Genomic DNA, 54,942 nt, shown 5'->3' with positions numbered 1-54,942 from the left:
AGGCCGAAGGGGGTCTTGACGCCGTTCGCCTTCAGCTTCTTCGCGGCGTTCAGGATGTCGGACCAGCTCTGGGGGCCCTTCTCGGTCTCGAGGCCCGCCTCGCGGAACAGCTTCTTGTTGAAGAACAGCAGCCGGGAGCTGGAGACGAACGGCAGGCCGTACGGGATCCGGCTGACCTCTCCGGCCTCGGCGATCGAGGGGATGAAGTTGGCCTGGGTGGGGATGGAGAGGACGTCGTCCGCGCTGTAGAGCAGGCCCTGGGACGCGTAGTCGGCGTAGGCGCCGATCTGGGCGAGGTCGGGCGGGGTGCCCGCGTCGACGAGTTTCTTGACCTCGGCGTCGACGTACTTCCAGGCGATGACCTTGACGTCGACCCTGATGCCCGGGTGGTTGTTCTCGAACTCCTCGGACACGTCGTCCCAGTAGCGCTTGGAACTGGTCTTGGTTCCCGGCTTGCCGTAGTCGGCGGCTATGACCTTGAGGACCACGTCCTCGTCACCTTCGCCCGAGCCCAGACCGCAGCCGGAGAGCGACATGCCCATCGCGGATGCCGCGCCTGCCGCCGCCACACTCAAGAACCGACGCCGCTGCACTGTACTGCTCACCTCTACACGGGGGGATTTGCCGTTGCGCGCAGGAGTCTTCCCACTGCACCACGCTTAGGTCTACACCATCCCCGTATCGCTTCTGCAACGCCCTCCCCTAAGCTTCGGCGGATCGTTGCCCAGTGATCTACGGGGCGACGCTGCAGCGCCATGTCCGCGCCGCGGCGTCCGCCACCGGCAGGTACCAGCCGTATGCGAGGAGTCACCGGAGTCATGGGAGCCGCGGAGCAGTCACGGACCGAAGCGGAGATCGCCACACAGCCGGGCTGCTGGCGCCGGGCCGCCGAGGTGGCGCCGGGGCTGGTGGGGCTGCCGGCGCCCGGGGAGCGGGTGGCGGTGACGGGGTGCGGTACGTCGTGGTTCATGGCGCAGGCGTATGCGGCGCTGCGTGAAGCGGCTGGTCAGGGGGTTACGGACGCGTTCGCCGCGAGCGAGTTCCCCACGGGGCGGGAGTACGACCGGGTGGTGGCCCTCACGCGCTCGGGGACGACGACCGAGGTGCTGCGGCTGCTGGCGCGGCTGCGCGGCGGGCCCGCCACGGTGGCGCTGACGGGGGATCCCGCGGCGCCGGTGATGACGGCCGCGGACGATGTGATCGTGCTGGATTTCGCCGACGAGGAGTCGGTGGTGCAGACCCGGTTCGCGACGACGGCGCTGGCGCTGCTGCGCGCCGGGCTCGAGGCCCACGGGCCGCTGCCGGCGGATGTGAAATCCGTCACTCAGGCCGCCGTGGACGCGGAGTTGGCGCTGACGCAGCCCCTGCCGCAGCCGGTGCTGGCGTCGGTGCAGTGGACGTTCCTGGGCCGCGGCTGGACGGTGGGCCTGGCGGCGGAGGCGGCGCTGAAGATGCGCGAGGCGGCGGGCGCGTGGTCCGAGTCGTATCCGGCGATGGAGTACCGGCACGGGCCGATATCGGTGACCGGTCCGGGACGGTGTGCGTGGCTTCTGGGTGAGCTGCCGGCGGGGCTGGCGGCCGATGTGGCCCGTACGGGCGGGTATTTCCTCGCGGACTCCACGGCCGTGGGACTGGACCCGATGGCCGATCTGGTGCGGGCGCAGCGGCTCGCGGTGCTGGTCGCGGAGGCCAAGGGCTATGATCCCGACCGCCCGCGGAACCTGACGCGCAGCGTGATCCTCGACGGGTAGCGGGTCCGCACTTCGGAACGGACCTGCCCGGACTCCGGATCGGATAGGCCCCGAACTGGACTAGACCTCTCGCGGGCCGACACGCGACACTGTCCCCCGTGAAACACGTCATCGCCCTTGATGTGGGCGGCACCGGGATGAAAGCCGCCCTTGTGGGGGCGGACGGCACGCTGCTGTACGAGGCCCGCCGGGACACCGGCCGCGACCGGGGACCGGACGCGGTGGTGGCGGCGATCCTCGACTTCGCCGAGGAGCTGGCCGCGGAGGGCCGGCGCCGGTTCGGCGAGGCACCGGCCGCGGCGGGCGTGGCGGTGCCCGGCATCGTGGACGACGCGAAGGGCGTCGCCGTGTTCTCCGCCAACATCGGCTGGCGTGACGTGCCGTTCCGCGCCCTGCTCGGCGAGCGCCTCGGCGGCGTGCCGGTGGCGCTGGGCCACGATCTGCGTACGGGCGGGCTGGCGGAGGGCCGGATCGGCGCCGCGCGCGGCGTGGACCGGTATCTGTTCATAGCCCTGGGTACGGGCATCGCGGCCGGTATCGGCATCGAGGGCCGGATCGAGCCGGGGGCCGGCGGGGCCTCCGGGGAGATCGGCCACATCATCGTGCGGCCGGGCGGCATCCCGTGCGGCTGCGGGCAGAGCGGCTGTCTGGAGCGGTACGCCTCCGCCTCCGCGGTCGGCCTCGCCTGGGCCGAGGCCAGCGGGAACCCGGACGCCACGGCGGCCGACTGCGCGCGGGCCGTCGAGGCGGGCGACGACCGCGCCGTCGAGGTGTGGCAGACCGCGGTCGGCATCCTCGCCGACGGTCTCCTCACCGGCATCACCCTGCTCGACCCGGCGGCCATCGTGGTCGGCGGGGGCCTCGCGGAGGCGGGCGACACGCTCTTCGTACCGCTGCGGAAGGCGGTGGCGGACCGGATCGCCTTCCAGAATCGTCCCGAGATCATTCCGGCGGAGCTCGGCGACGCCGCCGGCTGCCTGGGCGCGGGCCTGCTCGCCTGGGATCTCCTCGCCGCGCCGTCCCTTGAAGAATCGCAGCACACGGAGGTAACCGCCTGATGCGGGAGCGCATGGAGCTGACCGGTGCCCGCGTGGTGCTGCCGTCGGGGATCGTGGAGGACGGGACCGTCGCGGTCGACGCGGGTCTGATCGCCGAGTCCGCCCCCGGCGGGGCGGTACTCGACCTCGGCGGGCACTGGATCGTGCCCGGCTTCGTCGACATCCACGTCCATGGCGGTGGTGGTGCCTCCTTCTCCTCCGGCAGGGCCGAGGAGTCGATGAAGGTGATCGCCACCCACCGCGCCCACGGCACCACCACGATGCTCGCCTCCACCGTCACCGGCGAGCTGGGCGACCTCGCCCGGCAGGCCGCCTCGCTGGCGGAGCTGGTGCAGCAGGGCGAGCTGGCCGGCATCCACTTCGAGGGTCCGTTCATCTCCCCGCACCGCTGCGGCGCGCACCAGCCCGAGCTGCTGCGCGACCCGGACCCGGCGGACGTGCGCAAGCTCATCGACGCGGCGGGCGGCACCGCCCGGATGATGACCCTCGCCCCCGAGCTGCCCGGCGGCCTGGAGTCCGTACGCCTGCTCGCGGACAACGGCCTGATCGCCGCCGTCGGCCACACCGACTCGACGTACGACGCCGCCCGTGAGGCCATCGACGCGGGCGCCACGGTCGCCACCCATCTGTTCAACGCGATGCCCACCCTCGGCCACCGCGCCCCGGGCCCGATCGTGGCGCTGCTGGAGGACGAGCGGGTCACCGTCGAGCTGATCAACGACGGTACGCATCTGCACCCGTCGGTGCTGGAGCTGGCCTTCCGCGGCGCCGGCGCGGACCGGGTCGCGTTCATCACCGACGCCATGGGCGCCGCCGGCATGGGCGACGGCATGTATCCGCTCGGCCCGATGGAGGTCGAGGTGAAGGACGGCGTGGCCCGCATCCACGGCGGCCCCACCTCCGGCTCCATCGCCGGCTCGACGCTCACCCTGGACACCGCGTTCCGCCGCGCGGTCACCGTCGACGGGATCGCGGTCGAGGACGCGGTGAAGGCGCTGTCGGTCAACCCGGCGAGGCTGCTGGGCGCGTACGACCGGATCGGCTCGCTCGAACCCGGCAAGGACGCGGACCTCGTGGTGCTGGACGCGGACTTCGCGCTGGCGGGTGTGATGCGCAAGGGTGAGTGGATCGTGAGGCCCGCGCGCAGCTGAGAGCACGCGCGCAAGGGCACGAAGGAGTAAAGAAAGCGGCGGCGACCGGTCCTGGCTCTGGGCCGATCGCCGCCGCTTTGGCATGATCGCTCGCGCTTATGTACCTCACTGTCACGCTCAACACGGCGCTCGATATCACCTACCAGGTGCCCCGGCTGCGCGCCCACGAGAGCCACCGCGTCACGGACGTCGCCGAACGCCCGGGCGGCAAGGGGCTGAACGTCGCGCGCGTGCTCGCCGCCCTCGGCCACGAGACGGTCGTCACGGGGCTGGCGGGCGGGCCCGCGGGCGCCGTGCTGCGCACCCTGCTGGGTGAAGCGGCCGGGGTGCGCGACGCATTGGTGCCCATAGCCGGCACCACCCGCCGTACCGTCGCCGTCGTCGACGACTCCACCGGCGACACCACCCAGCTCAACGAGCCCGGCCCCCTCGTCTCCGCGACCGAGTGGGACGCCTTCTGCGTCCGCTACGAGGAGCTGCTGGCGGACGCCGACGCCGTCGCCCTGTGCGGCAGCCTGCCGCCGGGCCTCCCCGTCGGCGCGTACGCCGACCTGATCCGCCGCGCCCGCTCCGCCCGCGTACCGGTGCTGCTGGACACCAGCGGCGAACCGCTGCGCCGCGGCATCGCCGCCCGGCCCGACGTGGTCAAGCCCAACGCCGCCGAACTCGCCCAGCTCACCGGCACCACCGAGCCCGCCCGCGCCGCGCGTGACGCCCGCCGGCGCGGCGCCGGCGCGGTCGTCGCGTCCCTCGGCGCCGAGGGCATGCTCGCCGTCACCGGCGAGGGCGCCTGGCAGGCCGTCCCGCCGGAGTACGTCGCTGGCAACCCCACCGGCGCCGGCGACTCCGCCGTCGCCGCGCTGCTCGCGGGGCTGGCCTCCGGCGAGCCGTGGCCCGAACGCCTCGCCCGCGCGGTCGCGCTGTCCGCCGCGACGGTGGCCGCGCCGGCGGCCGGGGAGTTCGACCGTACGACCTACGACTCCATGCTCGGCCGGGTCGCCGTGGCGCCCCGGCCGGCCGTCGCACTCACCTGAACCGGAGACACGTATGCCGCTGGTGCCCACCGCCGAACTCGTCGACCGTGCCCGCGCCGCGGGCGGCGGAGTGGCGGCGTTCAACGTCATCACCCTGGAGCACGCGGAGGCCATCGCGGCGGGGGCGGAGGCGGCGGGGGTGCCGGCGATCCTGCAGGTGTCGGAGAACGCGGTGAGGTTCCACGGGGGGCTGGTCGCGATCGCCGCCGCCGCCCGGTCCGTCGCCCAGGCGTCGTCGGCGGAGCTGTCCCTGCATCTGGACCACGTGGTCTCCGAGGGCCTGCTCAAGGCAGCCCAGCACACGGGGTTCTCCTCGGTGATGTTCGACGCCTCGAAGCTGCCTTACGGCGAGAACGTCAAAGCCACGGCGGCGGCGGTCCGTTGGGGGCACGCGCGCGGTATCTGGGTCGAGGCGGAGCTGGGCCGTGTCGGCGGCAAGGCCGGTGAGGCGCCGCTCGACGCGCACGCGCCGGGGGTGCGGACCGATCCGGTGGAGGCGTCGACGTACGTCGCGGAGACGGGCGTTGACGCCCTCGCGGTGGCCGTGGGCTCCACGCACGCGATGGTGGAGCGGACGGCGGCGCTGGACCACGGGCTGATAGCGCGGCTGCGCGACGCGGTGCCGGTGCCGCTGGTGCTGCACGGGTCGTCGGGCGTGCCCGACGAGGAGATCGCGCGGGCGGTCGCGGCCGGGATGGTCAAGATCAACGTCGGTACGGCGCTCAACACGGCGTTCACCGGGGCGGTCCGCGACTGGCTGGACGCCAACCCGGCGGGCGTGGACCCCCGGAAATACCTCGTCCCCGCCAGGGAGGGGATGGCGGGGACGGTGGAGAGGTTCCTGCGGGTGGTGGCGGGTTAGAAGGGGGCGACCTCTTCGGTCGTCAAGGCCACCTGGTCGATGGCGGTGTCGATGCCGCCCTTGTCGGAGTAGAACACGATCTCGTGCTCACCCTTGCTGAGGGTGGGCGTGATGAAGGTCGTGGACCACTTGCCCCACTCGCCCTTCTTGGCGCCGGACCAGTTCTCCATGTTTATGCCGTTGCTGTAGGGCTTGCCGTCGACCAGCACGGGGAGCCGGGTGTCCTTGCCTGGGACGCTGAAGCGGACGTAGACGTGATACTGCCCGTCCTCGGGGACCTTGATCTTCCAAACCGCCTGGGCGCCGGGCGCGTTGAAGCCGGTGACGTACGAACCGCTCTTCGCGTCCGGGTACTCCGTGCCGACCACCGCGCCGCCGCTCAGGGTCAGGTCGGCGGCGTCGGACTTGGGCAGTTCGCCCGTGTCCTCGTCCTTCGCCTCGTCCTTCTTCTTGTCGTCGCCGGACGTGGCCGTGGGGGCGGGGGAGTTGCTCGCCTGGCTGCCCTTGTCCTTGTCGTCGTCGCCGTTCGACATCATCGCGACGGCGATCGCTATGACGACGACCGCGACGAACGCGACCGCGCCCAGCACCAGCGGGTTGCGCTGCGGGCCGCGGCGGTCGTCGTAGTCGTCGTCCTGCGGCGGGTAGGGCCGGCCCGGGCCGCCGCCGTAGGTCTCGGGGGCGGCGTAGTGCGCGTTGGCCGGGGGCTGGCCCGCGTACGTCTGCTGGCCGCCGTAGGGCTGCTGGCCGTACTGGCGCTCGCCGACTGCGCGGACGTGGTTGTACGACGTGCGCGGGACGCCGGGGGCCTGGCCTATCGGGGCGGTGTCGCCGACCGGGGCGGCGCCGCCCTCCGTGCGGTACAGGTGGGCGAACGGGTCGTCGTCCGCGGGCGGCTGCCCGCCCGAACCGCCGCTGTAGCCGTCCGTCATTACCTGTCACTCCCTGTCGGCGCCTGGCTGTCGGCACACTGCCGACGAAGTGCGAGCCTACCTGTTCGCACCGAGGGCACGTCCAGTCACCGCCCCATCTCACTCCGCACAAGGGCCGTACCGCCCCTCGTGGATCCCCCGTCGGCCCCTGCCCCCGCGGCCGAGGGGCGGCATACGGTGCTGCACTCGTCACACGCGCACCATCCAGGGGGGATGTCCCACATGCGCAAGCTCTCTGCCGCCGTCGTCGCTCTCGCCGCCACCGGGGCGGCCGTGTTGTCCGCCACACCGGCCCACGCCACGGAGTACACCTCGGCCCTGAAGATCGCCGGCACCCAGTAGCGAACCGGTTCGCCTACCCGTCCCACCCATGACTTCAGCCCGGTGACCCCGTGCGGCCGCGTGGCGGCAAAGGGCGCGGCTGTGACCGGCATCCCGGCGGAAATACCCTTCGGCGCGCGGGCGCCGACGCGCACGCCTACACCGCGAGCGTCAACGACGCGGACCGGAACGGGTACATCACGTACCACGGGTGAGCCTGCGGGGACCGTCCGCGGGGGGTGAGGGGGGTCACCCCGCGCGGCGGTGGGACTTGCCGCGGCGCTTCTGGGCGTACATCAGCTGGTCGGCGGAGGAGAGGACCTCCTTGACCGACATGCCGCACGCCGCCCAGCCGACGCCGACGCTCACGCCGACGCGTACCGCGCGGCCGTCGTCGAGGCGGATGGGCGGGATGATCGCGTTGCGCAGGCGGACGGAGAGGTCCGCGGCCTCCAGGGAGCCCAGACCGTCGGCCAGGACCACGAACTCGTCGCCGCCGAGCCGCGCGACGGTGTCCCCGTCGCGGACCGCGGCCGTCAGCCGGTGCGCGACCTCCACCAGGACCGCGTCGCCGGAGTTGTGGCCGAAGCGGTCGTTGATGGCCTTGAAGCCGTCCAGATCGCAGAAGAGCACCGCCAGGCCCTTGGTGGCCGTGTCGTCCTCGGCCGGGGCGATCGCGTGCACGTGGTGCCCGAAGGAGGCGTGCTCGTACGACCGGGCGGCCGCGCCCCACTCGTCGGCGTCGTCCACGCGGAAGCCGTGGCCGTTCGTGTCGAGGTCCGCCAGCGGCGCCAGGTGCGGGCCCTCGGCGAGCACGTACGCGTCGGGCGCGCGCTCGCACAGCCGCGCCGTGAGGCGGGCGCGCAGCTCGGCGCTGTTGGGCAGCCCGGTGAGGGCGTCGTGGCTGGCGCGGTGCGCCAGGTGCAGCTCGCGGTGCTTGCGCTCCTCGATGTCCTCGACGTGCGCCAGCAGGTACTGCGGCCCGTCCCCCGCGTCGGGGACGACGGAGTTGCGCAGGGACGCCCAGACGTAGCTGCCGTCGCGCTTCGCCAGGCGCAGCTCCGCCCGCCCGCCCTCGGCGAACGTGCGCATCAGGGCGCCCATGTCGTCCGGGTGGACCAGATCGGAGAAGGACAGCCGGCGCAGCGCGGCCGGGGCGCGGCCCAGCAGCCGGCACAGGGCGTCGTTGGTACGGATCAGCCGGCCGTGCTGGTCGCCGCCCAGCTCCGCCACGGCCATCCCGCTGGGGGCGAACTCGAACGCCTGCCGGAAGCTCTCCTCGCTGGCCCGCAGCGCCTGCTGCTCGCGCTCCAGGCGGACCAGGGCGCGCTGCATGTTGGCGCGCAGCCGGGCGTTGCTGATGGCGATCGCGGCCTGGGAGGCGTACAGCTGCAGGGCCTCCCGGCCCCACGGGCCCGGTATCCGGCCGCTGAGGGGCTTGTCGACCGACAGCACGCCCAGCAGATCGCTGCCCGAGTCGTACATCGGGGCGAAGAGCCGGTCGCCGGTGCACCAGTCGCCGGGCGTCGCGGGCGGCGGGCAGGCGGGGTGGGTCTGCGGGACGTCGTCGGCGTCCAGCACCCAGCCCTCGGTGTGCGGGATGAACCGCAGCTCGCCCCAGCGCTCGCCCATGGCCAGCCGGCGCTCCCAGGAGGCCCGCGAGCCCACCCGGCCGGCGAGCAGCGCCTCCGTGGCGGGGCTGCCGGCGATCGCGGCGATGACGAGGTCGCCGTCCTGGCGGGCCAGGTTCACGGCGGACTGCTCGTAGCCGAGAGCGGTCACCAGACCGTCCGCCACGCTCTGCAGCGTGTCGGCCAGACTGCGCGCCGTGTTCAGCTCGGCAAGCACCTGGTGCAGCCGGCGCAGGCTCGCCAGACGTACATATGGCTCCGCCTCGGTATCCATCAACGCTCTCCCTGAGCCCACGCCCCCGTAGCAACTCTGGAATGTGTTCCGTCCGACTGCCCGAGCCCACTGAATCACAGTGAGCTGCCCCGCCGGTACACAGGGTCAGCATATAACCGCAGTCTGTGACTCAAGTCACAGCAGCCTCGCGGATGTTCGGTGAAGACCCGGTGAGGGGCCCGTGTGGCGAAGGCCACTGGTCCTAGGACCCCTCCTGGTCCCAATGCCCGATGTCACCGTCCCGGCCCGGGATTACCGTTCATGACGTGCTGCAGAAGACGCTTGACGTGACCCATCCTGTTGGGGTGAGCGAGGACGAGTTCCGAGCCGCCATGTCCCGGCTGGCCGGGGGCGTGGTGCTGGTCACGGCGCGCGAGGACGCCGGGGACGCCGAGGGCGTTGCCGACCTCACCGTCGGTGAGGACGTCGGCATGACGGCCACGGCCTTCGTGTCGGTGTCGCTGGAGCCGCCGCTGGTGATGGTGTCGCTGCGCAACGGCTCCCGGATGGACGATCTGCTGGCCGAGCAGCCCCTGTGGGGTGTCTCGGTGCTGGCGGAGAGCCAGCGGCACATCGCGGGCCGCTTCGCGATGAAGGGCCGGATCAGCGACCGGCTGCTCTTCGAGGACATCGCCTACGCGCGGGGCGAGCAGACCGGCGCCCCGCTGGTACGGGGGGCCCTGGCGGTGCTGGAGTGCCGTACCGAGCAGCGGGTCCCGGCGGGCGACCACACGCTGGTGATCGGCCGGGTGCTCACCGCCGCCGTGCCCAGCGCGGAGGGCGGACCGCTCATGTACTTCCGCGGGCGCTACCGGACGCTGGGCTGACCCCCGCCTCGGCGCCCGGATGATCCCGCAGGTCAGCCGGCCGTCACAGCGAGTCACCCGCTCTGGTCGCCGCCCGGGACGAGGGTGACAATGGCGCCATGTCCACCATCACGGAGCACCGGGCCGTACTGCCAGGAGGTCTGACCCTCCCCTACGCCGAGACCGGGCAGCCGGGTGGGACGCCCGTCGTCCTCGTCCACGGGTACGCGGACTCCTGGTGGACGTTCGAGCCGGTGCTGCGGCACCTGCCCGCCTCCGTGCACGCCTACGCGCCGACGCAGCGCGGCCACGGCGACGCGGACAAGCCGCAGGGCGGCTACCTTCCGGAGGACTTCGCCGACGACCTCGCGGCCTTCCTGGACGCCGCCGGTATCGAGCGGGCGGTGCTCGTCGGCGGCTCCAGCGGCGGCATAGCCGCCCGCATCCTCGCGGGCCGCGCCCCGCACCGAGTGGCGGGGCTGGTGCTGCTCGGCGTACCGGCGGCGCTCGCGGGCAAGCCGGGGGTGCTCGAGATCTGGGACCGGGTGAACAAGCTGGACGACCCGGTGGATCCCGCGTTCGCGGAGGAGTTCAACCGCGGCCTGACCGCCGAGCCCGTCCCGCCCGGCTTCCTGCGGACCGTCACCGAGGAGAGCCTGAAGGCGCCGGCCCGGGTGTGGCGCGAGACCATGCGCGGCCTGCTGGACACGGATCTGCGCGCGACGCTGTACGGCATCCTCGTGCCGACGCTGGTGATCTGGGGCGACCGGGACCGGATCGTGCCGCGCTCGGACCAGCAGACCATCGTGGACGCGATATTCGGCGCGGAGCTGCTCGTGTACGAGGGGGTGGGCCACGTTCCGTACTGGGAGCGGCCGGAGTGGGTGGCCCGGGACCTCACGGAGTTCGTGGGGCGGTTCGGGTAGGGCGGGTGGGATAGGGCCGGTGCCCGGCCCCCGCGCGGACCCGTCAGTCCCAGCCGCGTCCCGTGCGCCCGCGCTTGGTCTCCGAGCGCTGCTTCTTCGTCCGCAGCCGCCGCTCGTTGATCCCGCGGGGGATCTTCGTCTTGCGCCGCGCCTTGGGCGGCGGCGCGGTCGCCTCGGCGAGCAGCGCGGCCAGCTTGACGGCGGCGGCCTCCCGGTTGCGCCACTGCGAGCGGTGCTCGCTGGCCCGTACGGCGATCACGCCGCCGTCGACCAGGCGGCCGGCCAGCCGCTCCAGCGCCCGTTCCCGCCACACCTCGGGCAGCGCCCGCGTCGCGGCGAGGTCGAAGCGCAGCTCCACCTGGCTGTCGCTGGTGTTCACGTGCTGGCCGCCCGGTCCGGACGATCTGGAGAAACGCCAGACGAGCTCGGCCTCCGGCAGGGAGACCGAGCCTCTGATGACGTAGGGCCCGGACATACCCCCCATGATCCCGGTCTGACGTGCGATGTGTCACCCGGATTTGCCGAGGCCGGTGGAACCGCCGAAAGCGTCGCGGCGTTGCGATAGGTGACGGTAGCTTCGGGTTTACCGGCTGCCGGTATCGACTAGGAGGGGACTACCCATGGCTGTAAGCCTGTCCAAGGGCGGCAACGTCTCGCTGACCAAGGAGGCGCCCGGACTGACCGCTGTCACCGTGGGCCTCGGCTGGGACGTCCGCACGACCACGGGGACGGACTTCGACCTCGACGCGAGCGCCATCGCGGTGAACCCGAGCGGCAAGGTCTACTCCGACGGACACTTCGTGTTCTTCAACAACAAGCAGACGCCCGACCAGACCATCGTCCACACCGGCGACAACCTCACCGGCCAGGGCGAGGGCGACGACGAGCAGATCAACGTCAACCTGGCGGGCCTGCCCGCGGACATCGACAAGATCGTCTTCCCGGTGTCCATCTACGACGCCGAGAGCCGCGCCCAGAACTTCGGCCAGGTCCGCAACGCGTACATCCGCATCATCAACCAGGCCGGCGGCACCGAGATCGCCCGCTACGACCTCTCCGAGGACGCGGCGACCGAGACCGCGATGGTCTTCGGCGAGCTGTACCGCAACGGCGCGGAGTGGAAGTTCCGCGCGGTCGGCCAGGGTTACGCCTCGGGCCTCGCGGGCATCGCGCAGGACTTCGGCGTGAACATCTGACGCCTCCGTCATGGCAGTGGACGGCCTCCGGCAGCCGCCGGGGGCCGTCCCGTCGTTTCCGGGGCGGGGCGGGCCGCCGGCGTCGGGTGCGGGCGGCCCGGCGCGTAGCCTGTCCGCCATGCTGCTGGAACCGTTGGCCATCGAGGGCGGGGACCTCCCCGCACCGCTGCGTGCCGAGCTCGCCGGGCTCTACGCCTCGAACGTCGCGTTCTTCACGCTGAGCGGCGATTTCCCCGACCCGCTGCGGATCACCGCCGAGCAGGTGGCGGCGTCGGTGCGGGACGATCTGGCACACGACGGGGCGGAGTACCTTCTGGCCCGCGACGGGGACGGCGCGCTCGTCGGCATCGCGGCGACCGCCGCCGTACACCCGGATCCGGCCGATCCGTACCCGTGGATCGGGCTGCTGCTTGTGCACGGCGAGCGTCATCGCGAGGGGCTGGGCGGCCGGCTGGCGGGCCTGGTGGAGGACCGTTTCCGTGCGGCGGGGCGGCCGGGTGTGCGGCTCGCGGTGCTGGAGAACAACCCGAAGGGGCTCGCCTTCTGGACGGCGCGGGGGTACGAGGTGGTCGACCGCCGGCTGGACCGGGGTGCGGGGCGGCCGTGCGTGGTGATGGAGAAGCGCTTCTGAAGGTGTGTTCCGCCGGGCCGGTCAGACCTCGCTGAGGTCGACCTCGAAGCCGAAAGGCTCGGGCAGTGTGAAGGGCCCTGTCATTTTGGCCTTCACCGCGCTCGTGTACTCGCCGTCCTCCGGCGCACTGTGCACCCAGACCGCGCCTGCCTCCCGGTCCACGAGCACGTAGACGGGGATACCGGCTCGTGCGTAGCTGTACAGCTTCCGCTCCCGGTCGTTGCGGGCGGTCGACTTCGAGGTGACCTCGGCCACGAGGAGCACGGGCGCGGGGTCGTGCCATTCCTGGTCGTCGACGAAACTGCCGTTGGGCGCAATGACGAGATCGGGAATGACGCAGTCATGGGGTGCCGCGCCGGGCAGCCTCAGCCCGACCCCCTGGAGCCGGACGAGGTCCTTGTGGTGGTCGCGGATCTGGCCGTTCAGCTCGGACAGGAGCACTTCGTGCTCACCGTTCGCGGGAGGGACCACGTGGAGTTGTCCTTCGATCAGTTCCACGCGCCAGCCCCGGGGGACAGCGGCGCTTGCCGCGAAGAAGGCGTCCTCGACCGGGTCCGTTGCAGCCATGCGCACCTCGTGTTCCGGGATTGTCAGTGCCACGGGCCACCTCCTCGTGGGAGCGGCGGTTCCAGCGTAGGTGAGAGGGTGCGGACCGTTCGCCATGAACGTCACCCGAACGGGTGTCCAGTGACGTTTCTGCAGGCCATGGGGCAACCGTGCCACCATGGACCGTGCTCGACATCGGCTACAGCCTCTCCCCCCGCTTCCCCGACCCGCCGCAGACCGACTACCGCCGGGCGGACGTGAAGACCCTGCGCCACGACCTGTTCTGCGGGGACGTGTACCTCGCCGACACCGACACCGACCGGGAGCTGTCCACAGCCTGGGGATGGGTGCCGGTGCTCGACTTCGCGTGGGCGCTGTGCGACGTCGTGGAGCGGCTCGACCGCGATCCGCTCGGGAGCCGGGCGGCGAAGCCGCAGTGGGCGGAGCTGGACTTCACGGAGTCGACGGACTGCCTGACCTTCGAGCGGCGCTTCGGCTGGGTCGACGTACGGGCGGACTGGCAGCGGTCCGGTGAGCCGGCGCTGCAGTTCCGGCACGAGGAACTGCGCCGCGAGGCACGGGACTTCCTGCACGACGTGATCGCGGACCTCGTCGACATGCATGAGGGGCTCGCGGACAATCCGGTGGTCTGGGATCTGCAGGCGCGCTTCCGGAGGTTGTGAGCGGGGGCCTGCCTTCCGGCGGGCGTGAGCGCGGTCGGCTTTCGGCGGGGGTCTGGTCGGCTCTCGGCGGGGGCTGGTCGGCTTTCGGCGGGCGCCGGTCAGCGCGGCCTCACCTCCACGCCCAGCTGTGCCGCGAACGCGGGGGCGAGGTCGAAGAGCTGCTCCGGGCTGATCGTCGCGCCGCGGAGGGAGTCCAGGCCGCGGGTCACCGTCAGCTCGCGGGCCCCGCGCAGGTCGACGTCCGTCAGGGCCGCGCCCGTGAAGTCCGCGCCGCGCAGGGAGCAGCCCGCGAACGACACCCGCGTCAGACGGGCCTCCTGGAAGTCCGGCTCGACCAGCACGCAGTCCTCGAAGACCACGTCCGTGAGGCTCGCGCCCCGGAAGTTGAGGAAGTCGGACTTGCCGCCGCGGACCACCACCCGCTCGAACGCCGCCCCGTGCAGGGCGACTCCGCCGAACCGCGCGTCCGTCAGCTCCGCGTCCCGGAAGACCGCGTCCGCCAGGTCAGTGCCCGTGCCCCGTACGCCCTCCAGCGCCGAGTCGATGAAGCGGGCGGCCGTCAGCCGCGTCCTGTCCAGCGCGACGCCGCGCAGCGCGCAGTCCAGGAAGCGCGCCCCGCTGCCGTCCTCCCCGGACAGGTCCGTGCCGGGCAGCTCCAGGCCGTCGTAGTCCCCGTCGGGCTCCAGGCCCTCCCCGGGGAACGGCCGCAGCGGCGGCAGGCGCAGCTCGGGGCGGCGGGGAGGCTTCGGGCCCTGCTGGGTCTTCGTCGGCATGCGCCCATCCTTGCGCAGGGGTCTGACAGCGGCTTGACCTCAAGCAAGGTTCAGGTCGCAGGCTGGGTGCGAGTCCACGCCGAACGATGTCGGGGAGATCCTCATGTACGCCATCCGCCTGCACGCCTTCGGGCCCGCCGAGAACCTGCGCTACGAGGAGGTCGCCGACCCCTCGCCCGGGCCCGGCCAGGTCCGGGTCGCCGTCGCCGCGGCGGGCGTGCATCTGCTGGACACGTCGTTGCGGCAGGGTGCCGCGGGGCCGTATCCGGCGCCCGAGCTGCCGACCATCCCCGGGCGGGAGGTCGCGGGCACGGTCGACGCGGTCGGGCCGGGTGTGGACCCGGGCTGGCTGGGCAAGCGCGTCGTCGCGCACATCGGGCTGCGGCCCGGCGGGTACGCCTCGCTCGCCGTCACCGAGGTGGAGCGGCTGCACGAGCTGCCCTCCGGGCTGGGTGAGGCGGAGGCGGTCGCGATGATCGGCACGGGGCGTACGACGATGGCGTTCCTGCACTTCGCGGAGCTGACGGCGGACGACGTCATCGTCGTCACCGCCGCGGCGGGGGGCGTCGGGTCGCTGCTCGTGCAGTACGGGAAGAACCTCGGGGCCACGGTCGTGGGGCTGGCGGGCGGGGCCGAGAAGGTGCGCCGGGTGTCGGAGCTGGGCGCCGACATCGCCGCGGACTACACGGATCCCGAGTGGGCGAAGCGGGTCGCTGCGGCGCTCGGCGGGCGTACGGCGACGGTGCTGCTGGACACCGTCGGCGGGGACGCGGCGCGGGCCGCCCTCGATCTGCTCGGGCGGGGCGGGCGGCATCTGGTGCTCGGGTGGTCGTCGGGGGCGGCGCTGTCCCTCTCCGAGGAGGAGCAGCTCGAGCGGGGGATCAGTTCGCGGGGGGTGCTCGGGCCGAACTGGCTCGACGCGGTCGGGGGTGAGGATCCGCTGCGGCGGATGGAGACGGCGGCGTTGGCCGAGGCGGTGGCGGGGCGGTTGGTGCCCCTGGTGCAGCGGTTCCCTCTTGTGGAGGCGGCTGCGGCTCACCGGGCGCTGGAGGGGCGTCGGACGATGGGGAAGGTCGTCCTCGTCCCCTAGCCCCGCCCGTCTCCAGCCCCACTGCGGGGGCTCCGCCCCCGACCCCCCTTCGCGGGCTGCGCCCGCACCGCGCCTGCGGCGCTCGTCCTCAAGCGCCGGACGGGCTGGAGGGTGCGGTTGCGCGGGCGCCTGCGGCGCGCTTCGGCTCCGCCGAAGTCCTCAAGCGCCGGACGGGCTGGGGTTGGGCTCTTCGCGCTGACGCCTGGCGGCTGGCGTGTCGGCGCTGCGCGCCTCGTCCTCAAGCGCCGGACGGGCTGGAGGGTGTGGTTGCGCGGGCGCCTGCGGCGCGCTTCGGCTCCGCCGAAGTCCTCAAACGCCGGACGGGCTGGGATTGGGTCCTTCGCCCTGACGCCTGGCCGCCTGGATATCAGCCCTCGTCCTCACGCCTGGCCGCCGGGGTATTGGCCCTTGCCCTGGTGCCTGGTGGACGGCAGGCCCGCTGTGTGCCCGTCCCTCTTACGTGGCCACCCCCCTCTCAGGGGGTTCGGGGGCGAAGCCCCCGGGAGCTGCGTGGGCGGGCACTCTGGTCCACGGGGTTCGGGGGCGGAGCCCCCGGGATCTGCGCGGGCGGGCACTCCGGTCCAGGGGGCGGGGGCGGAGCCCCCGGAATCGGTCAACCGGCGGAGGGTGTCAGGCGCGTAGCGCGTGTAGTTGGGATGTGAACCACGCCTGCGGGGGCAGCGCCGTGGCTGCCGCCGCGAGGCGTTTCGTGCGTTCCGCGCGCTCGTGAGGCTCCATCACGAGCGCCTCGTGCAGGGCCGTCGCCGTGGACTCGATGTCGTACGGGTTGATCAGCAGGGCGTCCTCGCCGAGTTCCGCCGCAGCGCCCGCCTCGCGGGAGAGGACCAGCGCGCAGCCGTCGTCGGAGACGACCGGGATCTCCTTGGCGACCAGGTTCATGCCGTCGCGGATGGGGTTCACCAGGGCCACGTCCGCCAGGCGGTACGCGGCGAGGGAGCGGGCGAAGTCGTCCTTCACGTGGAGGATCACCGGGCGCCAGCCGGGCGTGCCGAACTCGTCGTTGATCGCGTCCGCGAGGCGGCGTACCTCCGCCGTGTAGTCGCGGTAGACCGCGAGGTCCTGGCGGGAGGGGTACGCGAAGGCCAGGTGGACGACGCGCTCGCGCCACGACGGGTGCTGCCGCAGCAGCCTGGCGTACGCCTGCAGGCCGCGGACGATGTTCTTCGACAGCTCCGTGCGGTCGACCCGCACGATGACCCTGCGGTCCGCGCCGCCGATCTCCTCGCGCAGCGCCGCCATCCGCTCCGCGACGTCCGCGCGGTGCGAACGCTCGCGCAGGAACTCGGCGTCCGCGCCGAGCCCGTACACCGCCAGCTCGGTGCTGCCGACCCCGCCCGGCAGCAGCTCCTCGCAGCAGCGCGCGAACGCCTGCGCCCACCGCGAGGTGAGGAAGCCGAGCCGGTCCGCGCCCAGCATCCCGCGCAGCACCTGCTCGGCGACGTCGTCGGGCAGGAGGCGGAAGTACTCGGGCGGCGCCCAGGGGGTGTGGGAGAAGTGGCCGATCCGCAGGTCCGGGCGGCGCTCGCGGAGCATCCCCGGCACCAGGGTGAGGTGGTAGTCCTGGACGAGGACCGCCGCGCCGCGCGCCGCCTCCTCGGCGAGGGCGTCCGCGAAGGCGGCGTTGTACGAGCGGTACGAGGCCCACTGTGAGCGGAACTCCGCGTCGAAGGACGGCTCGAGGGGGGTCTGGTAGAGCATGTGGTGCACGAACCACAGGACGGAGTTCGCGACCCCGTTGTACGCGTTGTGGAAGACGGTCGCGTCGATGTCGAGCATCCGGACCGCCTGCCCGCCCGTGTCCTCGGCGGCCAGCCGCCGCCCGCCGCCCGCCGCCCGGCGGTCCGCGTCGCCGAGCGCCGCGCAGACCCACACCGCCCCGGCCTCCGGCCCGATCGCGCTGAGCCCCGACACCAGCCCGCCCCCGCCGCGCTTCGCGGTCAGCGTCCCGTCGTCGGCGAGGGCGTACGACACGGGACCGCGATTGGACGCGACGAGGACCTCTGCACCGTGCTCAGCGACCATGTCTGCGAGCCTAGCCGCGCCGCCCGCGCGCCAAACGTGTTCCGCGTCCGTGCGGGTCATCCGCGTCCCCCCGGGTCAGGCGGCCCGGCGCCGGACGTACTCCGGGATGTCGAGCATCGGGGGGCGCTCCTCCGTGTCCACCTCGTGCGTACGGGGCTCGAAGCCGCCCTCCGCGGCGCGGTCGAACTGGGTGAGCCGCGGGCGCACCAGATGGCCCCGGGCCAGGCGCAGCTGCGCGGTGCGGTAGATCGCGGCCGCCATCCGGCCCAGGGCCTGGCCGTCCTGGTGCCGGTGGCGCCGTACGCCGACGTCGACCTGGGCCATCGCGTCCAGGCCCACCGAGTGCAGGGTGTCCACCAGCAGCCCCAGCTCCACGCCGTAACCCACCGGGAACGGCAGCGTCTCCAGCAGCGAGCGGCGGGCCGCGTACTCGCCGCCCAGCGGCTGGACGAAGCCGGCCAGCTGCGGCCAGTGCAGGTTCAGCAGCGGGCGCGCCACCAGCTCCGTGACCCGGCCGCCCTGCCCGGGCGTCGCGCCCGCGAACGCGGGGTCGAGCGGCCGGTCGTACATGGCCTTGACGAACGCGAGGTCCGGATCGGTGAGGAGGGGGCCGACGATGCCCGAGACGAACGCCGGGTCGAAGTCCTTCAGGTCCGCGTCGACGAACGCGACGATCTCCCCCGTCGTCGCCAGCAGCGACCGCCACAGCACCTCGCCCTTGCCGGGCAGCGCCGGCAGCCGCGGCAGCACCTCGTCGCGGTGCACCACCCGCGCGCCCGCGGCGGCGGCCACCTCGGCCGTACGGTCCGTGGAGCCGGAGTCGACCACCACCAGCTCGTCGACCAGCGGTGCCTCCTCCATCAGCGCCTTGCGGATCGTCCGGACGATCAGGCCGACCGTCGGCTCCTCGTTCAGGGCGGGCAGCACCACGCTGACGGTTCCCCGCGGCCCCAGCGCCCGCTTGGCGGCGAGGAGCGCGGGGAGCGGCCGGTCCGCCGCTGACCAGGACCGGGTGCTCAGCCAGCGCTCCACCTCGTCAAGCACCTGCATACCTCCGGGTCTGGGTCTCGGTCTGGGCCTGGAATGTGGCGTGTCTCGCGGTTCGGACGACTATCTCAACAGTCGCGGGTGTCGGTTACAGTCTTGAACAGCGCGTGTGACCACCGCATGTCGGGGTCGATCAGGCGCGTACAAACCGATCGGACAACACCGCTCGGACACAACTTCATACCGCTCATCCAGAGGGGCAGAGGGAACGGCCCGTTGAAGCCCCGGCAACCCTCCGACCGGTCCTCCTAGCAGAGGCCCCCGGCGGAGATGGTGCCAATTCCGTCCTGCGGCGAGGTCCGCCGCGGGGAAGATGAGGAGAGAGGCCTCCGCTTCATGGCTGTCGAGACAGTTGCACCCGCCACCGATGTCACGCTGGGCTCCGCCGTCGCGCTGAGCTGCCGCGAGTGCGGGCACCGCGTACCGCTCGGACCGGTCTTCGCCTGCGAGGAGTGTTTCGGGCCGCTCGAGGTCGCGTACGACCTGCCGAGTGGCGACCCGGAGGGCCTGCGCAAGCGCATCGAGGCCGGTCCGCAGAGCATCTGGCGTTACGCCCCGCTGCTTCCCGTTCCGGCGGACGTGGCGTCCAAGCCCAACCTGAACCCCGGCTTCACCCGGCTGATCACCGCCGACCGGCTCGGCGCCGAACTGGGCGTGGAGCCCGGCAGGCTCTTCGTGAAGGACGACTCCGGCAACCCGACGCACTCCTTCAAGGACCGCGTCGTCGCCATCGCCGTCGAGGCCGCCCGCGTCTTCGGTTTCACCACCCTGTCCTGCTCCTCCACCGGCAACCTCGCCGGCGCGGTCGGCGCCGCCGCGGCCCGCGCGGGCCTCAAGTCGTGCGTGTTCATCCCGCACGACCTGGAGCAGGGCAAGATCCTCATGGCCGCGGTGTACGGCGGCCAGGTCGTCGGCATCGAGGGCACCTACGACGACGTGAACCGCTTCTGCTCGGAGCTCATCGGCGACCCGATCGGCGAGGGCTGGGGCTTCACGAACGTCAATCTGCGGCCGTACTACGCGGAGGGGTCGAAGACCCTGGCGTACGAGATCTGCGAGCAGCTGGGGTGGCGGATCCCCGACAACATCGTGATCCCGGTGGCCTCCGGCTCCCAGCTCACCAAGATCGACAAGGGGCTGAAGGAGCTCATCGCCCTCGGCCTGGTCGAGGACCGGCCGTACAAGATCTTCGGGGCCCAGGCGGAGGGCTGCTCGCCGGTCTCCCGCGCCTACAAGGACGGCCACGAGGTGGTCCGCCCGGTGCGGCCGGACACCATCGCCAAGTCCCTGGCCATCGGCAACCCGGCCGACGGTCCGTACGTCCTGGACATCGCGCGTCGCACCGGCGGCGCGGTGGAGGACGTCGACGACACCGCCGTCGTCGACGCCATCAAGCAGCTCGCCCGCACCGAGGGCGTCTTCGCGGAGACCGCGGGCGGCGTCACCTTCGGCGTGCTGGCCAAGCTCGTCGCGGACGGCCGGATCAGCCCGTCCGAGACCACCGTCGCCATCAACACCGGCGACGGCCTCAAGACCCTCGACGCGGTGGCCCCCACGACCGGGCTGTCCGCCGTCATCCGCCCCACCCTGGACTCCTTCCGAGAGGCTGGCCTCTGACATGAGCGTGAACGTCCGCATCCCCACCATCCTGCGCACCTACACCGGCGGGCAGGCCGAGGTGAGCGCCGAGGGCGCGACCCTCGCCGACGTACTGACCGACCTCGACAGGAACCACACGGGCATCGGCGCGCGCGTCCTGGACGACCAGGGCAAGCTGCGGCGCTTCGTGAACGTGTACGTCAACGACGACGACGTCCGCTTCGCGTCGGGCCTCCAGACGCCGACGCCGGACGGCGCGGGCGTCTCGATCATCCCGGCGGTGGCGGGAGGCTGACGTCCCTTCCCGCCGTCGCCAACTCGGCCCGCTGCGCGCCCCCTTCCGGATGGATCCGGGAGGGGGCGCGGTGCTGTCGGGGTGCGTTCGCGGTGGTGTCGGGGTGCTGTGCTGTGACGTACGGGACAGGACCTGTGGGGCGGGTCGGTGCTGTGCGCGGGATTACTAGCGATAGGGTTGGGATGTTCCCCGGTGGTGTCCGCCGGGTGGTTCATGCCCGACGCATATGAGAACGCGACAAGTTGTGGCCGAAGTCGGCGTGCGAATTGTCGTGTTGGTGGGCTATGCCCGGCCCGTTTTGCCCTGAGGTGCTGGGAATTGGGCTGATTAATACCGATCGGGTGTGCCCAGAATTCTCGTCCGATTGACCTGTTGCAGTGGGCATCGGTGCAGATACATTCAGCCGCGGTCGACGCGTTCCGGCGTACGCCTCCGGGGAGTTGCGGGGGAAGAGCCGGGGGTGAGGTCTGACCCGGGTCCGCGAAGTGCGGTCCTGTGTAAGGGCCAGCAATAGGGGAGTTAGGAATGGCTCAGGGCACCGTCAAGTGGTTCAACGCGGAGAAGGGGTACGGCTTCATCGCGGTCGACGGTGGTGCGGATGTTTTCGTCCACTACAGCGCGATCCAGATGGACGGGTACCGCACCCTCGAGGAAGGTCAGCGGGTCGAGTTCGAGATCTCGCAGGGCCAGAAGGGGCCGCAGGCAGATATGGTCCGCCTCGCCGCGGGCTGACTTTCACGCCGCGCATCGGCCACAGAAGCTTCACGACGAGGGGCCCGCATCCGGGGAGGGATGCGGGTCCCTCGCTGTTTCGGGGTGGTTGGGGGATGGGCGGTTGCCGCGGGGCTGGCGCCGATGTCAGCCCGTCCGGCGTTTGAGGACTGAGGCGCGCAGCGCCGAATCGCGCCGCAGGCGCCGGCGCGACGGGACGCTTGGAGCGCGACCGGCACCGATGTCAGCCCGTCCGGCGTTTGAGGACTGAGGCGCGCAGCGCCGAATCGCGCCGCAGGCGCCGGCGTGACCGCACGCTTGGAGCGCGACCGGCACTGATCGCAGCGAGACAAAACCCCAGGTCGGACCCCACCGCGGCGACTGCCGCTTGCACTCGACCACCCCGAGTGCTAATCATTGGCGTTAGCACTCTCCCCGTGAGAGTGACAAAAACGTAGGACCGGAGTTCGGTGAGGTCCGCGAAGGGGTGGGGCAAGGAACCGCCCCGAATCGCGGGCCGTCCGTCGCGGGCGCCAGCGCGGTCCGGAGAAATCCACCCCGTCCTGGGAGGACCACTTCACATGGCCAAGATCATCGCGTTCGACGAGGAGGCGCGGCGCGGCCTCGAGCGCGGGATGAACCAGCTCGCGGACGCCGTCCGGGTCACCCTGGGCCCGAAGGGCCGCAACGTCGTTCTGGAGAAGAAGTGGGGCGCCCCCACGATCACCAACGACGGTGTCTCCATCGCCAAGGAGATCGAGCTCGAGGACCCGTACGAGAAGATCGGCGCCGAGCTGGTCAAGGAGGTCGCCAAGAAGACGGACGACGTCGCCGGTGACGGCACGACGACCGCGACCGTCCTGGCCCAGGCGCTGGTCCGCGAGGGCCTGCGCAACGTCGCCGCCGGCGCCAACCCGATGGCCCTGAAGCGCGGTATCGAGAAGGCCACCGAGGCCGTCTCCGGCGCGCTGCTGGAGCAGGCGAAGGACGTGGAGACCAAGGAGCAGATCGCTTCGACGGCCTCCATCTCCGCCGCCGACACCCAGATCGGCGAGCTCATCGCCGAGGCCATGGACAAGGTCGGCAAGGAAGGCGTCATCACCGTCGAGGAGTCCCAGACCTTCGGTCTGGAGCTGGAGCTCACCGAGGGTATGCGCTTCGACAAGGGCTACATCTCCGCGTACTTCGCCACCGACATGGAGCGCATGGAGGCGGAGCTCGAGGACCCGTACATCCTCATCGTCAACTCCAAGATCTCCAGTGTGAAGGACCTCCTTCCGCTGCTGGAGAAGGTCATGCAGTCCGGCAAGCCGCTGCTGATCATCGCCGAGGACGTCGAGGGCGAGGCCCTGTCCACGCTCGTCGTGAACAAGATCCGCGGCACCTTCAAGTCCGTCGCGGTCAAGGCCCCGGGCTTCGGCGACCGTCGTAAGGCCATGCTGAACGACATCGCCATCCTCACCGGCGGTCAGGTCATCTCCGAGGAGGTCGGTCTCAAGCTCGAGAACGCCACCCTCGACCTGCTCGGCCGGGCCCGCAAGGTCGTCATCACCAAGGACGAGACCACGATCGTCGACGGCGCCGGCGAGTCCGACGCGGTCCAGGGCCGGGTCAACCAGATCCGTGCCGAGATCGAGGCCTCCGACTCCGACTACGACCGCGAGAAGCTGCAGGAGCGCCTGGCGAAGCTCGCCGGCGGTGTCGCGGTCATCAAGGCCGGTGCGGCGACCGAGGTCGAGCTCAAGGAGCGCAAGCACCGCATCGAGGACGCGGTCCGTAACGCCAAGGCCGCCGTCGAGGAGGGCATCGTCGCCGGTGGTGGCGTGGCCCTGCTGCAGGCCGGTTCGGTCTTCGAGAAGCTCGAGCTCCAGGGCGACGAGGCGACCGGTGCGGACATCGTCCGCAAGGCGCTGGCCGCGCCGCTCACCCAGATCGCCGTCAACGCCGGCCTCGAGGGTGGCGTCGTGGTGGAGAAGGTGCGCAACCTGGCCGTCGGCCACGGTCTGAACGCCGCGACCGGTGAGTACGTCGACATGATCGCCGAGGGCATCATCGACCCGGCGAAGGTCACCCGGTCCGCGCTGCAGAACGCGGCGTCCATCGCCGCGCTCTTCCTCACGACCGAGGCCGTCATCGCTGACAAGCCGGAGAAGGCCGCGGCCCCTGCGGGTGGCGGTATGCCCGGTGGTGACATGGACTTCTGAGCCTCGCGCTCATAAGGCCTGTTTTTTCGGAGGCGGTTCCCCTGGCGGGGGGCCGCCTCCGGCGCGTTTGCGCCGGGTTTGCGGTCCGGTGCGGGGGCTGCGCGCCCGGCGTCCGCGCTGCTCCGGCGCTGCCCGTGTCGTCGCGTTGCGCTGCGGGGCTCCGCCCCGGGCCCCGTCGCGGCCTGCGGCCGCATCGCGCCTGGACGGCGCTCGGCCTCAAACGCCGGCCGGGCTGGGAGCGGGACCCCCGCCCTGGCGCCTGGCGGCGGGCGTTGTTCGGCGCTGCGCGCCTTGGCCTCGAGCGCCGGCCGGGCTGGAGTGGTGCGGTCGCGCCGGCGCCTGCGGCGCGCTTCGGCTTCGCCGAAGTCCTCAAGCGCCGGACGGGCTGGTAGTGGGACCTTCGCGCCGATGCCTGGGCGCCGGCCTATCGGCGCTGCCGCCTCGTCCTCAAGCGCCGGACGGGCTGGGAGTGGGACCTCCGCCCCGATGCCTGGGTGCCACCCTCCCTTGTCGGTCCTGTTCGCCTCGGGCTCAGGCGCCGGGCGGGCTGGGAGTGGGGCCTCCGCCCCGATGCCTGGGTGTCGCCCTCCCTTGTCGGTGCTGCGCGCCTCGGCCTCAGGCGCCGGGCGAGGCGTGGAGGTGGTCGGGCCCCCGAGGTCGCCCGTACGTTCAGGTGCATAGCGCATCGCCTGGCGGGGTGCGGCCCCAGGCGCCGGCGGTGACCTGGCGGGACGTTGACGGGTGGTGTGTGGGTGGGGGCAATCCCCGCGCCGGAGGCGCGGGGCGGCGCCGGTCGCCCCGACGCGGGTGGTGTAGGGCGAGCCCTGAGGGGGATTGGGGTAATTGGTGCATACCCTCGCGTAATGGATCGGAGTGTTGCCCCCGGGGCGGGGGAGGTCGCCGCGCGGTTGCTTCGGCTTGTCGGTGGGGGCGGGAACGTGGACGGTGTCGCCCACTGCATGACGCGGCTGCGTCTCTCCCTGCGCGATCCCGCGCTCGTCGACGACGCCGGTGTGCGGGGTACGGAGGGCGTGCTGGGGGTTGTTGCTGATGACGGGGCCTATCAGATCGTGCTCGGGCCCGGGCGCGTCGCCCGCGTCACCGAGCGCTTCCAGGCGCTGGTGGCCGAGGACGTCGCGTCCCGCGTCACCACCCCGAGCGGGGCGGGGGGCGCCCCGAGCGCGGCCCGCGCGACCGACGCCGACGCGCTCGCCGCGCGCGGGGACGCGATGCGGGACGCGCGGCGGCGGCGCAACGCCACGCCCCTCAAGAGCGCGCTGCGGCGCGTCGCCGCCGTGTTCGTACCCCTCATCCCCGCTCTCATCGGCTGCGGGATCATCGCGGGGCTGGGCGGCCTGCTGGCCAATCTGCACGCGAGCGGCCACGCCGACTGGGCGGGAGCCCTGGTGCCCGCGCTCGTGGCCGTCGCGGGCGGGTTCATGTCGCTGCTCGCCGTGTTCGTCGGCATCAACACCGCCAGGGAGTTCGGCGGGACGCCGGTCCTCGGCGGGGCCGCGGCGGCCGTCATCGTCTTTCCCGGCGTCGCGAAGGTCGAGGTCTTCGGGCAGCACCTCGCCCCCGGGCAGGGCGGCGTGCTGGGCGCGCTGGGCGCCGCGCTCCTCGCCGTACAGGTGGAGAAGTGGTGCCGGCGGTGGGTGCCGGAGTCGGTGGACGTGCTGGTGACACCGACGCTGACCGTTCTGGTGTCGGGGCTGGCGACGCTGTACGTGCTGATGGTCGCCGCGGGCGCGGTCGCCTCCGCCGTCGGCGAGTTCGCGACGTGGCTGCTGACAGCCGGCGGCGGACCGGCCGGGTTCGTGCTCGGCGGGCTCTTCCTGCCGCTGGTGATGCTCGGCCTGCACCAGGCGCTGATCCCCATCCACGCCACGCTCATCGAGCAGCAGGGCTACACGGTGCTGCTGCCGGTGCTCGCCATGGCCGGGGCCGGGCAGGTGGGGGCGGCCGCCGCGGTGTACGCGCGGCTGCGGCGCAACGAGTCCGTCCGGCGCACGATCCGGTCCGCCCTCCCCGCCGGTCTGCTCGGCATCGGTGAGCCGCTGATCTACGGCGTCTCGCTGCCCCTCGGCCGGCCGTTCGTCACCGCCTGCTTCGGCGGCGCCGTCGGGGGCGGGGTGCTGGGGCTGCTGGAGCAGTGGACCGGGCCGGTGGGCGCCACCGCCATCGGGCCCTCGGGCTGGGCCCTGTTCCCGCTGCTGGCGGGCGCCGGCGGGCTGCTGCACAGCGTGGCCGTGTACGGGATCGGGCTGGCGGCCGGTTACGCCGCGGGCTTCGCCGCCACGTACGCCTTCGGGCTGAGCCGGCAGCAGCTGGCCGAGCTGAACGCGGGTAACTCCGTACCCGCGGCGGAGTAGCCCGGCCGCCCCGCCGCCAGGTCAGTCCTCGACCGCCGCCGCCAGCGCCGTGCGCAGCCTGCCGCCGTTGGCCGCGAGCAGTTGGGCCGCCTTCGGGCCGTCCACCCGGCCCAGGATGCTGAGGATGGCGTTCTTGACCTCGCCGCCGGTCTCCTGCAGCGCCGACTCGATCTCCTCGTCGGACGCGCCCGTCGCCAGGGCCACGATCCGCCGCGAGCGGGCGCGCAGCTTGTCGTTCGAGGCGCGGACGTCGACCATCAGGTTCCCGTACGTCTTGCCGAGGCGGACCATCGTGATCGTCGAGATCATGTTGAGGACCAGCTTCTGCGCCGTGCCCGCCTTCAGCCGCGTCGAGCCGGCGATCAGCTCCGGGCCGGTCACGACCTCGATGCCGTGCTCGGCCGCCGCGGCGAGCTCCGAACCGGCGTTGCACGACAGGCCGATCGTCAGCGCCCCGAGCGAGCGTGCGTGCTCGACGCCGCCGATGGCGTACGGGGTGCGGCCCGACGCGGAGATGCCCACCACCGTGTCGTCCGGGCCGACCCGGATCGCGTCCAGGTCCTTCGCCGCCAGCTCGCGGCTGTCCTCCGCGCCCTCCACCGAGGTGCGGATCGCCCCGTCGCCGCCCGCGATCAGCCCCACGACCCGGGACGGCTCCGTGTTGAACGTGGGCGGGCACTCGCTGGCGTCGATCACCCCGAGCCGGCCCGCCGTACCGGCGCCGATGTAGATCAGCCGGCCGCCGCGGGCCATCCGCTCCGCCGTGGCGTCGATCGCCGAGGCGATCTGCGGCAGCTGGGTGGCGACCGCCGCGGGAACGGAGCTGTCCTCGCCGTTCATGATGCCGGCGATCTCCACCGTGGACAGACGGTCGATCTCCGACAGCTCCGGGCGGAAGGCCTCGGTCGTCATCGTTTCCAGCTGGCGGCGGAGCTCTGCCGGGTCAGCGGCCTGGGGCATGGGGTGGCGGCTCTTTCGGTGGGGGTGGGGGGCGGTCTGCAGATGCTGGTGCGGAGTCACGTGCGTCTTTCTGACTGCGGTGCGGATGGTGCCGGTGCTTCGGATGGTGCGGTGCGTCTCACGGTGCGGGTGTGTCTCGCGGTGCGGGTGCGTCTCATGGTGCGCGAGTCCGGGCGCGGTCGCCCGCCGACGGGCCGTGCGGGCCCCGCCGTTCAGTGGCGCTGGCGGCCGCCCGGGCTGTGGCGGTGGGCGAGCGCCTCGTACGAGGCGGCGAGGGCCGGGGCCGCGCGCTCGTAACTGCGCTGCGCCACCCCGATGAAGAGGCAGTCGACGACGAGCAGTTGTCCCGTACGGCTGGACATGGCCGCCGGCCGCAGCTCGCTCTCGCGGCCCGTGGACGTGGTGAGCACGTGGTCCGCGTACTGGGCGACCGGGCCGTCGGGGCGGCCGGTGATGGCGATGGTCGTCGCGCCGTGGTCGAAGGCCACCCGCAGCGGCTCTATGACGTCGGCGGTGCGGCCCGAGTGCGTGATGGCGATCGCGACGTCGCCGGCGCGCAGCTGTACGGCGTTGGTGACCGCGAGGTGCGGGTCGGCCGGGGCGTGCGCGATGGAGCCGATGCGCAGCAGCTTGTGCACCAGGTCCTGGCCGACGAGGTTGGAGTTGCCTATGCCGTAGACGTCGATGCGGCGGGCGGCGGTCATCGCGGCGACGGCCGCCTCCAGCTGGACCGGGTCCAGGCCGGCGGCGGTGTCGGCGAGGGCCTGCTGCTCGTCGCGGGCGAGCTTGGCCACGACGTCGGACAGGGGGTCGTCCACGGCGATGTCCGCGGTCACGGCCGGGGCGCGGCCGGCCTCCTGCTGGGCCGCGGCGGCGGCGAGCGCGAGGCGCAGGTCGCGGTAGCCGGGGTAGCCGAGCAGGCGCGCGGTGCGTACGACGGTGGCCTCGGAGGTGCCGGTGCGCTCGGCGAGGCCGGTGACGGTGAGCGCGGCGCAGCCGGCGGGGTCCCCGGCGACGGCCTCGGCGACGCGCTGCATCGAGCGCGTCATGGACGGGGCGACCGTCCGCACCTTCGCCGCGAGCGCGGCGGGGGCGGGCGGGGTGGTGTCCCGGTGGTGCGGCTGGGGGGCCTGGGGGGTGAAAGTTTCCTTCACGCTGTAGCTCACACCTGAAAGATATTTTCGAAACGTGGGGGTCGTCAAGCCCCCGGGGGTGTGGCCCGGGGTCCGGGCACGGGCCGGTCCCCCGGCGCGGGCATGGGGGACAATGGGGCCATGGAGCCCGATACCACCAATGATTCCGCAGGCGCCGAGGGGCCCCGGCTGGAGCAGGCGCTGCATCTGGCGCGGGCGCTCGTGCTGGCCGACCTCGGCGCCGGCGACGTCGCCGGACCCGATGTCGTATCGCTGCTGGAGGACTCCGTCAGCCATCGGCGGTGGTGGGCCGAGCAGTGGCCGAAGGGTGCCGACTTCGTCGCCGGGCTGGTCGCGCAGGACGTGCAGGACGCGCTGCTGGCGAAGTACGGCCGCTGGCCGCTGTGCCCCGTCTGCGCCGACCTCGACGAGGGCGGCCCGCACGCCCTGGCCGTCGAGCCCGAGCTGGGCGCCGACCCGCACTGGGTGTGCGGCAAGACGGGTACGGCCGTGGCCGCCGTCGGCCAGCTACTCCGCGTGCGTACGACCGACGACGGGTGAGCGTCCGGTGACCGTCCTCATCGACCCGCCCGACTGGCCGGGCCACGGCCGCATGTGGTCGCACCTGGTCAGCGACGAGTCGCTGGCCGAACTGCACGCGTTCGCGGAGCGCCTAGGCGTGCCGGAGCGGGCCTTCGAGCGCGACCACTACGACATACCGTCGACCCGCTACGCCGACGCCGTCGCGCTCGGCGCCACGGAGGTCCGCTCCCGCGAGCTGGTGACCCGCCTCACCGCGGCGGGCCTGCGCCGCAGGAAGAACGGCACGTGACCGCCGTCACAGCCGGAATACGTGCGGCGTCCCGGCCTGTTTAGACGTTCATGCCCGCACCCTCCTCGCCCCCCGGGGCCGCACGCGTCCCCGCCGCCGTCTATGTGCTGGGCCTCAGCGTCTTCGCACTCGGGACGAGCGAGTTCATGCTCTCCGGGCTGCTTCCCGAGGTCGCCGGCGACCTCGGCGTCTCCATTCCCAGCGCCGGCCTGCTGATCTCCGCCTTCGCGATCGGCATGGTGATCGGCGCCCCGCTGCTCGCGGGCGCGACCCTGCGCCTGCCCCGCCGTACCACCCTGACCGGCCTGCTGGTCGTCTTCGGCATCGGCCACGTGATCGCCGCCCTCTCCGACTCCTACGCCGTGCTCTTCGCGACCCGCGTGCTCAGCGCGCTGGCCTGCGCCGGCTTCTGGGCCGTGGGCGCGGCCGTGGCGATCTCCATGGTCCCGACCGGCGCCCGTGCCAAGGCCATGGCCATCATGATCGGCGGGCTGAGCGTGGCGAACGTCGTCGGCGTCCCCGGCGGCGCGGTCCTCGGCCAGCTGTGGGGCTGGCGCTCGGCGTTCTGGGCGGTGGCCGTGATGACGGCGGTGGCGATCGCCGGCGTGCTCGCCCTCGTCCCGCGCGTCCCCGTCCCGGCCGAGCCGCCGCGGCTGCGCGAGGAGCTGCGCATCTACGCCAACCCGCAGGTGTGGCTGGTCCTCGTGACCATCGCGCTCTTCGCGGCCTCGACCTTCTCCTTCTTCTCCTACCTCGCCCCGCTGCTCACCGACGTCTCCGGGCTGAGCGAGAGCTGGGTGCCGATGGTCCTCGGCCTGTTCGGCGTGGGCGCGCTGATCGGTACGGTCATCGGCGGCCGGATCGCCGACCGCAACCTCTTCGCCACGATGTACGCCGGACTGGCCTCCTCCGCCGTGGTCCTGGCGCTGGTGGCGCTGCTCGCCGAGTACCCGGTGGCGGTCGTCGTCCTCACCGGACTGCTCGGCGTGACGGCGTTCATGACGGCGCCCGCCCTGAACGCCCGGATGTTCAACGTCGCCCACGAGGCGCAGACCCTGGCGGGCGCCACCAACACCTCGTCCTTCAACATCGGCAACACCATCGGCCCCTGGCTCGGCGGCCTGGTGATCAGCGCCGGCCTCGGCTACCCGGCGACCGCCTGGACGGGCGCGGCCCTCGCGGCGGCGGGCGTCGCCGGCGTCGCGCTGCAGGTGCGGCACGGTAGCGGGCGCGTGGTCGCCCGCTCCTCGGCTCAGGCCGTCGCGGCGCCCAGCAGCTCCAGCTCCGTCTGAAGGTTGTGCCGGGCGCGCGCCTCCCAGTGCGCGGCTCCGTAGGGCGTACGGAACAGCCTCGGCAGCCCGAGCAGCTGGCGCAGTACGTCGGACCGCCCGGCGCGGAAGAGGTCGTCCGGGACGAACCCGTACTCCTCGCGCACGGCGGCCGCGTACGCCGCGTACGCCTCCGGCGCGCCCGCCAGCACGGCGAGGTCGGCGTCGCAGAGCACCTCGCCGTCGCGGTCGCCCTCGGCGGGGTCGTGGGTGATGGTGAGGCGGACGAGGCGGGCGACCTCGGCGACGTCCCGCGCGGGGAGCCCCAGCTGCTCCAGGGCCGTCTCGGCCAGGCGGGCGCTGCGCTCCTCGTTCTCGCTGCGGTCCGGCCGGTAGTACGCGTCGTGGAACCAGGCGGCCAGCCGTACGACGGACGGGTTCGCGGCGTACGCGCCGGCCTCCTCGATCTCGTCGACGCGGTCGAGGACCGCGATCAGATGGTCGGTGGTGTGGTAGCGCCGGTGCGGCTCCGCCCAGCGGCGCAGCAGCTCGTCGGCGTACGCGCCGGGGTCGGCCGACGGCCAGGCGCGGACGGTGTCCAGCCACCGGTCGCGGAGCTGGTCGTGAGCGGGGTGCGGTCCGTTCGCCTCTGCCATGCGTGCCATTGTGCCCGCGGGGTCCCCCCGGATCACCGATGTGGCACCCTGTACGACATGTCTAGACCAGCAATCCTTGAGGTCATCGCGCTCGACGCCGCGGACGCCGCAGCCGCCCAGGCCGGAGGTGCCGACCGCCTCGAGCTGGTGTCGGACATGGCCGCGGACGGGCTCACCCCCGCCGTGGAGACCTTCGCCGCGGTGCGCGACGCCGTGGACATCCCCGTACGCGTGATGCTGCGCGCCACGGACGGCTTCGCGGCGGGCGACGTCGACGCCCTGTGCGCCACGGCGCAGCGGCTGCGGGCGGCCGGCGCCGACGAGTTCGTGCTCGGCTTCCTCACCCCGGACGGCGCCCCCGACCTCGCCGCGGTGACCGCGCTCGCGCAGGCCGTGGACGGCTGCCGCTGGACCTTCCACCGGGCGATCGACCGCGCCGCGGACCGCGACGTGCTGCGCAAGCAGCTCGCGGGGCTGCCGGGGCTGGACACGTACCTGACGGCCGGCTCGGCCGCCGGCGTCCCCTCCGGCCTCGACGTCCTGCGTGCGGAGGCCGCGCGGACGGCCGCCGGGGAGCCCGGGTACGAGCCGCGGATGCTGGTCGGCGGCGGCCTGAAGGTTGAGCACGTACCGGTGCTGCGGGCGGCGGGCCTGGACGCCTTCCACGTCGGCGGCGCGGTGCGGCCGCACGGCTGGGACGCGCCGGTCGACGAGGCGGCGGTCGCGGAGTGGCGGGCACTGGTGGACGGCTGAGGCCTTCCTCGGCTATCCATGGGCGGGTGACGATCACCACCGAGCGCCCGTTCGACGCGATCCTCTGCGATCTCGACAACGTCATCCGCTACTTCGACATGTCGCCCATCCTCGCCCTCGAGGAGGCGGCGGGCCTCGCGCCCGGTACGACGGCGAAGACCGCCTTCGCGCCGGACCAGGACCTGCCCGCGCTGCTCGGACGGATCACCCACGAGCAGTGGGCCGACTCCGTCGCGGCGGCGCTGACCGGGCTGGTCCCCGCGCCCGTGGCCCGCGAACTAGGGGCGGCCTTCGCCTCCTCCCCGTTCCACGCGGACGAGGAGGTCGTCGCCCTGCTCCGGGCGGCCCGCACGCACCTGCGGCTCGTGCTGGTCACCAACGCGACGCTGCGGGTCGAGGAGGACCTCGCCGCCCTCGGCCTGTCGGACCTGGCGCACGAGGTGGTGAGCAGCGCCCGCGTCGGGATAGCGAAACCGGACCCCGGCATCTACGAGATCGCGGTCTCCCGCGCGGGCGTCCCCGCGCAGCGGTGCCTGTTCGTCGACGACCGGCTGGAGAATGTCGAGGCGGCGGCGTCACTGGGCCTCCAGACGCTGCACTTCCGCTCCGCGGGGGAGCTGCGGGGGCGGCTGGACTTCCTGCTGTAGCACGGGCGCAGGCGTCAATGCGGGATGCTCGTTCACCAGTTTCGGTGGCAAGATCCGCATCTGCGGTGGGTACGCTGGCTGTGTCGGCAAGGATCCTGCGCATGGGAGCACCTGCGATGAGCGTCGCACCGAAGCGTGAGCAACACGACTGGCCGATGCCGCCTGACGGCGGTTGGACCGCCGACGACCTCGACACGCTCCCCGACCTGCCTCCGCATACGGAGCTGATCGACGGGAGCCTTGTCTTCGTGAGCCCGCAAGCCCGATTCCACATGCTGACGATGCGAGTGCTGGAACGCGGCTTGCTGCGGACTCTCCCGGACGATCTGGACGTCGTCCGTGAGATGACGGTCACTCTCAGAAAGCAGCAGCGCCCCGAGCCCGATCTGATGGTGGCACGAGCCGAGGCCGACACCGGTCCCGAACAGACCTCGCTGCTTCCGGAAGACGTGCTCCTCGTCGTCGAGGTCGTCTCACGCGATTCAGAGGCTCGCGACCGCGAGACGAAGCCCCTGAAGTACGCCAAGGCCGGCATCCCGCACCTCTGGCGAGTCGAATCCAAGCGCGGCAAGCCCGTCGTCTACGTCTACGAACTCGACCCGGCCAACGGCTCCTACCATCTCACCGGCATCCACCGCGACCGCCTCCAGTTGAGCGCCCCGTACGACATCGACATCGATCTGAACGCCCGTCGCTGAGGGCGGGGAGCGTCACACCCCGTCCAGCGCCGCCACCTCTTCCTTCGCCAGCCGCAGAGCCGCCGCCGCCACGTTCTCCGCGAGATGTGCCGGGTTGCCCGTGCCGGGGATGGCCAGGACGTGCGGGCCCTGTTGCAGCGACCACGCCAGGCGGACCTGGGCGGGGGACGCGCCGTGCCAGTCCGCCACCTGACGTACCGCGTCGAGGTCCCGGGCCGGCGCACCCGCCTCCTTGCCCTCGCCGGCGACGGCGAAGTACGGGACGAACGCCACCCCTTCCGCGCCGCACAGGCGCAGCACCTCGCGCGACCAGTCCGCGTCCCCCACGCCGAAGCGGTTCTGCACGCACACCACCGGCGCGATCGCCTGCGCCTCCGCCAGCCGTTCCGGGCGGATGTTGGAGATGCCGAGGTGCCGGATCAGTCCCTCCGCCCGCAGGTCCGCCAGCACGCCGAAGTGTTCCGCGAGGGACTCCCCCGGGCGGTACAGGCGCAGGTTCACCACGTCGAGGTGGTCGCGGCCCAGCTGCCGCAGGTTCTCCTCCACCTGGCCGCGCAGCTGGTCGGGGCGCGCCATCCCCAGCCAGTTGCCCGCCGGGTCCTTCCCCGGGCCGACCTTCGTCGTGATCACGACGTCCCGGTACGGGTGCAGCGCCCGCGCGATGAGCTCGTTCGCCGAGCGCAGCGAGGAGAAGTAGAAGGCCGCCGTGTCGATATGGTCAACGCCCAGCTCCACCGCCCGCCGCAGCACGCCGACCGCCCGGTCCCGGTCGAGCGGCGTGCCGTCCGAGGTGTGCGTCAGGCGCATCGCGCCGAAGCCCATCCGGTTGACGGCCAGATCACCGAGCTGCCAGGTTCCGGCCGCAGCCGCCGCAGGTGAAGTCATGCCGGGAGTGTGGCAGTCCGGGCGCCGGAGAAGATCGGCTCAGCGGCCGATGTATCCCGGCGCCCGGTCAGGCATAGTGGAAAGTGGGGGGAACGGTCTTCACGCCGCCAGCGGCTCCGGAAGCTCCGCCGCGTGCAGCACGGTCAGCCCGGACACCGCCCGGGTGAGGCACACGTACAGCCGGCGCAGGCCCGTGCGCTCGTCGGGCTCACCGTCCACGATCGCCGCCGGGTCGTCAAGCACCACGTAGTCGTACTCCAGGCCCTTCGCCAGCGACGCGGGCACCAGCGTCAGCCGCGCCGACGCCGAGGTCTCCTCGCCCGGCGAGAGGTACGGCAGCCCCAGCTCGTCCAGCGCCGCGCCCAGTTGCGCGCACCGGGCGTCCGCGGCGATCAGGCCGACCGACCCCTCGTGGTCCAGCGCCCGGACGCACGCCTCCGCGACCGCCAGGTCCAGTTCGTCCGCGGCGACGGGCCGGATCACCAGATCACCCTGCGACTCGCGGATCGACGTGGCCTCCCGCAGGCCCGGCGCGATCGACGGCAGCAGCCTCGACGCGTACGCGATGACCGCCCGCGGTACGCGGAAGCCCGTCGTCAACTCCTCCACCTGCGCCCCGGACTTGCCCAGATGCGCCAGCGCCTCCTCCCACGAGGCCGTCGCCCACGGCGTCGTGCCCTGCGCGATGTCCCCGAGCACCGTCGCCGAGCCGGTGGTGCACCGCCGCCCCACCGCCCGGTACTGCATGGGGGACAGGTCCTGCGCCTCGTCCAGCACCACGTGCCCCAGCGACGGCGTCCGCTCGACCAGATCGGCCGCCTCGTCGATCAGCACGGAGTCGGCCGGTGACCACTGCGCCGACTTCACCGACCGCGCCGGCTTCGACCACAGCAGCAGCTTCTGCTCGTCCTCGCTCAGCACCCCCGCGGCGTGCTCCGCCAGGAACTCCGCGTCGGACAGCAGCCGCAGCACCAGCTTCGCCGGGTCCACCGGCGGCCAGATCTCCTTGACGGCCGCCTTCACCGCCGTGTTGCGCGCCACCGCGTCCTGCACCCGGTCGTCCGGAGCCTCCCCCGCGCGCTCCATCTGTACGAGCACCGCGTGCGCGATCCGCTGCGGCAGCGCCTCGCGGGCGGCGCCGTAGCGGATGTCGCGGTCCAGCAGCTCGCGCACGATGCCCTCCAGGTCGTACGACGGGACCCGCCAGCGCCGCGAGCCGCGCACCACCACGACGCCCTCCGCCGGCATCGTCACGTGCGAGCGCACCGCCCGCCGCAGCACTTGGGCCATCCGCGCGTCGCCCTTGACCAGCGCCGTGGCGGCGGAGTCCGCGCCCCGCACCTCCACCCGCGCCACCAGGTCGTCGACCGTGGCCTGCTTGACCTCCAGCTCGCCGAGGGCCGGGAGCACCTGCTCGATGTAGCGCAGGAAGGACTTGTTCGGGCCGACGACCAGCGTGCCCGTACGCGCGAGCCGCTCGCGGTGCGCGTACAGCAGGTACGCCACCCGGTGCAGGCCCACGGCCGTCTTCCCGGTGCCGGGCGCGCCCTGCACGCACACCGTGCCGCCGATGCCGGCGCGGACGATCTCGTCCTGCTCGGGCTGGATCGTGGCGACGATGTCGCGCATCGGGCCGACGCGCGGCTTCTCGATCTCCTGCTGCAGCAGCTTCGAGGACTGCGCGGCCTCCGCCGGGTCCGTGAGGTGCTCGTCCTCGTACGCCGAGAGGTCGCCGCCCGTGTAGCCGAAGCGGCGGCGCAGCGCGATGTCCATCGGCTCGTTCTTCGACGCGCGGTAGAAGGGCTGCGAGACGGGCGCCCGCCAGTCGATGACCATGGGGTCGCCGTCGGCGTCGTGCACGTGCCGGCGGCCGATGTAGAAGCGCTCGCCCTCGGCGCCCTCGGCCTGCTCCGCGCCGGGCGCGTGCAGATAGTCGAGGCGGCCGAAGAACAGCGGGGTGCCGGCGAGGTCGGCGAGCGCCTTGATCCGGGCGTCGATCTCCGACTGCAGGACCTCGGCGTTCACCCAGTTCGCGGTGACGTCGCGGATGTCGAGGGCCTCGACGTCGGCGCGCATGGCGCGCAGGGCGGCCCGGGATTCGGTGAGATGGGTCTGTTCACGCTGGAGCGGATCGGTGGTGGACATGGAAAGACGGTGCCTCCGGGCGTACGCAGGACGAAGCGGCACCGGGCGTCGAAGACAGCGGTGCGGCCAGGGAACGGCTTGCGATCTGGGGGCACCCCCTGCTCGGAGCGAAGCGGAGAGCTTGGGGGAGCGTCCCGGCCGGTTTCCGTCCGGCCGGCGGCACTCGCGGCGACGGCCGGCGAGCGCGGGGCAGACGGGCGAGTCTAGCGGGCGGGTTACGCGGAGGCGAACGGTTTTCCCCGGGGCCGGGCCGTCCGCCGTCCCCTTATGCGCCGCATATCAGGGTCGCCCCTCCCCCTCGTAGGGGAGGGAAGTCCCCCGGAAGTCATACACCGGGGGAGATACGGATCAGCCCGGGGACCGACGTTTTCCGGGCCGATCCGCCGGACCCTTGACGTATGAGCAGCACAACGATGCCCCACCAGGCCCCCAGCTACGACACGGCCCAGCCCCTGGCGCCCGTCGCCGCCCGCCTGCTCCGCCACCGCGCCTCCTCGGCGCTGCGCGCGGTGAAGGCGTTCGGCGGCGCGGCGCTCAGCGTGGTCCTCCTCGGGGAGTACACGGACGGCGAGCGCCCCCGCCACGAGGAGCGGCACCGGACGGCGGCCTGAGCGGTCAGGCGCTCAGACCGCGGCCCGGGCGGTCAGGCGCTCAGCCCGCGGCCCGGGCGCTCAGGCGCTCCCGAGCACCTCGTCCGCGTCCACGATCCGGTACGCGTAGCCCTGCTCCGCCAGGAAGCGCTGGCGGTGGGCCGCGAAGTCCTGGTCGATCGTGTCGCGGGCGACCACCGAGTAGAACGTGGCCTGGTGCCCGTCCTCCTTCGGCCGCAGCACCCGGCCGAGGCGCTGGGCCTCCTCCTGGCGCGAGCCGAACGTGCCGGAGACCTGGATGGCGACCGTGGCCTCCGGCAGGTCGATGGAGAAGTTCGCCACCTTCGACACGACGAGGACGCTGATCTCGCCCTCCCGGAAGGCGTTGAACAGCTTCTCCCGCTGCACGTTCGACGTCTCGCCCTTGATGACGGGCGCGTCGAGGTGCTCGCCCAGCTCGTCGAGCTGGTCGATGTACTGGCCGATGACGAGCGTCTGCTGCCCCGCGTGCTTGCGGACCAGCGCCTCCGCGACGTTCCGCTTCGTCGCCGTCGTCGCGCAGTAGCGGTACTTGTCCTCGGTCTCCGCCGTCGCGTACGCCAGCCGCTCGCTGTCCGTCAGGTTGACCCGTACCTCGACGCAGTCCGCCGGCGCGATGTACCCCTGCGCCTCGATCTCCTTCCACGGCGCGTCGAAGCGCTTGGGCCCGATGAGCGAGAAGACGTCGGACTCGCGCCCGTCCTCCCGTACGAGCGTCGCGGTCAGCCCGAGCCGCCGCCGCGCCTGCAGGTCCGCGGTGAACTTGAAGACCGGCGCCGGCAGCAGGTGCACCTCGTCGTAGACGATCAGGCCCCAGTCGCGGGAGTCGAACAGCTCCAGATGCGGGTAGACGCCCTTCCGCTTGGTCGTCAGCACCTGGTACGTCGCGATGGTGACCGGCCGGATCTCCTTCTTCGCGCCGCTGTACTCGCCGATCTCGCTCTCGGTGAGCGAGGTGCGCTTGATCAGCTCGCTCTTCCACTGCCGCGCGGAGACGGTGTTGGTGACGAGGATCAGCGTCGTCGCCTTCGCCTCCGCCATCGCGCCCGCGCCCACCAGCGTCTTGCCCGCGCCGCAGGGCAGCACGACCACACCGGACCCGCCGTGCCAGAAGCCCTCCACGGCCTGCCGCTGGTACGGCCGCAGCGCCCAGCCGTTCTCGTGCAGCTCGATCGGGTGCGCCTCGCCGTCGACGTAACCCGCCAGGTCCTCGGCGGGCCAGCCCAGCTTCAGCAGCACCTGCTTGATCTGCCCGCGCTCCGAGGGGTGCACGGCCACGGTGTCCGGATCGACGCGGGCGCCCACCAGGGGCTGGACCCGCTTCGACCGCAGGATCTCCTCCAGCACCGGCCGGTCGGTCGAGGTCAGCACCAGCCCGTGCGCCGGGTGCTTGCTGAGCGTGAGGCGCCCGTAGCGGGCCATGGTCTCGGCCACGTCGACGAGCAGGGCGTGCGGTACGGGGTACCGGCTGTACTTCACCAGCGCGTCCACGACCTGCTCGGCGTCGTGCCCGGCGGCCCGGGCGTTCCACAGCCCGAGGGGCGTCACCCGGTAGGTGTGGATGTGCTCCGGCGCCCGCTCCAGCTCCGCGAACGGGGCGATGGCGCGGCGGCACTCGTCGGCGAGCTCGTGGTCGACCTCCAGCAGCAGGGTCTTGTCCGACTGGACGATCAGCGGTCCACCACCGGTCACGTACGTCTCCTCGCACTCGGGTGCGCCGGCCCCTGGCGGGGACCGGGCCAAGCTTCCAGTGTCGCGCATCGGCGGGCGGTACGGGGCGCGGCTCCGCACCGCCGCCGCGGGCCTGGCGTGGTTACGCCATGGCAGGGGTACGCAGCGGTGATCGCTGGCCGCGCGGGGAACAGGGCTGCGACGCTGATACCGGCGGAGCGCTCCCGCCGGCTCCGCGGGCCCGTACGGAGCCGGCATCCGATCCCGCACCACGCGTACCAGGAGGCACCCTGTGGCAGCCCGTGCCGGCCACCTCACCCTCGACCGTCCGGCCGTCCACCCGATCACCGCCCCGACCCCGACCACCAGCCCCGCCGCCGTGTCGTCCACCTGGGTCGTCGCCGCGGCCGCCGTACCGGCCGGGGAGCTGGACATCGGCCAGCTCGCCGGCCCGTACGTGGCGGCCGACGTCCTTGCCCGGCGGCTGCGCGCCGAGGGGCGGCCCGTCGTCCTCACCACCGGCATCGACGACCACCACCCGGACGTCGTCGCCCGCGCCCTGCGCACCGGGCGCAGCCCCGACGCCGTCGCCGAGGCGTTCGGCGAGGCCATCGCCGCCGACCTCGGGCACGCCGGCGTCCGGCTGGACGCGGTGACCCGCCCCGCGCGCGACCCCGGCCACCGCAGACGGGTGCAGGCGTGGTTCCGCCGCCTGTACGCGGACGGCGCCCTGGTCGAGCGGACGCGCCCGTGGCTGCTGTGCGAGGCATGCGGCCACTGGCTGGACGGCGCGCTGGCCGCCGGCCGCTGCCCGGACTGCGACAGCGCCGCGCCCGCCGGGCCCTGCCCGGCCTGCCTGCGCCCCAACGAGGCCGCCGAGCTGCGGGACGCCCGCTGCGCGGTCTGCGCCGGAATCCCCAAGCAGCAGCAGGTCCCGGGGCTGCTGCTGCCCCTGGAGCCGTTCGGCGACCGGCTCCGGACGCACTGGGCGACCGCGGACCTGCCGCCCCTGGCCGCCGAACTCACCGGGCGGCTCGCGGCCGGCGGCCTGCCCGAGGTGCCCGCCACCCGGCCGGGTGCGTACGGCCTGCCCGCGCCGGCCGGTGCCGGCGGCGGGCAGCGCGTCGCCACCGCCCTCGAACGCGCCCTGTCCCATCTCGTCGCGGCCGAGACGATCGCCGAGGACGGCCCGCACCACGCCGTGCACTTCCTGCCGCGCGGCGACACCGCCCTGCACACGGTGCTCATCCCCGCCCTGCTCGGCGCGGCCGGGCTGCCGCTGCCGCGGCGGCTGCACATCACCGAGCCGTACACCACCGGCCCCGGCCGCCCGCTGTGGGCGCTGGACGCGGTGACCGCCGTCGGCCCGGACGCCCTGCGTCGGCATGTGTCGGCGTACCGGCCGGTGGGCCGCCCCCGCGCTCACCGGGCCCGCGAACTCGCCCACAGCCGGGGCCGGCTGACCGCCGGGTGGAACGGCTGGCTGGACGCGCTGCTCACCACCGTCCACACGGAGTACGGCGGCCGCGTACCGGACGCCGCTCCCGGCGGCGCGGGCTGGCCGCGGCTGCGCGCCGGCCTGGAGCGGACGGCGGCGGACCTCGCCCGCGCCTACGACGCGGACGGCTTCTCCCCGCGCCGGGCGGTGGCGCTGCTGGACGAAGTGGTCGCGCAGGCCGAGGAGTTCGGCGCGGTCAACGCGCACCTCACCGATCCGGCCCGGCGCGCCGCCGCGACGGCCGCCCAGCTGGCGGTGGCGTCGGCGCTGGCGTGCTGGTCCTGGCCGCTGCTGCCGCAGGGCGCCGGCCGGCTGGCGGCGACGCTGGGTGTACGACCCGTCCGGCCCGTCGACGCGGGGGCGTTGCGCCCGCCGTGCCCCGGGACGCGCGTCGAGGCGCCGTCAGGCCCGCTCTTCGGGCTGTGACCCGTCCGGGTCGAGCAGGCCGAGGCGGGCGGCGCGTACGCCCGCCTCGAACCGGCTCGACGCGCCCAGCTCCTGCATGAGTTCGGACAGGATGCGGCTGACGGTGCGCAGCGACACCCCGAGCGCGCGGGCGATCCGCTCGTCCTTCGCGCCGCCGGCCAGCATCCGTACGGCGGTCAGGTGCTGCTCGGTCAGCCGTGCCCAGATCTCCGCCTCGCCGCCGGGGTCGTCGCGGGTGTAGGGCGTCGCGGTGAGCCAGCAGTACTCGTACAGCGCGACGTACGAGCGCACCAGCGCGGGGGCGCGGACGACGAGCATCCCGACGCGCGGATTCTCGGGGTCGATGGGCAGCAGGACGGTGTGCCCGTCCCCGATGATCATCGTGATCGGCACGGCGGGCGCGGTGCGCACCTCCACGCCGACGTCCTGCTGCCGGGCGAAGTGCTCGGCCATGGACGGGACCCGGGTGAGCCGGCGGCTGTAGAGCTCGCGCACCCGCACGCCCCGCGCCACGGACTCCGCGTCGCGCTGCAGGCCCGGTTCGAGGGGCCCCTTCAGCGGCAGGTGGTGCATCGAGCCCTCCCATTCGACGAGGCCCGCGTTCATCTCCACCAGGATCTGCTTCATCCGCTTCCGGTCCGTCGCGACCTCGGTCTCGACCTCGACCGACCGGTCGACGGGCGGCGCGACGCCGCTGCGCAGATAGTGCTCGGCCAGCTCCCCGATCGCGGCGTGCGCGTCGGCCGACTCCCGCTCCCGTGCCCGCAGCGCCTGCTGCTCCCGCCGGATGAGCCGCCGCAGCGCCACCTCGGGGCCCACCACGGCCACCGCGTCGTCGCCGGGCGCCTCCTCGATCAGCCCGAGCCGCGCCAACTCCGCCCGGTGCGCGGCGGCTTCCGCCGCCTCCAGCCCGGCGGCCTCGGCGGCCCGCGTGAACGCGGCCGACTCCCCGAACCGCAACTCCCGGTACAGCTCCATGGTCACGCTCTGCCGCGGCTCGCCCTCGCCGGTGTCAGCCACCCGTCCCCCTCCAAGATCCGGTGTCCTGCGGCGACTTTACCCGGCAGGGGTATGCGCGCGGCGTACGGACCAGCACGTACGCCGCTCCGGGCCCTTCGCTCTCGGGCAGCTACCCGGCTCGCATGGGGTCTGGGGCTCCCCCGGGATCCGTGGGACTCATCCTTCTCGCGCAACTTCCGGGCTCCCCCGGGGGCTGAGGGCTCCGCCCCGGGATCCGCGGGAGACCCATCGCTCTTACGCGACCACCCGGCCCGCGGGTTCTGGGGGCGGAGCCCCCAGGGTCTTCTTCGCCGCACCCCCGCCGGAGGCGCTCAGTCCGCCAGTTCCGCCACGCCGGTGATCCGGTGCAGGGGGTACGTGCGGACCTCGTCCGCGGTGTGGTCGAAGCCCGTGACGAAGCCGCCCTCCACCCGCAGCGGGGCGATGACCCGCTGCGACGCCGCGCCGTCGGCGTTGACGTAGCCGATCCACACCGCCGTCCCCGTCAGGGCCGCCGCCTGCATCGCCGCCAGGGTGTCCGCGGCCGACGTGCGGGGGAGTGCGCCGTTGCCGGACGGGGGGACGGCGGGGGCCGCGCCGACGGGCCGCAGCGCCGCCGTCGAGGCGTGGTCGCCGGCCCGGATGGCCCGTACCGCCGCCGCGAGCAGCGTGTCGTCCGGGTGGGGCGGGCCGTCCGGCACCGGTGCCGGAGCCGTGCGCGGCGGGGTGCGGACCGCGTCGGGGCGCGCCACCAGCACCGCCCCTTCGGGGGACTCGGCGGCCGGGGCGTAGCCCATGTCCCGTAGCCGCTCCAGCAGCAGGTCCGGGGGCGCCTGCGAGACCAGCACCGCCGGGGCGAGGCGGCGCAGCCGCAGGTCCGCCGACCGGCGGTCGGCGAGGATCTCGCTCAGCGTCGCGTCGTCGTCGCAGCGCAGGTACGCCGAGGCCGCGCCCACCCGCAACTGCCCGTGCCGGCGCGCCACATCGTCGATGAGGTACGTCAGCGGCTGCGGCACGGGCGTGCGCGAGTGCGCGGCGAGGAAGTCGTGCAGCTCGGCCGCCGAGCGGCCCGCGTCCAGCGCCCGCCGCACCGACTCCTGGGTGAAGCGGTAGACCGTCGCCCCGCCCTTGGACTCGATCTCCGCGAGTACGCCGAGGGTGGCCGCGAGCGGCCGCCGCAGCGGGCCGGGCGCGACGGCCGTCAGGTCCGCCTGCAGCAGTACGTGGTCCAGCGGCTCGGGCAGCAGCGGCGCGAGCACGTGCGCCGCGTGCGCCTCGGCGGCGGCGGCCTCCGCGGCGGTCTGCGGGCCGGGGGCCCCCAGCAGCGCGCGCCCCTGCGCGGTGAGCGCCCCGCGCCCCGTCACGCCGAGCAGTTCGGCGTCCGCCAGCGCCCAACGCGCCAGCCGGGCCCGCGACTCGGCGGCCTCCTCGCTTCGTACGGGCCGCTCCCAGCGCAGTCGCGCGAGGAGCGCGTCCGCGGTCGCCGCGGCGCCGTCCGGCAGCCCGGCCATCAGCTCCAGCAGCCGGCGCCGGATCTCCGGGGCGGCGCCCCGGTCCAGCCCGTCGCCCAGGACGGACAGCGCCCGCCCCTTCGCGTCGCGGCCGCCGGCCAGCCCCGGCGTACGGGTGGCGGTCAGCCACGTCGCGGCGAGCTGCGCCCAGCGCTGCTCGGCGGGCAGCGCCAGCCACTCGTCGTACCCGGGGGTCGGCGCGAAGCGCTCGTCGGCCTCGCCGTCGGAGGCCAGCAGGCCCGCGCCGTAGGCGAGTTCGATCCAGAAGGCGGCGACCGGCTCGGGCAGGTCCAGCGCCACGGCGGTGCGCTTGAGGTCGCGGACGCTGAGGCCGCCGGAGCGCAGCACCGGCGGCGGGGCGGTCTCCCAGCCGCCGAGCAGGTCCTCGACGGTGTCGAGGGCCAGCAGCGCCTGGGCGGCGCCGGTCGCGTCGACGGTGGCGGCGCCGTGCTCCGCGGCGGGCGGCACCGCCGGCGGCACGGGCTCGGGGCGGGCGTGCACCCGCCCGCCGCGCAGGGACAGGCCCGCCTCGCGGGGCAGGACGACGTGGCCGGGGGCGGAGGGGAGCAGCAGACCGCGGTCGAGCAGCCAGCGGATGGCGGGGGCGGGGTTGGCCGAGACGGTGCCGTGGGGCGGGCCCCAGGTGAGCCGGGCCAGGATCTCGCGCGAGTCGGGCGGGGCGCCGTCGAGGAGCGCCTTCATCGTCCGCCGGCCGGTGAACAGCGCCGCCAGCGCCTCGCCCGCCGAGACGGGGTCGTGCGTCGGCGGCAGCCCCGCGGTGGCCAGGAGCTCCTGCACCCGGCCGGGCGACATCCCGGCGACGGCCTCGGCCACGGGCGGCCCGAGCCCGGTCGGCGACGGGGATCCCAGCAGCTCGCGCGCGGTCCGTACGAGGCGCAGCCGGTCGTCCGGGCCCCAGACGACCGCGCGGTCGCGCAGCGCACGCACGGCGGCGGGCAGGGCGCGCTCGACCTCGTGGTCCGGCTGGTCGCCGGTCGCGCCGGTCTCGCCGCCGGTCGCGCCGGTCCCGTCGCCGGTGAGGAGTGTGAGCAGCCGCTCGTACGAACAGGGGTCCGGTGCCACGGCGAGGGCCTCGGCGGCCTGCAGCGCGAACCGGTCGAGCCGCTCCAGGGCGCGGACGACGGACGCGCGGGTGCCGGCCCGGGTCGCGAGCTGGGTGAGATCCCCCGGCACGGGGGACAGCAGGTCCGGGCGCGCACGGAGCAGCTCCGCGAGGCTGTCGTCCTGCCTGGCGCGGAGGTCCTCCGCGAGCGTCCGGGGCGGTGGGCTGCTCATCCGCTTCACGATACGGGGTCCAGGGCCTGTCTGGAGTTCCCCGCCTGCGCCCCGACGCCCGGTGCGTGCGCGCTCCGCGCGGACGACGGGGAACTCCAGACAGGCCCTGGGCCCGGGCGCGCGTGGGCATCGCGGGCGGCCCGGCGCCGATCGCCGCGGGCGGGGCGCGTCGCACCGCGGTGTTCCGGCCGGTCCGGCATCGGAGGACAGGGCGGGGGGCCGGGCGGAGCCGATACGCTACCCGTGACCCAACTAGCAGACCCCGTAGGGACATCGTGGGCATCGAAGGCGACCAGCTGGTCCTCGACTTTCTGAGCAAGGTCGGCGACCTCGCCCAGCAGCGCTCGCTGCCGTCCGGGGACCGGATGCGCCTGGTGACGCAGCTGCGTACGCGGATCGACCGGGTACGGGCGGAGGAGGGGGCGCACTCCGCGGCGGCGGTGAAGCGGATCCTGGAGCGGTTCGGCCCGCCGAGCGCCATCGTCGAGGCCGCGGCGGACGATCCCGGCGCGGCGATCCCGGAGGTCGTGCCCGAGCCCCCCAGGCCCACGGGGCTGACCGCGCGGCTGCCCCGGCCGCGCACGGGCCTGGAGCGCAAGGTGCCGCGTCCGCGGCGTGAGCCTGAGGCCCCCGTCGTACCGCCGCCGCCGGCCGGTGCGTCGCCGCCGCATCTCGCGGGGGAGGACGAGCTGGGTCGGCCCGACCACGACTGGTGGCGGATCGAGGCCGGGCCCTTCGGCGGACAGTCCGAGCCGGGCCCGATGAGCGACATCGTGCCCGGCTTCACCGGCGGCATCGAACTCCCCGAACTCCTGCGGCCCCCGGTGGGCGAGGAGCCGTCGGCCAAGAAGGCGGAGGACGAGGCCGACGCCGAGGACGCGGACGACGACGAGGCGGAGACGCCCGCCCGCAGGTCGCCCGGCCTGCGCCCGCTGGGCCGGGTGTTGCGCGCCTCCGGCCCGCTGGAGGTGCTGGCGATCGCGGCCCTCCTCGCGGGCGCGGTGCTCGGCCAGGTCCTGGCGGTGCTGGCGGGCTGGCTGATGGCGTACGGCTCGCGCCGCCTGTCGCGTACGGAGGCCAAGTGGGCGGCACTGGGCGTGCCGGCGACGGTGGCCACGCTGGCGCTGGTCTGGCTGTACGGCCGGGTCGCCGGCCGCTGGGGCGAACCCCTGGCGGACGACGCGTTCGGCGACGCCCTGACCGACGCCCTGCCCTGGGCGGTCCGCACAGCGGCGGTAGCCTCGGCCCTGTTCCTCCTCTGGCGCGCCCGCCGCCGCGTCCCGTCGGAGGACGCCTGACGGCAGTCGGCGGTCCCCACGCGAACCCGGGCGCCGACGTCAGGCAAGCCAGCCAGTCACGGGTGGCATGTGGGTGGCGGCAATCCCGCGCCGAAGGCGCGGGCGGCGCCGACCCCGGGACCCGACCCGAACCAGGCGCCGGCGTCAGGCAAGACACACCGCAACGGGTGGCGTGCGGGCGGGGGGCAACCCCCGCGCCGAAGGCGCGGGGCGGCGCCGGCCGGGGCACACGAAACCGCACCCCGCGCGGAGCGCTAACCGTGCCAGGGCCGCCCCGGCACCACGAGCGGGCCGCCCGTCACCGGATCCTCCGCTATGACCGCCTCCAGCGCGAAGACCTCCCGCATCAGCGACGCCGTCACGATCTCCGACGGCGCCCCCGAGGCGACGATCCGCCCGTCCTTCATCGCCACGAGATGATCCGCGTACCGCGACGCCTGGTTGAGGTCGTGCAGCACGACCACCACCGTCCGCCCCTGCGGCCGGCGCTCACTGGGCTCGGCCATCCGCCGTACCAGGTCCAGCACCTCCACCTGGTGCGAGATGTCGAGGTACGTCGTCGGCTCGTCCAGGAGCAGCAGATCCGTCTCCTGGGCCAGGGCCATCGCGATCCACACCCGCTGCCGCTGACCGCCGGACAGCTCGTCCACCGGACGGTCCGCCAGCGCCGCGACATCCGTGTGCGCCATCGCCTCGGTCACCGCCCGCTCGTCCTCCGCCGACCACTGCTGCCACCAGCTCTGGTGCGGCTGCCGCCCGCGCGCCACGAGGTCCGCGACGGTGATCGCCTCGGGGGCGGCGGGCGACTGCGGCAGCAGCCCCACGGCCCGCGCGATCCGCTTCGTGGGCAGGGTCCGCAGATCGTCGCCGTCCAGCAGGACCGCGCCCGACCGGGGCTTGAGCAGCCGGCCGAGGGAGCGCAGCAGTGTGGACTTCCCGCAGCCGTTGGGCCCGACGATGACGGTGACCTTCCCGTCGGGGACGCTCAGGCTGAGGTCCGTCACGACGGTCCGCTCGTCGTAGGCGAGGGTGAGGTCGCGGGCCTCGAGGCGGGTCATGCGGCAACTCCGGGAGGACGGGGGTGGACAGAGCTCACGCCTTGCCACCCGTACGGCTGCGGACGATGAGCCACGCCAGATACGGCGCCCCGACGGCCGCGGTGAGCACCCCGACGGGCAGCTCCGTCGGCGCGAGCAGCTTGCGGGCCAGGACGTCCGCGGTCACGACGATGAACGCGCCGGTGAGCGCCGAGCTCAGCGGCGGGATCTGCGCGGTACGGGTGAGACGGCGGGCGATCTGCGGGGCAAGCAGGGCGACGAAGTCCACCGGCCCGGCGGAACCGGTCGCCATCGATGCGAGCACCACGCCGAGCACCGCCATCCCGAGCCGGGTACGGCCCAGCCGCACGCCGAGCGCGGTCGCCGTGTCGTCGTCCAGCCCCACCGTGCGCTGGGCCCGCGCGGCCCACAGCAGCGCGGGGACGGCGACGAGCAGGGTGATCAGCAGCGGGTTGGCCTGGTCCCAGCCGCGGGCGTTGAGGGAGCCGGTCATCCAGACCTTGGCCTGCTGGGCGACGAACTGGTCGCCCTTGGTGAGGAAGAGCTGCGTGACCGACCGCAGGGCGACCGCGAAGCCGATGCCGATCAGCACGAACCGCGCCGCCTGCAGCCCGCCCCGCCAGGCGAACGCGTACACCAGCGCCGCGGCCAGCAGCCCGCCGGCGACGCTCACCCAGGGCAGCGTCCGGTAGTCCGTCAGCCCGTACGTCATGGCGCCCACGGTGAGCGCGCTCGCGCCCGCCGAGACGCCGATGATGTCGGGGCTGGCCAGCGGATTGCGCGCCACCGTCTGGATCAGCGCGCCCGCCGCGCCGAACGCGAGGCCCACCAGCAGCCCGGTGACCACGCGCGGCAGCCGCAGCGTGCCGACGACCAGCTCGTCCGGCGACGGCTGCCCGAGGACCACCTTCAGCACCTCGCCCGGCGCGACGAACGTCTCCCCCACGCACAGCGCCACCCCGACCGCCGCGGCCACCAGGACCGCGAGCACGGCCGCGACCAGCGTGGCCCGCCGGTGGACGAGGAAGGACGCCCGGCCCGGCCGGGCGAGCGCGTAACCGGCGGGACGGACCCGCTCCTCGACCGGGGCCGTCACGCGGCGACCGCCTTCCGGCGTACGAGGGTGACCAGGAACGGCACGCCGATGAGCGCCGTCATCACCCCCGCGGGGACCTCGGACGGCGGGAAGAGCACCCGGCCGACGGTGTCGGACACCAGCAGCACCACGGGCCCGAGCAGCGCGGAGACGGCGAGGATCCACCGGTGGTCGGTGCCCACCACGGCCCGGGCGACGTGCGGGACGGCGAGCCCGATGAACGCGATCGGCCCGGCGGCGGCGACCGCCGCCCCGGTGAGGACCGTGGCGCCGAGGGCGGCGACGGCCCGTACCAGGGCGACGTTCTGCCCGAGCCCCTTCGCGACGTCCTCGCCCAGCGCCAGCGCGTCCAGCCCGCGCGCCACGGAGAGCACCAGCACCAGCCCCACGAGCAGGAACGGCCAGATCTGCCCGAGGACCGCCGCGTCCCGGCCCGCCAGCGAGCCGACCTGCCAGAAGCGGAACTCGTCCAGCGCCGCGGACCTCGTCGTCAGGACCGCCGAGACCACCGACACGAGCAGCGCGTTGACCGCGGCCCCGCCGAGCGCCAGCTTCACCGGCGTCGCCCCGCCGCGCCCGCCCGCGGCGATGGCGTACACGGCGACGGACGCGAGCGCGGCGCCCGCGAACGCGAACCACACGTACCCCGTCAGCGAGTGCACCCCGGCGTAGGCGATGGCCAGCACCACGCCCACCGAGGCGCCCTGGCTGATGCCCAGGATGCCGGGCTCGGCGATCGGGTTGCGGGTGATGCCCTGCAGTACGCAGCCCGCGACGCCCAGGCCCGCGCCGACCAGCACGCCGATCAGCGTGCGCGGCAGCCGCAGGGACCGTACGACCTGGGAGGCCTCGTCCGTGCCGCCGTGCAGGAGCGCGTCGAGGACGGCGCTCGGGGCGATCGGCCGGCTGCCGACGGCCAGGCTCAGCAGCACGGCCGCCAGCAGGGCGGCGAACGCCGCCGCGAGCCGGCCGAGTCGCCGAGCGCGCATTCGGTACGTCCTAAAAGTCGATCAGAGCAAAATCAGGTAAGGCTCGGCTAAGTCTAGAGGGTCGCCGCGCCGCGATCGCCGGGCGGCAGAATGGGCGGGTGATCACACCGCTGACGGTCGGCTTCGACCTGGACATGACGCTCATCGACTCCCGCCCCGGCATCCGGGCCACGTACCAGGCGCTGGCCGCGGAGACGGGCGTCTTCATCGACGCGGACCTCGCCGTCACCAGGCTCGGTCCGCCGCTGGAGGTCGAACTCGCCCACTGGTTCCCCGAGGAGCGGCTCGCGGAGGTCGGCGACCGCTACCGGGAGATCTACCCGGAGTACGCGATCGGGCCGACGCCCGCCATGCCCGGGGCCCGCGAGGCGGTGGCCGCCGTCCAGGCGGCCGGCGGCCGGGCGATCGTGGTGACGGCGAAGCACACCCCCAACGCCAAACTGCATCTGGCGCACCTCGGCATCGAGCCGGACGCGACGATCGGCTGGCTGTGGGCGGAGGCGAAGGCGGAGGCCCTGCGCGAGGAGGGCGCGGCGGTGTACGTCGGCGACCACGTCGGCGACGTACGGGGCGCCCGTGCGGCCGGCGCGCTGTCCGTGGCGGTGCCCACGGGGCCGTGCGGCGAGGACGAGCTGCGCACGGAGGGGGCGGACGTGGTCCTGCCGGACCTGCGGTCCTTCCCCGACTGGCTGGAGACGTATGCGGCGGGCTACTCCGCCGACCGGGCCTGACGCCGTGACTGGCGGGCCTGCAGCAGCAGCCCGCCGAGCGCGAGGGCGAACCCGACACCCATCAGCATCGAGACGAGATACGCCGCCGTCGGCAGCGGATCGGCTCCGGTGAACAGCGGTATCACGGTGGCGAGGGTGCCCAGGGCGCCGATGCCGAAGACGATCGCGCCGATCCGGACGAGCCGGTCGGCGACGCCGGCGGCGGGGGACTGCGTGCTCATATCGCAAGCGTAGGCCAGGGCGGGCAGGCCGCCTGCCGCACGGCCCCCTATGTCTGATGACGACCGCGCGCCTTTGGGATAACTTGCGAGTGGGTAGTTACCGGGAATACTGCGGCGCGGGTGCGGGGCAGGTCGAGAAGGGACAGTGCTTTGCCGACTGGCAAGGTCAAGTGGTTCAACAGCGAGAAGGGCTTCGGCTTCCTCTCCCGCGACGACGGTGGCGACGTCTTCGTCCACTCCTCGGTGCTGCCTGCCGGCGTGGAGACCCTCAAGCCCGGCCAGCGCGTCGAGTTCGGCGTGGTCGCGGGCCAGCGCGGTGACCAGGCCCTCTCTCTCACGCTGCTGGAGCCGGCCCCCTCGGTGGCGGCCGCGCAGCGCCGCAAGCCCGACGAGCTGGCGTCGATCGTCCAGGACCTGACCACGCTGCTGGAGAACGTCACCCAGCAGCTGGAACGCGGCCGCTACCCCGACAAGGTCCACGGCCGCAAGATCGCGGGCATGCTGCGCGCGGTGGCGGACCAGCTCGACGTCTGAGCACCCGGACAGTGACAGGGGCCGGGGGAGTTCCCCCGGCCCTTCGTGCTTGCCGCGCGCCCCGGCGCCGGATCAGGGAAGGACCAGCGCGTCCGGTGCCAGCGGGGGCACCAGCCCCTCCGCCGCCGCCCGGGTGAGCAGCCCGCGGACCGCCGCGTACCCGGCCTCGCCGAGGTCCGCCGTGAACTCGTTGACGTACAGCCCGATGTGCTGGTCCGCCACCGCCCCGTCCATCTCCTGCGCGTGCTCCATGACGTACGCACGCGACGCCTCCGGGTCGTCCCACGCCATCCGTACGGACGCCCGCGCCGATTCGGCGAGGAGCCGCAGCAGGCCCGCGCCCAGCGATCGCTTCGCGATGATCGCGCCGAGCGGGATGGGCAGCCCGGTGGTGTCCTCCCAGTGCTCGCCCATGTCGGCGACCTTGTGCAGCCCGAAGTTCTGGTACGTGAAGCGCGCCTCGTGGATCACCAGGCCCGCGTCGACCCTGCCGTCGCGGACGGCGGGCATGATCTCGTGGAACGGCAGCACCACGATCTCCCCGACCCCGCCGGGCACCTCGGCGGCCGCCCACAGCCGGAAGAGCAGATAGGCGGTGGACCGCTCGCTGGGCACGGCGACCCGCGCTCCCGCCAGCGACGCGGGCTCCCGCTCGGAGCGCGTCAGCACCAGCGGTCCGCAGCCCCGTCCGAGCGCGCCGCCGCAGGGCAGCAGCGCGTACTCGTCGAGGACGTACGGCAGCACGGCGTACGACACCTTGAGGATGTCGCCCTCGCCGCGCTCGGCCATGCCGTTGGTGATGTCGATGTCCGCGAAGGTCACGTCGATCTCCGGGGCGGCGGGCACCAGCCCGTGCGCCCAGGCGTGGAAGACGAACGTGTCGTTCGGGCAGGGGGAGTAGGCGAAGCTGAGCCGGTCCATGTCAGTGAGGTCCCCTCCAGGCGTCGATCACCGGCGGCAGCGCCGCCACCGCGCGGGTCAGGGCGGCCAGCGCGTCGCCGATCCGCCAGGCGTCCCGGTCGCGCGGTCCGACGGCGTTGGAGATCCCGCGGATCTCGAGCACGGGGATCCGCAGCCGGGCAGCCGTCTCGGCCACCCCGAACCCCTCCATCGCCTCGGCGGCGGCGCCCGGGTGCCGTTTGAGCAACGCGTCGGCGCCCGCGGCGCTTCCCGTCACGGTGGAGACGGTGAGCACCGTCCCGTACACGGCCCCCGTGGCCTCGGCCAGGGCACGCGCGAGTGCGGCCGGCGGGTCGTGGCGTACGGTCCCGAAGCCCAGCTCCGCGACGGAGGAGAAGCCGTCGGGCGTCTCCGCGCCGAGGTCGGCGGCGACGATCGCGTCGGCGACCACCAGCCCGCCCACGGGCACGGCCGCGGGGAAACCGCCGCCGATACCGGCGGAGACGACCAGGTCGTACGGGCCCTCGGGCCCCAGCAGCGCGAGCGCGGTGCCCGCGGCGGCCGCCGCCGGACCCACGCCCACGGCGGTCACGTCGTACGAGGAGTGGCCGGCCAGCGCCGGCGCGACCGCGTCGCGCTCGGCGGCGACGGCCGTGGCGATCAGGACACGCGTCTCGGTCACAGCCACCCCTGAAGACGTCTCGGCGGGACTAGTCCCGCTTGACCTTGAAGTCCCACATCCCCTTGACGTCCTTCAGCTGGCCGCCCTCGTCGGCGGCCTGGACGATCTGGAGCTGCACGGTGTCGGCGAAGCCGCCCTCCTGCTGGTTGAAGAGCAGGTTCTCGCCCTTCAGCTGGAAGTACGTCTTGTCGATCCGGTCCGGGTAGAGCTGCTGGCCGTTGGCGAAGAGGTACCAGCCGTCGTCCGCCGTCTCGGGGTCGACGCCGATGCGCAGCTGGTCGAGCTCGCTCATCGAGATCGAGTGGCCGCTCTTCTTGGCCAGGCACTTGATGACCTCGGCACGCTTGATCGTGTCGCCGTCGTTGTAGCAGGTCGCCTCCGCGGTGACCGTCTTGTCGTTGACCGTCAGCTGGGCGACCGGCGACGGCTTCTCGCAGGCAGCGAGGAAGGCCACGGACAGAGTTGCGATCGCCGCCGTGGCGGCGACGCGGCGGCCCATGCCGCGAGAGATGAACGTGCTCATGGGTGGCAGGCTACCCGCCCGCCGTGATCACACCACGCGCGGGTGCGGCGTGCCGCGCCGCGCGGAGGTGACCAGCCCCCGGACGGTCGCCACCACCCCGAGCGCCACCAGCGAGGCGGCCGTCGCCATCCCGGCGACCCCGTTCAGCGGCAGCAGGATGCCGATGCCGCCGCCGACGCACCAGGCCAGCTGCATCATCGTCTCGGAGCGGGCGAAGGCCGAGGTGCGCACGTGCTCGGGCACGTCCCGCTGGATCAGGGCGTCCAGCGACAGCTTGCACAGGGACTGGGCGATGCCCGCGACCGCGGCGAGCGCGACGACCGCGATCAGCCCGAAGAACACGGCCGCGCAGATCGCGGCGGCGAAGGCGAACGCCAGCACCGTGCCGATGATCTTCTCCGGCGGGCGCGCCCGCAGCCAGGACCCGATGACGGAGCCCAGCGCGTTGCCCACGCCGGCCGCCACCACGGCGAGGCCGAGGGTCATCTCGGGGGTGAGGTCGCCCGGCGGGTTCTCGCGCAGCAGGAACGCCAGGAAGAAGGTGAGGAAGCCGGACAGCGCCCGCAGCGTCGCGTTGGCCTGCAGCCCGTGCAGGACGGCGGGCCCGACCGTCCGCAGTCCGGGCTTGGGCCGTACGTGCAGCGGCCCCTCCTCCCCGGAGGCCAGCTGCGCCTTGCCCTCGCCGCGCGCGGAGTCGACGTCGTGGGACAGGGCGAACGACAGGAACATCCCGGCGACGAAGATGACGAACGCCCCGTACAGCGGCCAGCCCGGCCCGATCAGATGGAGCAGCCCGCCGACCGGGGCGGCGATACCGGTGGCGAGCAGCCCGGACAGGGTGACCCGGGAGTTGGCCTTGACCAGGGAGATCTGCGGCGGCAGCAGCCGGGGCACGACGGCGGAGCGGACCACGCCGTACGCCTTGGAGGCGACGAGCACGCCGAGCGCGGCCGGATACAGCTCCAGCGAGCCCGTGGCCACGGCGCCGGCCATGGCGAGCGCGAGCACGGCGCGCGCCAGCATGGTCCCGGCCATGGCGGCGCGGCGGCCGTGCGGGACGCGGTCCAGCAAGGGGCCGATCACGGGGGCGAGCAGGGCGAAGGGCGCCATGGTGATCAGCAGGTAGAGGGCCACGCGCCCCCGGGCCTCGTCGGTCGGCACGGAGAAGAACACGGTGGAGGCGAGCGCGATCGTGATCATCATGTCGCCGGCGGCGTTCACGGCGTGCAGCTCGATCAGCCGGCCCAGTCCCGACTCGCCCGCGCCCTGCGCGTGGGTGGCCCGCCGGATCCGCCGCCCGGTCCCGCCCACGGACCGCCCCAGGGCGTGTCCGACGGCGCCCCCGGCCTGGCGGATGCGGGACAGGGGGTGACTCTCTGCCGTCCCGGTCTTTTCGGTCACCACGACAGCCATAGTGCCGCACTGCGGCTGATATCGGATGGGACGGGAAAGATCCGGTGCGGGATCGGGACAGTGCTGGGGCCGCGCGGATAGGGGAGTGGGGTGGGTACGGGGTCGGGTTTCCGGGCGTGGTCCGGACGGGTTTCACGAACCCGCCGGGCCGGTGTCGTACGGGGGTGGGGCTCGCTCAAGGCCCTGGCGGGGCGGGTCCGGAGGCCGGGCGGACCATGGCCGGGTGGGGCATGCGGACACGGTCCGGGGGCCCGGGAGGGCACGCGGCGCCGGGAGGCCCGGTAGGGTGAAAGGGCTGTCCGCCTGTCGCGGAGCGCGCGCGTCGACGCGGCCCACCGGTCCGCTCCGCTGCGAGCTTCGTGTCCGAGACGGACGGCCCGGCCCTTTATTGACCGAGAGAATCGATTCTTGTGAGTGCTGCGATGCGAAGCCGTACGCCGGACCGCCTGTGTGCCGAGGCTGTGGAGCTCGCGCGTGAGGCGGCCGTCGAGATGGCCGGCCCCGATGTCGTCGGCGAACACCTCGGCGTGACCTCCGAGCCGGACGGCGACCGGGTCGTCACGCATTTCTTCGCGTGCTCGCTGCCCGGCTACCGCGGCTGGCGCTGGGCGGTGACCGTGGCCCGCGCCTCGCGGGCGAAGGTCGTGACCCTCGACGAGACGGTGCTGCTGCCCGGCACCGACGCGCTGCTCGCGCCGGAGTGGGTGCCGTGGAGCGAGCGCCTGCGCCCCGGCGACCTGGGCCCCGGCGACCTCCTGCCGACGGAGGCGGAGGACCTGCGTCTGGAGCCCGGCGTCTCCGGCGAGGACACCCCGCCGCCCAACGCGGCGCCGGAGATCGCCCCCGAGGAACCCGAGCCGGGTTCGCCGCGCCGGGCGGAGATCGGGGCGGTCGCCGAGGAGATCGGCATGGCGCGGGCCCGGGTCCTCTCCCGCTACGGCCTGCACTCGGCGGCGGACCGCTGGGAGGAGTCGTACGGCCCGAAGACGCCCATGGCCCAGGCGGCCCCTGCCGCGTGTATGACGTGTGCGTTCCTGGTCCCGATCGCGGGCTCGCTGCGCCAGGCCTTCGGCGTCTGCGCGAACGAGTTCTCCCCGGCGGACGGCCACGTCGTGGCCCTCGACTACGGCTGCGGCGGGCACTCCGAGGCGGCCGTCATGCCTAAGCCCCAGCGGCCTTCGCCGCCGGTGCTCGATTCTTTGGGTGCGGATCCTCTGGTGTAGGTCGCGCTGGGCGGGTGCCTGGCGGCGGGGCTGGGGGTGGTTGCGTCTGCGGTGGGCCTCGCCTTTCGCTTTGCGCCTGCGGCGCGGTTCGGCGCTTCGCGCCTCAGTCCTCAGGCGCCGGACGGGCTGGAGGTCGCCTTGCGCTGGCTGACGCGGTCGGCGCTGCGCGCCTCGTCCTCAAACGCCGGACGGGCTGGAATCGGTGCCGGTCGCGCTCATCGGCGCGGGTCCGCTGGCGCCTGCGGCGCGGTTCGGCGCTGCGCGCCTCAGTCCTCAGGCGCCGGACAGGCTGGAAAGGCGCAGGCGCACGTCGGCGCAGCGAAGCGGAGCC

The 54,942-nt window shown here is 73.6% G+C and carries 51 protein-coding genes, 1 pseudogene and 1 riboswitch (1 of these 53 only partly in view); of the genes and pseudogenes, 28 read left to right on the top strand and 24 right to left on the bottom strand.

The annotated features are described in order from the left end of the window. Positions 1–542, bottom strand: partial view of an extracellular solute-binding protein gene (locus AB0M28_RS15475; protein WP_365403770.1) — the start only. Its footprint begins 697 nt before the window's first position; only the first 542 of its 1,239 coding nucleotides appear in the window; the start codon lies at positions 540–542; its stop codon lies beyond the left edge, outside the window. 276 nt (positions 543–818) lie between these two features. Between AB0M28_RS15475 and AB0M28_RS15470 the strand changes: the two genes are divergently transcribed. From AB0M28_RS15470 to AB0M28_RS15450, 5 genes are all read left to right on the top strand, one after another. After that, positions 819–1,751 (top strand): SIS domain-containing protein, encoded by a 933-nt coding sequence (locus AB0M28_RS15470; RefSeq protein ID WP_365403767.1) that lies wholly within the window; start codon positions 819–821, stop codon positions 1,749–1,751. Positions 1,752–1,849: 98 nt separating this feature from the next. Next, a complete protein-coding gene (locus AB0M28_RS15465; RefSeq protein ID WP_365403764.1) occupies positions 1,850–2,809 on the top strand; it encodes an ROK family protein in 960 nt (319 codons plus the stop codon). Continuing rightward, complete coding sequence (gene nagA, locus AB0M28_RS15460; RefSeq protein ID WP_365403761.1) at positions 2,809–3,960, top strand: N-acetylglucosamine-6-phosphate deacetylase; 1,152 nt, start codon at positions 2,809–2,811, stop codon at positions 3,958–3,960. The genes AB0M28_RS15465 and nagA overlap by 1 nt, the downstream gene beginning before the upstream one ends. 98 nt (positions 3,961–4,058) lie before the next feature. After that, positions 4,059–4,994 (top strand): 1-phosphofructokinase family hexose kinase, encoded by a 936-nt coding sequence (locus AB0M28_RS15455; protein ID WP_365403758.1) that lies wholly within the window; start codon positions 4,059–4,061, stop codon positions 4,992–4,994. A 13-nt stretch (positions 4,995–5,007) separates the two neighbouring features. Further along, positions 5,008–5,856, top strand: a complete 849-nt coding sequence (locus AB0M28_RS15450) for a class II fructose-bisphosphate aldolase (protein ID WP_365403755.1) — start codon at positions 5,008–5,010, stop codon at positions 5,854–5,856. Here the strand turns inward: AB0M28_RS15450 and AB0M28_RS15445 are convergent. Both AB0M28_RS15445 and cdgB read right to left on the bottom strand, forming a co-directional pair. After that, entirely contained in the window at positions 5,853–6,788 is a 936-nt protein-coding gene (locus AB0M28_RS15445; RefSeq protein WP_365403752.1) for a carbohydrate-binding protein, read from the bottom strand. The genes AB0M28_RS15450 and AB0M28_RS15445 overlap by 4 nt on opposite strands. A gap of 570 nt (positions 6,789–7,358) precedes the next feature. Continuing rightward, on the bottom strand, positions 7,359–9,014 hold the full coding sequence (cdgB, locus tag AB0M28_RS15440; RefSeq protein WP_365403749.1) for a diguanylate cyclase CdgB: 1,656 nt from the start codon (positions 9,012–9,014) through the stop codon (positions 7,359–7,361). Positions 9,015–9,244: 230 nt separating this feature from the next. On the opposite strand from cdgB, the gene AB0M28_RS15435 reads away from it, so the two are divergent. Further along, the gene (locus AB0M28_RS15435) at positions 9,245–9,841 is read left to right on the top strand and encodes a flavin reductase family protein (protein ID WP_365403746.1); all 597 of its coding nucleotides are present in this window, start codon (positions 9,245–9,247) and stop codon (positions 9,839–9,841) included. Positions 9,842–9,939: 98 nt separating this feature from the next. Next, on the top strand, positions 9,940–10,746 hold the full coding sequence (locus AB0M28_RS15430) for an alpha/beta hydrolase (RefSeq protein WP_365403743.1): 807 nt from the start codon (positions 9,940–9,942) through the stop codon (positions 10,744–10,746). Between the two features lie 43 nt (positions 10,747–10,789). Here the strand turns inward: AB0M28_RS15430 and arfB are convergent, their stop codons facing one another. After that, a complete protein-coding gene (gene arfB / locus AB0M28_RS15425; RefSeq protein ID WP_365403740.1) occupies positions 10,790–11,230 on the bottom strand; it encodes an alternative ribosome rescue aminoacyl-tRNA hydrolase ArfB in 441 nt (146 codons plus the stop codon). 136 nt (positions 11,231–11,366) lie between these two features. Between arfB and AB0M28_RS15420 the strand changes: the two genes are divergently transcribed. Then, positions 11,367–11,942 carry a TerD family protein gene (locus AB0M28_RS15420; RefSeq protein WP_365403737.1) on the top strand — a complete coding sequence of 192 codons (576 nt, stop codon included), beginning with the start codon at positions 11,367–11,369 and terminating at the stop codon, positions 11,940–11,942. Positions 11,943–12,060: 118 nt separating this feature from the next. Then, positions 12,061–12,573, top strand: a complete 513-nt coding sequence (locus AB0M28_RS15415) for a GNAT family N-acetyltransferase (protein ID WP_365403734.1) — start codon at positions 12,061–12,063, stop codon at positions 12,571–12,573. Positions 12,574–12,594: 21 nt separating this feature from the next. Here the strand turns inward: AB0M28_RS15415 and AB0M28_RS15410 are convergent, their stop codons facing one another. Next, positions 12,595–13,173, bottom strand: a complete 579-nt coding sequence (locus AB0M28_RS15410) for a Uma2 family endonuclease (RefSeq protein WP_365403731.1) — start codon at positions 13,171–13,173, stop codon at positions 12,595–12,597. A gap of 131 nt (positions 13,174–13,304) precedes the next feature. On the opposite strand from AB0M28_RS15410, the gene AB0M28_RS15405 reads away from it, so the two are divergent. After that, on the top strand, positions 13,305–13,802 hold the full coding sequence (locus tag AB0M28_RS15405; RefSeq protein ID WP_365403825.1) for a hypothetical protein: 498 nt from the start codon (positions 13,305–13,307) through the stop codon (positions 13,800–13,802). Between the two features lie 98 nt (positions 13,803–13,900). Here the strand turns inward: AB0M28_RS15405 and AB0M28_RS15400 are convergent, their stop codons facing one another. Continuing rightward, positions 13,901–14,575, bottom strand: coding sequence for a pentapeptide repeat-containing protein (locus tag AB0M28_RS15400; protein WP_365403729.1), 675 nt, complete (start codon positions 14,573–14,575; stop codon positions 13,901–13,903). Positions 14,576–14,678: 103 nt separating this feature from the next. On the opposite strand from AB0M28_RS15400, the gene AB0M28_RS15395 reads away from it, so the two are divergent. Further along, a complete protein-coding gene (locus AB0M28_RS15395) occupies positions 14,679–15,665 on the top strand; it encodes a zinc-binding dehydrogenase (protein ID WP_365403726.1) in 987 nt (328 codons plus the stop codon). Between the two features lie 630 nt (positions 15,666–16,295). On the opposite strand, the gene AB0M28_RS15390 is transcribed toward AB0M28_RS15395, so the two are convergent. Together AB0M28_RS15390 and AB0M28_RS15385 are read right to left on the bottom strand one after the other, a co-directional pair. After that, the gene (locus AB0M28_RS15390; RefSeq protein WP_365403723.1) at positions 16,296–17,708 is read right to left on the bottom strand and encodes a trehalose-6-phosphate synthase; all 1,413 of its coding nucleotides are present in this window, start codon (positions 17,706–17,708) and stop codon (positions 16,296–16,298) included. Positions 17,709–17,783: 75 nt separating this feature from the next. Continuing rightward, complete coding sequence (locus AB0M28_RS15385; protein ID WP_365403822.1) at positions 17,784–18,752, bottom strand: glucosyl-3-phosphoglycerate synthase; 969 nt, start codon at positions 18,750–18,752, stop codon at positions 17,784–17,786. Between the two features lie 187 nt (positions 18,753–18,939). Further along, positions 18,940–19,075: riboswitch (SAM riboswitch) on the top strand. A gap of 16 nt (positions 19,076–19,091) precedes the next feature. On the opposite strand from AB0M28_RS15385, the gene thrC reads away from it, so the two are divergent. The 5 genes from thrC to AB0M28_RS15360 all read left to right on the top strand — a co-directional run bounded on the left by thrC (position 19,092) and on the right by AB0M28_RS15360 (position 25,936). Beyond that, positions 19,092–20,372, top strand: a complete 1,281-nt coding sequence (thrC, locus tag AB0M28_RS15380) for a threonine synthase (protein WP_365403720.1) — start codon at positions 19,092–19,094, stop codon at positions 20,370–20,372. A gap of 1 nt (position 20,373) precedes the next feature. Then, positions 20,374–20,649, top strand: a complete 276-nt coding sequence (locus AB0M28_RS15375) for a MoaD/ThiS family protein (RefSeq protein WP_365403717.1) — start codon at positions 20,374–20,376, stop codon at positions 20,647–20,649. A gap of 525 nt (positions 20,650–21,174) precedes the next feature. Next, positions 21,175–21,381 (top strand): cold-shock protein, encoded by a 207-nt coding sequence (locus AB0M28_RS15370; protein WP_005486335.1) that lies wholly within the window; start codon positions 21,175–21,177, stop codon positions 21,379–21,381. Between the two features lie 560 nt (positions 21,382–21,941). Continuing rightward, complete coding sequence (gene groL, locus AB0M28_RS15365) at positions 21,942–23,564, top strand: chaperonin GroEL (RefSeq protein ID WP_365403714.1); 1,623 nt, start codon at positions 21,942–21,944, stop codon at positions 23,562–23,564. 863 nt (positions 23,565–24,427) lie between these two features. Beyond that, the gene (locus tag AB0M28_RS15360; protein WP_365403711.1) at positions 24,428–25,936 is read left to right on the top strand and encodes a PTS transporter subunit EIIC; all 1,509 of its coding nucleotides are present in this window, start codon (positions 24,428–24,430) and stop codon (positions 25,934–25,936) included. A gap of 21 nt (positions 25,937–25,957) precedes the next feature. Here AB0M28_RS15360 and murQ read toward each other — a convergent pair whose 3' ends face one another. Together murQ and AB0M28_RS15350 are read right to left on the bottom strand one after the other, a co-directional pair. Continuing rightward, positions 25,958–26,896, bottom strand: coding sequence for an N-acetylmuramic acid 6-phosphate etherase (gene murQ / locus AB0M28_RS15355; protein WP_365403708.1), 939 nt, complete (start codon positions 26,894–26,896; stop codon positions 25,958–25,960). 212 nt (positions 26,897–27,108) lie between these two features. Beyond that, on the bottom strand, positions 27,109–28,050 hold the full coding sequence (locus AB0M28_RS15350) for a MurR/RpiR family transcriptional regulator (RefSeq protein WP_365403819.1): 942 nt from the start codon (positions 28,048–28,050) through the stop codon (positions 27,109–27,111). Between the two features lie 120 nt (positions 28,051–28,170). Between AB0M28_RS15350 and AB0M28_RS15345 the strand changes: the two genes are divergently transcribed. From AB0M28_RS15345 to AB0M28_RS15335, 3 genes are read left to right on the top strand one after another with little or no spacing between them, the layout of a single operon-like run. Further along, positions 28,171–28,590 carry a hypothetical protein gene (locus AB0M28_RS15345; RefSeq protein WP_365403706.1) on the top strand — a complete coding sequence of 140 codons (420 nt, stop codon included), beginning with the start codon at positions 28,171–28,173 and terminating at the stop codon, positions 28,588–28,590. A gap of 7 nt (positions 28,591–28,597) precedes the next feature. Then, positions 28,598–28,861 (top strand): DUF4031 domain-containing protein, encoded by a 264-nt coding sequence (locus AB0M28_RS15340; protein ID WP_365403703.1) that lies wholly within the window; start codon positions 28,598–28,600, stop codon positions 28,859–28,861. A 50-nt stretch (positions 28,862–28,911) separates the two neighbouring features. Further along, positions 28,912–30,153, top strand: coding sequence for a Cmx/CmrA family chloramphenicol efflux MFS transporter (locus AB0M28_RS15335; protein ID WP_365403700.1), 1,242 nt, complete (start codon positions 28,912–28,914; stop codon positions 30,151–30,153). Here AB0M28_RS15335 and AB0M28_RS15330 read toward each other — a convergent pair. Then, complete coding sequence (locus AB0M28_RS15330; protein WP_365403697.1) at positions 30,114–30,785, bottom strand: hypothetical protein; 672 nt, start codon at positions 30,783–30,785, stop codon at positions 30,114–30,116. The two genes, AB0M28_RS15335 and AB0M28_RS15330, sit on opposite strands and share 40 nt — an antisense overlap. Positions 30,786–30,842: 57 nt before the next feature. On the opposite strand from AB0M28_RS15330, the gene AB0M28_RS15325 reads away from it, so the two are divergent. The 3 genes from AB0M28_RS15325 (at position 30,843) to AB0M28_RS15315 (ending at position 32,883) form a co-directional block, all read left to right on the top strand. Next, positions 30,843–31,538 (top strand): copper homeostasis protein CutC, encoded by a 696-nt coding sequence (locus AB0M28_RS15325; RefSeq protein WP_365403694.1) that lies wholly within the window; start codon positions 30,843–30,845, stop codon positions 31,536–31,538. A 26-nt stretch (positions 31,539–31,564) separates the two neighbouring features. Continuing rightward, entirely contained in the window at positions 31,565–32,185 is a 621-nt protein-coding gene (locus AB0M28_RS15320; RefSeq protein ID WP_365403691.1) for an HAD-IA family hydrolase, read from the top strand. Positions 32,186–32,301: 116 nt separating this feature from the next. Further along, the gene (locus AB0M28_RS15315) at positions 32,302–32,883 is read left to right on the top strand and encodes a Uma2 family endonuclease (RefSeq protein ID WP_365403688.1); all 582 of its coding nucleotides are present in this window, start codon (positions 32,302–32,304) and stop codon (positions 32,881–32,883) included. Between the two features lie 12 nt (positions 32,884–32,895). On the opposite strand, the gene AB0M28_RS15310 is transcribed toward AB0M28_RS15315, so the two are convergent. Then, complete coding sequence (locus AB0M28_RS15310; protein WP_365403685.1) at positions 32,896–33,768, bottom strand: aldo/keto reductase; 873 nt, start codon at positions 33,766–33,768, stop codon at positions 32,896–32,898. Positions 33,769–33,867: 99 nt separating this feature from the next. Further along, the gene (locus tag AB0M28_RS15305) at positions 33,868–35,913 is read right to left on the bottom strand and encodes an AAA family ATPase (protein ID WP_365403682.1); all 2,046 of its coding nucleotides are present in this window, start codon (positions 35,911–35,913) and stop codon (positions 33,868–33,870) included. 398 nt (positions 35,914–36,311) lie between these two features. Here AB0M28_RS15305 and AB0M28_RS15300 point away from each other — a divergent pair, with 398 nt between their 5' ends. Further along, positions 36,312–36,524, top strand: a complete 213-nt coding sequence (locus tag AB0M28_RS15300) for a hypothetical protein (RefSeq protein WP_365403679.1) — start codon at positions 36,312–36,314, stop codon at positions 36,522–36,524. Between the two features lie 60 nt (positions 36,525–36,584). Here the strand turns inward: AB0M28_RS15300 and AB0M28_RS15295 are convergent, their stop codons facing one another. Next, positions 36,585–38,234 carry a DNA repair helicase XPB gene (locus tag AB0M28_RS15295; protein ID WP_365403676.1) on the bottom strand — a complete coding sequence of 550 codons (1,650 nt, stop codon included), beginning with the start codon at positions 38,232–38,234 and terminating at the stop codon, positions 36,585–36,587. 271 nt (positions 38,235–38,505) lie between these two features. Here AB0M28_RS15295 and AB0M28_RS15290 point away from each other — a divergent pair, with 271 nt between their 5' ends. Further along, complete coding sequence (locus AB0M28_RS15290; RefSeq protein ID WP_365403673.1) at positions 38,506–40,137, top strand: class I tRNA ligase family protein; 1,632 nt, start codon at positions 38,506–38,508, stop codon at positions 40,135–40,137. Here AB0M28_RS15290 and AB0M28_RS15285 read toward each other — a convergent pair. Both AB0M28_RS15285 and AB0M28_RS15280 read right to left on the bottom strand, forming a co-directional pair. Beyond that, the gene (locus AB0M28_RS15285) at positions 40,114–41,157 is read right to left on the bottom strand and encodes a helix-turn-helix transcriptional regulator (RefSeq protein WP_365403670.1); all 1,044 of its coding nucleotides are present in this window, start codon (positions 41,155–41,157) and stop codon (positions 40,114–40,116) included. The genes AB0M28_RS15290 and AB0M28_RS15285 overlap by 24 nt on opposite strands. Positions 41,158–41,468: 311 nt before the next feature. Then, entirely contained in the window at positions 41,469–43,943 is a 2,475-nt protein-coding gene (locus tag AB0M28_RS15280) for a helicase-associated domain-containing protein (RefSeq protein ID WP_365403667.1), read from the bottom strand. Between the two features lie 275 nt (positions 43,944–44,218). Between AB0M28_RS15280 and AB0M28_RS15275 the strand changes: the two genes are divergently transcribed. Continuing rightward, entirely contained in the window at positions 44,219–45,241 is a 1,023-nt protein-coding gene (locus AB0M28_RS15275; RefSeq protein WP_365403664.1) for a hypothetical protein, read from the top strand. 254 nt (positions 45,242–45,495) lie between these two features. Here AB0M28_RS15275 and AB0M28_RS15270 read toward each other — a convergent pair whose 3' ends face one another. The 3 genes from AB0M28_RS15270 to AB0M28_RS15260 are packed head-to-tail and all read right to left on the bottom strand — an operon-like array spanning position 45,496 to position 48,384. Then, entirely contained in the window at positions 45,496–46,299 is an 804-nt protein-coding gene (locus AB0M28_RS15270) for an ABC transporter ATP-binding protein (protein ID WP_365403661.1), read from the bottom strand. A 34-nt stretch (positions 46,300–46,333) separates the two neighbouring features. Beyond that, positions 46,334–47,395 carry an iron ABC transporter permease gene (locus tag AB0M28_RS15265; RefSeq protein WP_365403658.1) on the bottom strand — a complete coding sequence of 354 codons (1,062 nt, stop codon included), beginning with the start codon at positions 47,393–47,395 and terminating at the stop codon, positions 46,334–46,336. Continuing rightward, on the bottom strand, positions 47,392–48,384 hold the full coding sequence (locus tag AB0M28_RS15260) for an iron ABC transporter permease (protein ID WP_365403655.1): 993 nt from the start codon (positions 48,382–48,384) through the stop codon (positions 47,392–47,394). Before AB0M28_RS15260 ends, AB0M28_RS15265 begins: the two co-directional genes overlap by 4 nt. A gap of 98 nt (positions 48,385–48,482) precedes the next feature. Here AB0M28_RS15260 and AB0M28_RS15255 point away from each other — a divergent pair, with 98 nt between their 5' ends. Further along, positions 48,483–49,115 carry an HAD hydrolase-like protein gene (locus AB0M28_RS15255; protein ID WP_365403652.1) on the top strand — a complete coding sequence of 211 codons (633 nt, stop codon included), beginning with the start codon at positions 48,483–48,485 and terminating at the stop codon, positions 49,113–49,115. On the opposite strand, the gene AB0M28_RS15250 is transcribed toward AB0M28_RS15255, so the two are convergent. Then, positions 49,094–49,336, bottom strand: coding sequence for a hypothetical protein (locus tag AB0M28_RS15250; RefSeq protein ID WP_365403649.1), 243 nt, complete (start codon positions 49,334–49,336; stop codon positions 49,094–49,096). The two genes, AB0M28_RS15255 and AB0M28_RS15250, sit on opposite strands and share 22 nt — an antisense overlap. A gap of 150 nt (positions 49,337–49,486) precedes the next feature. On the opposite strand from AB0M28_RS15250, the gene AB0M28_RS15245 reads away from it, so the two are divergent. After that, positions 49,487–49,870 (top strand): cold-shock protein, encoded by a 384-nt coding sequence (locus AB0M28_RS15245; protein ID WP_365403647.1) that lies wholly within the window; start codon positions 49,487–49,489, stop codon positions 49,868–49,870. 72 nt (positions 49,871–49,942) lie between these two features. Here AB0M28_RS15245 and AB0M28_RS15240 read toward each other — a convergent pair whose 3' ends face one another. From AB0M28_RS15240 to AB0M28_RS15225, 4 genes are read right to left on the bottom strand one after another with little or no spacing between them, the layout of a single operon-like run. Continuing rightward, positions 49,943–50,791: a 1,4-dihydroxy-6-naphthoate synthase gene (locus AB0M28_RS15240; protein WP_365403644.1), complete on the bottom strand. Its 849-nt coding sequence runs from the start codon at positions 50,789–50,791 to the stop codon at positions 49,943–49,945. A gap of 1 nt (position 50,792) precedes the next feature. Continuing rightward, on the bottom strand, positions 50,793–51,452 hold the full coding sequence (locus tag AB0M28_RS15235; RefSeq protein WP_365403641.1) for a futalosine hydrolase: 660 nt from the start codon (positions 51,450–51,452) through the stop codon (positions 50,793–50,795). A 28-nt stretch (positions 51,453–51,480) separates the two neighbouring features. Next, on the bottom strand, positions 51,481–51,975 hold the full coding sequence (locus tag AB0M28_RS15230; protein ID WP_365403639.1) for a DUF2771 domain-containing protein: 495 nt from the start codon (positions 51,973–51,975) through the stop codon (positions 51,481–51,483). Between the two features lie 27 nt (positions 51,976–52,002). Further along, positions 52,003–53,388, bottom strand: a complete 1,386-nt coding sequence (locus AB0M28_RS15225; RefSeq protein ID WP_365403636.1) for an MFS transporter — start codon at positions 53,386–53,388, stop codon at positions 52,003–52,005. Positions 53,389–53,810: 422 nt separating this feature from the next. Here AB0M28_RS15225 and AB0M28_RS15220 point away from each other — a divergent pair. Beyond that, positions 53,811–54,584 (top strand): annotated as a pseudogene (locus tag AB0M28_RS15220) (DUF3027 domain-containing protein); the annotation flags it as partial. Positions 54,585–54,942 lie beyond the last annotated feature (358 nt).

Source organism: Streptomyces sp. NPDC051940 (assembly GCF_040680895.1).
GTDB lineage: Bacteria > Actinomycetota > Actinomycetes > Streptomycetales > Streptomycetaceae > Streptomyces.
The sequence above is the reverse complement of the archived record's forward strand: the minus strand, read 5'-3'. Positions and strand labels throughout refer to the sequence as shown.

Bases quoted from the DNA above. Each gene is read 5' to 3' on its own strand.
- thrC (WP_365403720.1), top strand. From the start codon at position 19,092: ATGGCTGTCGAGACAGTTGCACCCGCCACCGATGTCACGCTGGGCTCC.
- AB0M28_RS15375 (WP_365403717.1), top strand. From the start codon at position 20,374: ATGAGCGTGAACGTCCGCATCCCCACCATCCTGCGCACCTACACCGGC.
- AB0M28_RS15280 (WP_365403667.1), bottom strand. From the start codon at position 43,943: ATGAGCAGCCCACCGCCCCGGACGCTCGCGGAGGACCTCCGCGCCAGG.
- AB0M28_RS15310 (WP_365403685.1), bottom strand. From the start codon at position 33,768: ATGACTTCACCTGCGGCGGCTGCGGCCGGAACCTGGCAGCTCGGTGAT.
- AB0M28_RS15335 (WP_365403700.1), top strand. From the start codon at position 28,912: ATGCCCGCACCCTCCTCGCCCCCCGGGGCCGCACGCGTCCCCGCCGCC.
- AB0M28_RS15445 (WP_365403752.1), bottom strand. From the start codon at position 6,788: ATGACGGACGGCTACAGCGGCGGTTCGGGCGGGCAGCCGCCCGCGGAC.
- arfB (WP_365403740.1), bottom strand. From the start codon at position 11,230: ATGGGGGGTATGTCCGGGCCCTACGTCATCAGAGGCTCGGTCTCCCTG.
- AB0M28_RS15360 (WP_365403711.1), top strand. From the start codon at position 24,428: ATGGATCGGAGTGTTGCCCCCGGGGCGGGGGAGGTCGCCGCGCGGTTG.
- AB0M28_RS15345 (WP_365403706.1), top strand. From the start codon at position 28,171: ATGGAGCCCGATACCACCAATGATTCCGCAGGCGCCGAGGGGCCCCGG.
- AB0M28_RS15305 (WP_365403682.1), bottom strand. From the start codon at position 35,913: ATGTCCACCACCGATCCGCTCCAGCGTGAACAGACCCATCTCACCGAA.
- AB0M28_RS15330 (WP_365403697.1), bottom strand. From the start codon at position 30,785: ATGGCAGAGGCGAACGGACCGCACCCCGCTCACGACCAGCTCCGCGAC.
- murQ (WP_365403708.1), bottom strand. From the start codon at position 26,896: ATGCCCCAGGCCGCTGACCCGGCAGAGCTCCGCCGCCAGCTGGAAACG.
- groL (WP_365403714.1), top strand. From the start codon at position 21,942: ATGGCCAAGATCATCGCGTTCGACGAGGAGGCGCGGCGCGGCCTCGAG.
- AB0M28_RS15370 (WP_005486335.1), top strand. From the start codon at position 21,175: ATGGCTCAGGGCACCGTCAAGTGGTTCAACGCGGAGAAGGGGTACGGC.
- AB0M28_RS15395 (WP_365403726.1), top strand. From the start codon at position 14,679: ATGTACGCCATCCGCCTGCACGCCTTCGGGCCCGCCGAGAACCTGCGC.
- AB0M28_RS15230 (WP_365403639.1), bottom strand. From the start codon at position 51,975: ATGAGCACGTTCATCTCTCGCGGCATGGGCCGCCGCGTCGCCGCCACG.
- AB0M28_RS15420 (WP_365403737.1), top strand. From the start codon at position 11,367: ATGGCTGTAAGCCTGTCCAAGGGCGGCAACGTCTCGCTGACCAAGGAG.
- AB0M28_RS15430 (WP_365403743.1), top strand. From the start codon at position 9,940: ATGTCCACCATCACGGAGCACCGGGCCGTACTGCCAGGAGGTCTGACC.
- AB0M28_RS15470 (WP_365403767.1), top strand. From the start codon at position 819: ATGGGAGCCGCGGAGCAGTCACGGACCGAAGCGGAGATCGCCACACAG.
- AB0M28_RS15240 (WP_365403644.1), bottom strand. From the start codon at position 50,791: ATGGACCGGCTCAGCTTCGCCTACTCCCCCTGCCCGAACGACACGTTC.
- AB0M28_RS15250 (WP_365403649.1), bottom strand. From the start codon at position 49,336: ATGAGCACGCAGTCCCCCGCCGCCGGCGTCGCCGACCGGCTCGTCCGG.
- AB0M28_RS15415 (WP_365403734.1), top strand. From the start codon at position 12,061: ATGCTGCTGGAACCGTTGGCCATCGAGGGCGGGGACCTCCCCGCACCG.
- AB0M28_RS15435 (WP_365403746.1), top strand. From the start codon at position 9,245: ATGTCACCGTCCCGGCCCGGGATTACCGTTCATGACGTGCTGCAGAAG.
- AB0M28_RS15315 (WP_365403688.1), top strand. From the start codon at position 32,302: ATGAGCGTCGCACCGAAGCGTGAGCAACACGACTGGCCGATGCCGCCT.
- AB0M28_RS15390 (WP_365403723.1), bottom strand. From the start codon at position 17,708: ATGGTCGCTGAGCACGGTGCAGAGGTCCTCGTCGCGTCCAATCGCGGT.
- nagA (WP_365403761.1), top strand. From the start codon at position 2,809: ATGCGGGAGCGCATGGAGCTGACCGGTGCCCGCGTGGTGCTGCCGTCG.
- cdgB (WP_365403749.1), bottom strand. From the start codon at position 9,014: ATGGATACCGAGGCGGAGCCATATGTACGTCTGGCGAGCCTGCGCCGG.
- AB0M28_RS15400 (WP_365403729.1), bottom strand. From the start codon at position 14,575: ATGCCGACGAAGACCCAGCAGGGCCCGAAGCCTCCCCGCCGCCCCGAG.
- AB0M28_RS15260 (WP_365403655.1), bottom strand. From the start codon at position 48,384: ATGCGCGCTCGGCGACTCGGCCGGCTCGCGGCGGCGTTCGCCGCCCTG.
- AB0M28_RS15225 (WP_365403636.1), bottom strand. From the start codon at position 53,388: ATGGCTGTCGTGGTGACCGAAAAGACCGGGACGGCAGAGAGTCACCCC.
- AB0M28_RS15325 (WP_365403694.1), top strand. From the start codon at position 30,843: ATGTCTAGACCAGCAATCCTTGAGGTCATCGCGCTCGACGCCGCGGAC.
- AB0M28_RS15450 (WP_365403755.1), top strand. From the start codon at position 5,008: ATGCCGCTGGTGCCCACCGCCGAACTCGTCGACCGTGCCCGCGCCGCG.
- AB0M28_RS15300 (WP_365403679.1), top strand. From the start codon at position 36,312: ATGAGCAGCACAACGATGCCCCACCAGGCCCCCAGCTACGACACGGCC.
- AB0M28_RS15455 (WP_365403758.1), top strand. From the start codon at position 4,059: ATGTACCTCACTGTCACGCTCAACACGGCGCTCGATATCACCTACCAG.
- AB0M28_RS15270 (WP_365403661.1), bottom strand. From the start codon at position 46,299: ATGACCCGCCTCGAGGCCCGCGACCTCACCCTCGCCTACGACGAGCGG.